A 56,540-nucleotide genomic window follows, 5' to 3' on the forward strand; every position below is an offset into this window, starting at 1 on the left:
CACTGGCCGACAAGCTGGAGTCATTGGCAACAGCTGCGTTACCGGTAGGGCGCGCTCACTAACCCGACTTGATAGGAGGCCTCATGGCCACGTGCTGCCTAATCTGCGATTCAACGACTGTAGTTTCCAAAGAGACCACAACAACCCTGGTGGTCCTCATCGGGACGCTGGAAAGTTTCCTACTCGGCGTGACTGAGGTCCAAGTCTCTTCCCAAGAAAGCGAACAGCAGAGTCATTTAGCTCAAGTACTCGCAAGGATAAGGAAGGGCGTTCTCTGTGCGACCTCCGGTTATAGGGCCGCGCTGGCCTTTGCCCAAGACGTGCAGAAATACCAGTTCAGCCACTACGACTATCTCTGCTTGCGGTGCGGCGCCAAGTTCGATCAGAGCGCCTGCACTGAAGCTTCCAGCCCGACCATCATCTCTGCTTCAGACGCTCAGCCAAGCGCTCGACCAGCTCCACAACCATCTGCCGATCCTCAGGATCCAACTGTGTCAACAACCGACTGATGCGATTGGCTTGATCGTCAGGACGTGAGCTAGCCTCAGTCAATAGATCCGATGCCCCACAATCAAAGATGCCTGCGAATTCCAAGAGCCGCTTAATGTTGGGAATGACAACTCCTCGTTCGATACGGGAAACGGCCTCATTGCCTATCCCTAGGCGCTCAGCAACTTCCTCCTGCGTCAATCCAGCACGGATACGCTGCTTCGCAATCGCACCGCCCACCAAACCCGCCAAATAGCTCTGCTCAATCTCTGTCACGACGCCCTCTCCCATCTCAACCTAGATGGTTGGGCATCACCTCATTGACATGAAGAACCTTAAAGACCGAATATCAACCCAAAAGGTTGAACTCCAACTCATATCGCTCCCAACAGAGCAATTCATCCATGCAAAGGAATATCAGATGAAGCAAAAGCTTTTACTGGCCTTTTTCTTAGGCTGTTCGATTACCAGCACCGTCTCGGCAGGGACTTACGAATGGACGTCAGACTGGGCACAAGGCGTAAGTGAGTACCTCGTCGATGATGGCAATGGAAATGAACTGAACATCTCCTGCTCTAACGAGGAAGGCCATCCTGTCACTGCTTTTGCCACCATCGGGGGCAAGCAGTTCTCCTCAGACGATGAGGTTGGCTTCGATGTAATCATCGACGGGGTCGGCTATAGCAACCCTTTTTTCACCGATTGCCATGCCTGCGGAAATGCTTTTCCAGCCTTCTGGAAAGCATTACGCAATGCCAATCACTTGCAGATCAGTGATGAACATAAAACGGTGAATTTATCTTCTAAGAATCTGGCAAATGTAGTTTTACCACTCGACTCCTCAGAAAACAGCTGCAAGTCTGCCTGGTGAAAACCAACCGACTAAACAACTTCACATCTATCAAAAAATTATACACAGAAGCCAAATCATGAAACCATTTTCCTCACTGATAAAAACCATCCGCATAATACTTACTGCGCTCGCATTCATTACTGCTACAGCTTGCTCCGCAGAACCAGAAAACGACATAGTAAAATGGGCAATTGGCCAGAAGCACCCGAGCATCGAAATGGGGGCAGTAACGATGGAAAGTTACAACATCACCAATCATTACACTCGCCAAATCAGAGGTGAGACAATTTACGTATATGACTACACCGCAACAACCACTTCCAAGTTATACACTGGACAACAAGCAATAAAGGGAAGTTTCACGATAGTAAAACGAGGAGACAAATGGTACATGTACTAATGACATCAATGAAACATTAGCAAAGGGAGCCTTAATGGCTCCCTTTGCTTGTTAAAAACTTATTTTTTTATTTGTCGGACCAATACCATAACGTATCGCCCCAGGCCGAACCGCTGAAACTAGGCATAATTTCCCCTTGCTTGAAATACTTGCGCGAATTCGCTTGGGCCGGGCTGAACCAGTAACCAGCCTTGCTACAAGGTTGGCCTGCTTCAATGCGAGAAGGAGAGGTCGAGCCAGTTGCTTCCTGGTCAAAACGTGCATACCAACGGTCAGTACTATCTTTTTCGAAGCAGTTGCCATATGGCGAATAGCTATGCAGTTGGTCAGGATTCGGGATGCGTACTGGTTTCACTACCTTATTGACGGCGACGTAAGCGGCTGGCAGCCCATCTTCCAAAGCTCCAAGCTCTGGGTATTCACCAGCACGAATAATCAATCCATTGTTATACGTGAGTATTTCGATGTCACCACGCCCACTTAACGAGTGGCGTATGGTGGATTCACCACCAAGTTGCTCTACAAAGGTGCTTCCAAGGACCGTGTACCAGTTGACACCTTTTATGTGCTCCAGCAACTCTAACGAAGATGCGTGGGGCATCGAGTCTACTTCGAGTCCGGAATACTGCTGCGCTAATTCATATTCTGTGGGCGAGTAACTATGATAGTCATACGGTAAAATGCTTGAAAGGCCACCGTACCCGTGTTCTACCTCAAGCTTCTCGCTGAGATAACAAAGCCACTCTTGGTATGTGGCAGCTCCACCAGGCTGCTTGAGTAGCGACCATGGGAAAACCAGTTTAATGTGGGAGCGGATCTGATCTCCGTGAATTTCAAAAGAATTGAGCATAGATAATCTATACTCATCAGCCTGAGTGGACTCGGCAGCACTACCCAAAAGCCAACTAAATTCGTCATTTGAATCGGTTTTTGAAATTTGCTCGCGAACCTTGTTGAAACTGGCATCGGTCAGCTTTTTCCGTTTACGATAAAACATTCCTTTCAAGAGCGGTTGAAACTCTTCGTAAAATCGTGCAAAGCACTCATCTATTTTGCTCTTCGTTTCCCGCGTGTATCCTTTCTTAAAATATAATGTGATGATTAATCCCAGTCTTACCACTGGCGTACCATCGGGCAATTCAAAAGACAAGTCAGCAGCGCGGTCTTCTAGGTTTTTTAATGATTTATTCACATCGGTTCTCAATCAAAAATTCAGTGCTTGGCGCGGAACTGGACTGGTAGCAAGTTTTGCTAGTATTGCTGCCAGAACAACCCAGGATTGCGCGGCTATTTCAATTATCGCTAACAATCCTGTTAGAAGAGCTGCTGGTATCGCAGCGGCGACTATCAATTCACCAATGACAATGATCACCACCGCCGTAGCAACTATTTTGCCAATATTCATTAGTAGTTGCACCCAATTAACTTCACGCAGAGCCTCTAGCGTCAAATCGGTGTAGCGCTGAACTTCCTGCCAAATGGCGCGGAGTTGATCATCGGTCCAGCGTAATATTTTCCCACCGGTTTCGCTGACCCACTCCCAAGCTTTTTGTGATTCTCGACGTACCCATTCACCTTTAGTGCTCAACCACGTTTGGGCGTCTTGCAAATGCTGCTGAAACTCTTGCGATAGTTGCCGGATGCCTTTAGCACCTTCTTCTAAAAGGCTGTCTACCGCTGATTGCACTTGCTGGGTCCAGTTTTCAACAAGCGCTGGCGCTGGCGTTGGTTCTGGACCGTATACAGGAACGGGCACTGGAGCAGGTCTTGGCGGTACCAATGAGGGCCATTGCAATGGATTGAAGTAGCCGGTCGGTTTGTGCTCTTTGTTGTACTCCTTGTCGCGCTCGCGATCATCTTTGTCCCGGCAGTCGCTAATCTCCAGTACAGAGAACCGGTCACTACCACCAGCTATACGCAGGTAGGCTCGTTCCTGTTCCTGCGAAAGCTCGTCGTTGGGGAATTTGACCTCGACCAACCGTTCCAAGTTATCTGGATGCATGACTCCTTCGTGGTCAGGGCCAGCCCGTCCAGGCCAGCGAAGCGCACGACTTTTCACAATCATGACGTCTGGTCGACGCAATAGTCCCTTGGTATTGCCCACCGGAAAGAAGGTTAACGTATGACGTCGATCCGGATCAGGTACTTGCCCAGGGAGCGAGAGCGAGGTACTGAGAAACGGTTTCGGTGGGTTCGGTGGTATCGGGGTCATGTCGAAACTGACCTCGGCTTTGTAATTCCAGCGGAAATCCCAACGATACTCGTCAGCACGGATCAAACCGCTCATGACCAGCTGTTTCAACTTTACTTCCGTAATTTCCCCATTGGGGAGTAGCTTGATCGACAGCCGTGGAAAACGAGCAGCGTAATTAGCTTTTTCCATCAAGTAAGGTTTGTTGGTGGGACTCGGTAATTTAGCTCTTGTCTCCGTGCCCTCAATACTCGTCGTGGTGCATCCCTGCGGTGTCTGCGGTTGGATAGTAGCCATGTTATTCGCCCTCCGAGTTGGCGTTTCGATAGTCGAGACTCATTTCTCTGGGGGCACTCTCACCGGCCCTTATTAATGGCTCTAATGGTTCAGGTTTGCGGATAGGCGTCATAAGGTCCACTTCAGCTGGATCGCTACTGTGCACCAAGAAGGTCTTGCCTTCGTCGTTCGTGTAGCCCGTCAGACGGCTCCCGTCGGAACGTTTGAGGGTGTAGGGCGTGCCGACCAAGGGTTCGCCAGTATTGTCATCCACCAGAACATACCGGGCCTTGTGGCTGCGTGGAGCCCCTTTTAAGAGTTGACCGGCCTTGTCCTTGTCGGCATCACCCGGCAGCAACGGACCCAGTATCTTGATTCCTGAGCCGGAACCTGGCCCGCCACCCGAATTGACCTTGACGCTTGCCCCGCTGACCGTCACGCCACCCGCATCAACCTTTACAAAGCTGCCCCCTGCTTTCGCGGTCAATTCCATGCCGCCTTCCACAACGACCTTTTCGCCGGCGTGGTAGTGAATTTCTTGACCTGCTTCGATGAATAGCCCCGTACCGACTTTGACATGCTGTGTCTGGCCGACAGTCAGATGATCGTCAGCACGAGCTTCGGATTTTCGGTCGGCGTGGGTGATGCGATGTTCTTCAGACTTGAATTCGCTGAGAGTGTTGGCTTCAACCGTATCGTGACGTTCGTTGCCTACCCGAATCTTCTGATCGTGCTCGATGTTTTCGTCCCAATCACGTTGGGCATGCAGGAATATTTGCTCCTGACCTTTTTTGTCTTCTATGCGTAGCTCATTGAAACCCTTACCGCCCGGTGAGCTGAGAGTTTTAAACACGCTGCGGGTTTTATTTGCCGGTAGGTCGTAAGGTACGACGTTCTCTTTGTGAAAGAGGCAGCCAGTGACCAGTGGCTGGTCGGGGTCACCTTCAAGGAACGTCACCAGTACTTCCATGCCGATGCGTGGGACTGCAATGCCGCCGGATGCCACTCCCGCCCAGCCGCTAGCCACTCGTAGCCAACAACTGGTGTTGTCATCGGCTTGGCCTAAACGATCCCAGCGAAATTGCACCTTAATTCGACCGTATTGATCGCAGTGAATTTCTTCACCCTTGGGGCCGGTGACTACTGCGGTCTGACTACCCAATATTTTGGGTTTTTGGTGGTCAAGTGGTGGTCGGTAATTGGCATCCCAAGGAGTAGCCAGAAACCGGTTACGGTAGCCCTGTTGGAAGTTGTCCTTGTTATTGCTGATGTCGCTGGTGATCGACTCACCGAGTACCTGCGGTTGCTTGCCTTCGTGGATCACTTCCAGCAGTAGCCAGAGGTCGTTCCATTGGTTGCAGGGATGATCACTCAGGGGTAGAAAATGCCCAGTAGTCAGCGAGGGCTCATCACCTTTACCTTCAGCCAATTGGTAATCGCTGCGATGCCGTTCGAGTGCACGGGTTGCCAATCGCTTACCACGTTCGCGATGGGTAAAGCGGCCAGGGTAGTCATAGTCTTCCAAGTCTGGCAGGAAGTCGCTTTTGGCGGTGCCTTCGGGTAGCAGACTTGGCTTTTCAAAGTCATAGTCGCGACGACTGACCCGAGTGGTACGGGTTTCTAGCCGCAGGTTGAAACGATTGATTACCGGCTTCTCTGCGGCCATCCCAGAGTCTTGCATATAGGCCACGGGCACCAGCTTGCGAAACACCGTCTGGTCATCACCAAATACCAGCTTGTGCGCTTGGGAGCTGTGCTGGAAGTGGAAGTGAATGCCCTCTTCTTCGCATAGACGCTGGATGAAATGCAGATCGGATTCGTCGTACTGGGTGCAGTAACCACGTTCGGGATAGATTGTGCCGAGTTGAAAACTGTAGGCATCAGAAAAAATGCCGCGTGCTTCCAATACCTGAGCGATGATCTTCGGTACGGTAAGGTGTTGAAAAATTCGTTGGTCGCAGGTATGAGCCAGATAGCTCAGTTGCGGCTTCAACGTGATGCTGTAGCGTGTCAGGCGCTTGCCGGAGTCCCCTTGAGCAACGCGATATACCACGCCATGGGCGATGCCCTTCCCGGTGGAACCAAAGGTTAGGCAGGCGGTTTTGTGAAGCAGTTCTTCAAGCTTTAGATCTGGTCGTGCGCTGACCAACTCGATTTCAAAACTATACGGCTGATTTAAGGCTTCGCGGCCGACGAAACTCAGAACTTGAAGGTCTGCGGACACACCGTCAAGGACCAGGGAAATGTGCGTTGCATTTGCGTCCAGCATGCCGTTATCCAATCCATGAAAATCGGCCTTGATGGTGCATGAGCGAAGTAAAGGCTTCAATAGGGACGTGACCACCAACGACAAAATCAGAATTCACCTATGATCCTTTTCCTTAATGAACGATTGGAGTTAGCGGTTTCTCCGCCCACTCTTATGTGCACAACCATTAACAATTGGCTCGCCCTACCGAAGGGAGAAGCGAGCCATCAATTTCGTAAACCCAAGCGACAAGACACCGGAATCGAATACCCAGCCACTCCTAGTGAGCGGCCGTGCATCGATCCACCATCAGAGCCTGCTCGCCCCAAAAGCATGCTGACCATCCCCATAGACCTTTGTCGCAGCCTTGCAGAGATAACTGGCTCGATTGAAGAGCTCTGCCTGGCTACCAGCATCATCACGGCGCAAGTAGTACACCGCGTTATCAGGCACGTGAATCAGTCCAGAGACGGCCTCTAGGGGCAGCCCCAACGCACTCGCCCAAGCCTCGTCTAGCCTACTGCACATGTTGTCCCTCACAGAGTCCCGCTTACCCAGCGTATGGAACGCTTCCTGATTCAATAGAAAGAGGAGGTGATAGTGAGGACGGCCGTGACTGCCGACCTCTCGCGCCCATACATAACGAACCTTGCAATTATGAACGCGGATATTATTTTTAGCAGCGACATGTTGAGCATGCTTGAGCTTTGCCTTGAAGGACTCAATGAAATGTTTAATTACTGTGTTTGTGCAGGCATCGTCTGACAGGTCCATCCCAGCAGGTAATCTTGGGTCAACCCTGAAAGCAAAGACCCTTGGATAATCTCCAAGGGCATTTGCCATTGTCGCTCTCAGGATGTGTAGATACTCGATAACGAATGGCCCTTTATCAGCTTGAATAGGTAATCCTTCGAACTCACTTCCGTTTAGAAGGTGCAGATTTGTGTTACTTGGATGTCGAGGCATGATTGCTACTCACTGTATTCAGAGTTATACATTCAGCACAACGAGTATGTTTTAACAGCCTGCACCCCACTCCACCTTCAACCACACACTAGCTAGACTTGGTTAAACCAAGTCTAGCTAGATGATGAATGATAGAGCTAACGCGCAAGACAGATAACCATCACTTAATAGATGGGCACATAAAGAATACAAGTCTTAGCAAAGAACATATAAAGCATAATACCCACGCCGACACACCCCTTCCCTGAATTGGTTCCTCCCCCCTACACAAACTTTAGTCGAAGATGATAAAACCTTAAAAATACAACTCTGACAAAAAACCATCATGACTGGGAATTATCCCAGCCATGACAAACTGATACTACCTCACTAAATACCGCTTACACCTTGCTTCTGATTATCACGCTCTTCAATTCGCGATAGAATCCATTCATGCACTTCCCCCTCCACCCAAGCGACGCAACGCTCACCTAACGATACCGGCTTGGGAAACTCACCCTCCGAAATGAATTTATAAATGGTCGAGCGTGCCAAGCCAGTCGAATCGATAACTTCTTTCAGGCGAATTAATCTCATGAACCGCACTCCTCATATTCGTTCAGAGGATTCGCAAGATCGGTTAGGTTTAACTGCCATAAGAGTCGTCGGCCTAGGGTCTGAAGCTTTCGCGCACGCACCAAAACCAACCGACCCACTTACTCATAAATTTGTCAGCAGGGTCAGACTTAGGAAGGCGCAGAACCACAGCAGGAAAAGCTCTACAGCCGCGCGCGCTCCTAAACTGACCAGAAGGAGCATGGCGGGGCCGACGTGACAGCCAAGCCACATCTTGAATCAGCAAAGGAAAACCCGAAAATCCAGACATTAAAACCTCTAGAGAACATCTTCAACACCTCAAAAATACGTCATAAACACTTCTCAAAACCTCATAAAAATGATACATACAACCTTTATTGAATCGAGGTGAATATGAGGAAAATCTTCAATGACCACTTATCTAAGGTACTTAACGAAAAGGAATACAATCTTAGAAATGATTATTGGCTCTGGCTTCACTTAATTCTCAACAACTTCAACTTACTTCCCTACGATACGGATACGCAAGGGATGCGAGACAAGATGGCCATTGCCATTGAGGAAGACACCACCAGAAACAATGCGGATATAATAAAAAACAGAAGGACCGAACAACTTCTTCCAACCAATGAATTCGACTGGATAAATGAGGGCGAACGGCAAGTTGAATGGCTAAGAACAAAGACCTTCACATTCATAGGCGAATACAACTTTCCTCCGCCTAGTGGGCTAGAAGGAAAAGATTTACTGATAGCAAAAATCGATCTATGGGCTGTCGACATCAGCAAAAAAAAATTGGCATTGAGCGTACTTAAGGCTCAATGGACTGCGCACAAAAAAGGGGACATCATTTTTCGATGGTTCAAAGATGACGATCAAAAGTGTTTATTAGCCTGGGAGTGGTTATCAAAGCATAGCCAACCTCACGCGCCCCCTCCGCAACGCTTCGAAAATTACGACGGATTATTGATTTTCTTCGACAACAACAACTTAATACACGAACAAAAACTCTTGTACATTGAGAAAATAAGAAAGAGCTGGAATCAAAAAAATTATCGCAAAAGTCAAAACGGCAAGAACCAGTACAACTTCATTCTTTCAGACAAGTCGATAGGCCGCCTAGACAAACTTTGCGACGCCTACGACCTCAGCCGCGCCAAGATTCTAGATATCTTATTAAAAATGGAAGCCGAGCAAAATCGATATTTGCCCGAGCGAATAAGACTGCTAAAAGATGAGTCGTAACTCCTCACGTAGTCACTAACAAGCAACGCCGCCGATAACAACACTAGACGCGGCACGCTACGCCCTAACATCAGGATTTTTCTAAAAATTTAAAACTTACCATTTCCACACAAAAGCGTGGATTGAAGGGCATTAGAATGTTCATACACCATGATCCCCCCGCTGTACACCAGCCCCGTAAGGCAGGCTCCAGAGAAGCCGGTTGGTCCGGCCCACAGCACTAGATGCTTGATCCGGGGTAGAGGCAGCCGTACTTACTCCAACCAACGCCACATAAGAAGCCATGACTGTGGTTCGGTAAATCCCTCGGTTAAATTCCATAAAAGCATTAAGCTCAGGCCACGCATCCGAGACTGGTCGCAGGTTCGAATCCCGAGTGAGTCGAGGCAGCTACGGCGAGTAGTCCATCACACTGATGATTGATAACGCTTAGAAAAACGGTATTCCAAATGGTATTCCACAACAAAATAAAAACCAAAAATACCATTGAAAATCATTAGGTTATCAGATCAATTCAGATTACCCCGGCCCACCAAACACGAAGCAAACCAAAACCCGCCAAGTGCGGGTTTTGTTGCATCTGGAGAACGACAATCCCCCGTGGGAGCGAGCCTGCTCGCGAAGAGGCCCACCCGACCAATACAAAACATCGCAGTCCCAGATGTCTCGGTCGCTGCAGCCATCCAGGGAGTAGCCCATGCACCAAGCCCTCCTCATCATCGACGTCCAACCCAGCTTCGCCCCGCCTCAATGGCTGATCGACGGCATCCAGGTACTTATTGGCACCCTGCCCAGCGTCGCCACCGTCGAACGCCACGACGAATCGAAAACCCCCTTCCAGAAACAATTCGGCTGGCACCCGGCACCCGACGACGAAAGCCTGATCCAGGCCGATCGCATCTTCATCAAGCACGGCTATACGCCGACGCCGGAAACCATCGAGTATCTGAAAAGCCTGAAGGTGGATCGGGTATTGGTCTGCGGATTACAAACCGAAACCTGCTGCCTGGCGGCCGGGTTTGCGTTGTTCGATGCCGGGTTGCAGCCGACGTTGATTACAGATCTGACGGTGGGATCGTCACTGGATCGCACGGGCGTGCTGGGGGTGCGGCTTTGGGAGCACCATTTCGGGCACACGGTGAGGTCGGGTGAGTTGTAAGTCCTACACATCACGTCCTAGGACATTTCCCTCAAGTTGTGTCGAACTCCATGAAGTATCGAGCAACCGCCCGAGAAGATAACCTCCGATTTGTGTTGCAACCCGGCGAACGGTTCTAACAGGCCGTAAAGCGTGGGATCCCCAACCTTCCGGAGTTCTTCCATGAAAAAGCCCCACCTGACCTTGATTAAAAACCCGAACCTTCCGGCATCGGACGCCTTGGATCTGGACCAACTCACCGCAGCCGTCGAACATTATCGCAACGCTCGCCAGAGCAATCCGAGGCGATCTGTTCCAATCCGCAATATCTACGCGGTCAACCCGGATATCGACACGCCTGCCCTGCTCGCTTACGCCAGCGAAAACCTGGCCTTGGCGACGGCTATGGCTTGCGACCTGACCGCCCAGCTCGAAGATCCGCATCGCAGCGTGGCATGGACGATTCAACGGTTGGCAGTTTTAGCAGAGCTGTTGGTCAATCAAGCACTGGCAAACGTCGCCCCGCCCGGATCTCAGATCGAGCCGGTCCACCACTGAAAGCAGTAGCTGCGTCCGCTGGATATCATGACGCAGCAATTACGCACGCCGATTTCGACGTGGTAAAACAAAATGGGCGACCTCATTGAGGTCGCTCTTTTTACTACTACCGTCGTAGAAGATCACATCTTGAACTCAGAGCCCTGAACGCCCTCATCACCGCGCAGAGCTTTCTCTGTGGTCATATACAAATCACGTATATGCCCAACCAGAAACGCCCAGAATGCCGGCTCATTCACGGTTTGCACCACCAACTCTCCTGGCAGGAACCGACTCATTTCCTTGCGAAATTCGATTACCACTTTCGGGTCAGCATCAAGCATTGTTGAGCGCTCCTTGAACAACGCCAGGAACTCGGTCTGCTCGCAATGATGATCGATCAATTTTTTAGCGATCAGATCCAATTGCGGGGTGATGCCCTGCTGACGCAGCCACACCATATCCCAGAGATCTCGGTTCTTGATCCTGTTAGGGCGCAGCGCGAATGCCACGATTTTGTCAGCATAAATTTCTTCGCGCGATTCAGCCTGCAAGATCAGGCCACTCGTACCCATGTCTACACCATAGGGGTTAAGCAGTTGCAGGGGTCGGGGTTGATAACTGGGGATAGAACACACATCGATGTTGATGCGCTGTGCAGGCAGGTCTTTGCGTCCCGAACGAGTTTGAATCTTCAGTTTCCATGTATCGACATTGCCTTGCTCGCGAACAGGCTCACCCACTTCAACCTCAAGACCGTATTTGGTTTTAAGCGTTGTGACCAATACCTGGGCGAGCTTTGTGAGACTTTCGCGATTGAAATCAGCGCCCCCGGTAAAATCCAGGTCTTCGCTCAAGCGATTTGAGCCATAACAGGCTCGCAAGCAGGTGCCGCCGATGAACGTCAGCTTGGCGAGCATTCCGGCTGAACTCAGCGCGAGCATGATGTCGTGATGCAGCAATTCCTTTTCCACTACAACCCGCAATGGCGCCAGGGTCTGTTGGTTCTTTAATGCCTCATCTACCAACTCATCAAACAAACTCATTGGCAACGCTCCAATCGATCAAATCCATATTCCGTTTCGCGACTTTCATATCTCGCAATGCTTGTTGCGGGGTTGCCCGCCACAATCGGCAACGAGCGTCGTATTGCACCTGTCCAACCAGATCCTGAGGTTGCTGACGGGTGTGTACGAATTCAATGGTGCCCCACCGGCCGCAGGAAATGGTGCTGCTGCGTCCAGATGACATGAGCGTGATCCAGTTGATCGGGATCTGCGAGATGACGCCGCAATCACTCAATGCTGTCTCAAGACTGATGTAGTTGAACTGCATGGCACGCAACCTCGCCGCCGCATGAAACAGCACCAGACCGCTGGAAGGCTTGGCCGCCTCAAACAGGTAAAGCCCTCGACACACTCGCACCAGATGCCCCTCCGAGGCGGCACGGCTCAGCAAGGTTTTATAGGCGCCGTCGGAAATGTCCGCTACCAAGACCCGAAGATCATCTGGAGTAAACAGATACCGTTCATCACTGGCCAAATGGGCAAGTTGCCGGAGGAGGCGTCCCATTGGCTGACTAGAGTTTGAATAGGGACGCATGCCAATGTCTCTACATAAGGTTTCACTTAATGTAACTTACCGTTGAGACATTGCAAACACTACTGGTCTTCCTGCTAAAAGCTGCGACAAATCGAAAACCTCATCCCAACTCGGTTTGCACCTGCCACAGATGAAGACTTCCTGATCCAAACCCACCGTCTCTTCATCAAACGCGGTCATGCGCCGTCGCCGGAAACCATGGAGTATCTGATATGCCTAAAATTGGATCGCGTGTTGGACTACCCAAAAGTCAAAGCAAACGGCGCCGCTGACTGTTGAATGGCACTCACCACGTGGGGCGCCTGCTCCCTATGTTGGGGATAACGCTCAAGTACCCGTTCAAGAGAAGTAAGCAATCGCTGAATACGCTCTTTGGGTCGTTCAACCTCACAACTCTGTGCGAACTCCAGCAGCCCTTGGCGCGAGGCAAATATTGACTTGTTACCCGCCAGATCCAATGCCAGAACATCCTCGGGGATGTAAGCCGTGGTATTGACGATGTCGTAAGCCGGCGCCAATCGCGCATCACGTTGCGTAGGTTCTGAGTAGAGCAAGCCAAAGTTCTTCAAATGAGCATCACCGTTTCCCACGATGCAGCTTAGAGCCACGCTATCGAAGAGTTGATCAAGCGACGATCGCTGATGCTCTGCGGGACAAAACAGCCGAATCGCTCTGGCGATTGCCGCGTAGCTTTTGCTGTACTTCTGATCAGCCGAAAGCCCCATGAGCGCCGCCATGTCCTCGAAACCGATCGGGTTGAGCTGCTCGTCTCGGTCAAAGCGGCGCATGACGAACAGCCTGGTGTTATCCGAGAGATAAAACTCTGGCACAGGAATGCCGGCATCCTTGGCGATGGACATGCACAGGAACTCGTTGATCGCCAGGCCGGGAAATTCGTCCCGGCTACCCTTCTCCACAGCAATGACCTTCTGACGCGTCAGGCCAGCAAGCTGCGCGAGATGGGCCTGAGTCAGACCACGATTCATTCGTTTTTCGCGTATCTGTTTGGCAAGACGAGAAATCAGCAAGGAGTAATCCATGTTCAGCTACCGTTACATTTATAAATAAATGTACCGCCTACGTAACATTAACCCGACCCTCGACTGATTCCGTTCAGTTTCCCCGACTGGACCAACACACACTCGGCCATGAACACTTTTTGTCATATCACTCGTCACTGAAATCCCGCCGCCCTTCTACACTCACCTCGCCCGCCCCATAAAAACCAACCAATGAGCCCCCATGACCACCCTCAAAGACCGCCTCAAACAAGGCAAGGACGCGCGCAAAACCTGCCCCCGCAACACCCAATCGGCCTTGGGCAACGTCGACCGCGACCCGTTGCCACTGATCAAGGCGTCCAGCGAGGGCCGGATAAAATCACTGGTCGAATTGCGCTACGGCCGCATGCTGGTGTCGCCTTTCACCTTCTATCGCGGCAACGCTCTGCTTCAGGCCCATGACCTGGCCGGCACGTCCAGCATGGGCCTGGTATCGCCGATTTGTGGCGACAGTCACCTGATGAACTTTGGCGGTTTTGCCACGCCCGAACGCAATCTGTTGTTCAGCGTCAACGACTTCGACGAAGCACACCCCGGGCCGTGGGAATGGGACCTCAAAAGGCTGGTGGCGAGTTTTCTGATTGCGGCGCGCGATCTGCGCCACGGGGAAACGGTCGAGGAAGAGGTCTGCCGCCAAGTGGTCGCGGCCTATCAAAAGACCATGACCGAATGCGCCGAACAAAGCGCACTGGAAACCTGGTACGAGTCCATCAGTTACGACGATTTGCTGGAGCAAGCGAGCAAAGCCACCCTTGAACACGTAGAGCGGGCCATCGAGAAGGCCGAGCGTCGGACCCATGCCGAGTTGCTGCCAAAGATCTGCGAGCGTGACGCCCATGGCCGTCTGACAATTCGCGATGACTTGCCGGAAATTTTCCACCTGCACACCACCACGACGCTGCTGGATGCCGATGATGACTGGCTGCGGCTCTCGGACTGGAAGCCGCTTTACGATACGTTCATGGGCGACTATCGGGCCACGCTACAAGCTGACCGTCGTGAGCTGTTGTCGCGGTTTCATCCCCACGACATGGCGTTCAAAGTGGTGGGCGTGGGCAGTGTCGGCACCCGTTGCCTGGTGGCGCTGTTGACCGACGAACAGGAGAATCCGCTGTTCCTGCAATTCAAGGAAGCACGCCGCTCGGTGCTCGCCGGTTACGTCAAGACCAAGTCACGGGTGCAGCACAACGGTCAGCGTGTGGTGAACGGCCAACGGCTGATGCAATCGGCCAGTGACCTGTTCCTAGGCTGGACCACCGGGCCCAATGGTCGACACTTTTATGTGCGCCAATTACGGGACATGAAAGTCTCCGCTGAAATCGAAACGTTCGACGCAGAAACCTTCGCCGCCTATGGACGAACCTGTGGCCGTGCCCTGGCCCGGGCCCACGCCAAATCCTCAGGGCACGCCGCGCAGATCAGCGGCTACATCGGCAAAAGTGATGCACTGGCCGATGCGCTGTTCAAATACGCCGAAGGCTATACCAAGCAGAACGAGCAGGATTTCGAGCGCTTCCAGCAGGCGTGCCGCAAGGGTCGCCTGCGGGCGCGTTCAGAGGCCGACTTTGCGGCGGATCATTTGCCATAAACCTGACGATGGGTCGAAGCAGATGAATTTTTCTTCACCCTATCGCCTCGCGCCAACCGGTACATTGCCCTCGCTCATTCAAGAAACTACGGTTTGCCCGCCCTCCCGCGGGCTTTTTTTTGCCTGGCGATTGACCCGAACGCGTACAAACGCCCGGATTCCGGGGCCCGGATGATCGTTGATGCAAATCACGCTTACCCCCCGCATTCGGTGTACCATCGACACCTGTCAATCAGATATCAGTTAGCCATGTCCACGCTAAGCGAAGAGAGCCGCCAGATCGTAGCTTCTCTGGCGCACCGTGTTGGTCCCAACGCTGACACTGCGAGAATCGCCCAGGCGATTGTTTCCACTTTGCAGGAAATGAACGCAGCCCTCACGCCCATCATCGGCCAGCAAGGGGTTGTCGCGCTGTACCGCCGCAGTCTCCATCTGTGCGCCTCCACTCATCCGCGTCTGGCCGGCACCTATGACAGTGTGCAGGCCGCGCTGGATCTGATTGCCCTCAACTCCGTACTCGTCGAGCAAAGCGAAGTCGATGCACTGTTTTTCGGTGAAGTGCTGCTGACCACGTTCTATGAATTGCTGACCACGCTGATCGGGCCCTCGCTCACCGCACGTTTGCTTCGTGGCGTGTGGGAACCTTCTTTGAGCGACACCCCTTCGCAGGAAAATTCGCCATGAGCACCAAAGTAACTATCAACCGTCTGGCCACCGGCGTGCCAGGACTGGACGAGGTGCTGGGCGGAGGTTTGCCGGAGTTTTCGTTCAACATGATTGCAGGCCCTCCGGGCTGCGGTAAAACCACCCTGGCGCATCAGATGATGTTTGCCCTGGCCACGCCTGAACGCCCGGCGCTGTTCTTCACCGTACTGGGCGAGCCGCCGCTGAAGATGCTGCGTTACCAGCAGCAATTCGACTTTTTCGACAGCGAAGCGATCAACCAGTCGATCCGCTACATCAACCTGGCTGACGATACCCTGGCCGGGAATCTGGACGAGGTGCTGCGGCGCATCGTCAGCGAGGTCGAGGCTCACTCGCCGTCGCTGGTGTTTGTCGACTCGTTCCGCTCCGTGGTGCTGGCCAGCCAGACCCAGGACAATCCGAACAACAACCTGCCGCAGTTCGTCCAGCAACTGGGCATGTTGATGACCACCTGGCAGGCGACGACCTTCCTGATTGGCGAATATTTCACCGAAACCGACACCAACCCGATTTTCACCGTGGCCGACGGGCTGATCTGGCTGCGCCAGAGCGTCGAGCGCAACTCGATGGTGCGCAAGATGGAAATCATGAAGATGCGCGGCCAGCCGACCTTGCCGGGGCTGCACACCTTCCGCATCGCCACCTCGGGGATCAAGGTCTTCGCCCCCGCGCCGCTGAACCCGATTGAAGCGCCGCTGGAGTTCCCGATCAAACGCCTGAAAATGGGCGTTCCGCAGCTCGACGACATGCTCGGCGGTGGTTTGCCCCGGGGTTATTCGTTGCTGGTGGCCGGGCCATCGGGTTCGGGCAAGAGCATTCTGGCGGCGACCTTCCTCGCCGAAGGCGCGCGCAACGGCGAAACCGGCGTGATTGCGGTGTTCGAACAACGGCCCAACCACTCGCAAAACGCCACGTTGGCCGGGCTGATCCAGAGTGGCAAGGTCGGTCTGGTGGATAGCCGGGCGCCGGACCTGTCCATCGACGAAATCGTCCAGTTGCTGCTCAGCGAGATCAACCGACTCAAAGCCACCCGTGTGGTGATCGATTCGCTGTCCGGTTTCGAACTCGCACTGGCACCGACCTTCCGCGAGGACTTCCGCGAGTCGCTGTCGCGCATGGTTACCGCGCTGACCAGTGCCGGGGTCAGTGTGTTGATGACCTCGGAGCTGGAGGACCGCTACACCGACCTGCGTTTCAGCCCTTACGGCACGGCATTCCTGACCGATGCGATCATCGTCCAGCGCTACATCGAAGTGCAGAGCCGTTTGCTGCGCATCATGGCCGTGGTCAAGGTGCGCGCCAGCGCTCACTCCGATGAGTTGCGCCTGTACCGCATCGACGATAACGGCCTGCAGATCGGCGAAATGTTGCCGGATCAGGAAGGCTTGCTCGGTGGCCGGCCAACCCGTCGGCCCGCCCTCCAGGACAAGGTGTAAACAAGGACCATGACCGAGGCCAATGGCGCGAATGCACAAGCGATGGCTACGGCCGCTCGCGAGTTGTTCCTGCTCGGCCAGAAAACCGTCGAGGCCCGCGCCGTGCTCGCGGCGCTGCAAAAAGAACTGAGCGACACCAACAACCGGTTGGTGGACGCCCAGCAGATCGAACACCTGGTGGAAGCCAATCAGCAATTGGTGCTGGCAGTGCTGCTGGCGCAAACCGATGCGGAAAAACCCCAGCGTTCGAAAGAAGAACAACGCCTGTTCCTGGAGATGCGCGAGGCCAACGCCCAATTGGTGATCGCCGCCCTAAGCGCGCAAAACCTGCAAGCCTCGGCGGAACACACCCTGGCCCAGCAACGCAACATTCTCACCCTTGTCGCCCATGAACTGCGCAACCCACTGACGCCCATCAGCATGATCGCCGGGCGCCTGGTACGAGTGCCCGCCGAAGAGCTGCCGCGCATGCAGGCGCTGATCGAAGGTCAGGTCAAACACATGTCGCGGCTGGTGGACGACTTGCTCGACGTGTCCCGCGCCAGCACCGGCAAACTGCGCCTGGATCGCCAAATTGTCGACATGGTGGAAATCATCCAGGGCGCCATCGAAGTGTGCAGCCCGCTGATGAACACCCGTCACTTGCACTTCAACGCCGAACTGCCCCCGTGCGCGCTGTCGGTGGACGGCGACCCGGTACGCCTCACGCAAATCCTTGGCAACCTGCTGGGCAACGCGGCCAAGTACACACCGGCCGGGGGCAATGTCACGCTGTCCGTCACCGCCAAGGATGACGTGCTGGAAATGAGCATTTGCGATGACGGCATCGGTATTTCCGCCCAGGCCCTGCCGTTTATCTTCGAGCCATTTGTGCAAGACGTGCATGCCATCGGCTTCAACGGCGCCGGCCTGGGTATCGGCCTGACGGTGGTCCGTGAGCTGGTGGAAGCCCATGGCGGCACGGTGGTCGGCATGAGCGACGGCGATGGCCAGGGCAGCACCTTTATCGTGACGTTGCCGCTGGTGGTTTGAGTTTTTCCGCTGGCCACGTAATGCTTGCGCGACGATCCCCGCGAACCGGAGCGCTCTATGCCGCTGTTGTCCCTGCCCTGTAAACGCCTGACCCTGGCGGTGCTCGACCCTGATCAGGCAACGCTGGAAAGCGACTTCTACCGCCGCAACCAGCGGCATCTGGCCCGCTGGTCACCGATTCGCCCCACCGATTACCACAGCCCTGAACGCATCCGCCCGCGCCTTGAGGTGCAAGCCAGCGCATTTGAAGCCGGCCTGGCGGTACATTTCGCGCTGCTGGATCCGGATAACGGCCAGATGATCGGCGCGTGCAATTTCAGCGGCATCACCCGCGGGGCGTTCCAGGCCTGCTATCTCGGTTACCACATCGACGAATCCCATCAAGGTCGGGGCTTGATGCAGGAAGCGCTGGAAGCGGGCATCGGCTACATGTTCGATGAGCAGAAACTGCACCGGATCATGGCCAATTACATCCCGGGCAATGAACGCAGTGCGCGGCTGCTGGAACGCCTGGGATTTGAACGCGAGGGTTACGCCAAGGCTTACCTGAGTATCGCCGGGCGCTGGCAGGATCATGTGCTGACGGCGTTGATCAACCCTGCACCACATACCCTATTCCGTTAAGCACTGAGCCAGCTATTGCGCGACGATCTGTTGCGCGGCATCGGGCAACAAACACCCCTTGGCCATCCACTGACAATCCCTGGCCCAAAGAAAACCGGTTTCAAGATTGCCTCGGTCGTCGTAGTAGTTCAGCCGCAACTGGCTGGCATTGAAGTCAAGTTTGGCAAACCCGGCATGCGCGTTGGCAAACGAGGTGTCCAGCGCAGTGGCGCCAACGGCGTAGAGTTTTTGGCCGCCAGCCCCGGACACCACCCAGGCGGGCTCTGCGGCGCGTAACAACAGTTGCTGATTGTGATCGTGCCCGGCCAGGAACATATCCACCTTGTTGCGTTCCAGTGCGGGCAACAGCAGGGAAACCAGTTCGCCATCCTCACCATGTTCGCCATGGTTGCGGACCGGGTGATGGGCCGCCGCAACGCGCCACACCGGCGCCGGTCCCGGCTGCTGGAAGGCCTGGTCAAGTAAATCGATCTGCCGCTGGAAGGATTCCCGTGGCGCCGCCGTGTCGAGGAAAACCATCCTCACCAATGGGCGTCCATCGACATTGCCGAAATCCTTGACGTAGAACGTGCTCGGCATCTGCCAACGGCCCGAGCCCTCGTGCCGCTGACCATATTCGACTTCGACCTTTTGCGACACCGGGTAATCGTGATTGCCCAGCACAGCGTAGAACGGCACGTGACTGAGCCACTGCCCCCAATAAACGCGCTCGAATTTCATCTGCCAGCTCAGGTCGTGAATGCCGGTCAGCGATTTGCCATAGAAGTTGTCGCCCAACAACACGACCATGTCCAGCCGCCCGTCCTTGGCCGCGACCCGCTCCATGGCTTGCCCCACTCGCCACTGTTGCAGATCGCCGCTGCCCTGATCGCCCAAGGCGATCATCGATACGACTGAAGGATCCAGGTCCATCAACGGAACATACGGCGCCGGCGGTGTGAACATCCAGTAACCCACAATCGATGCGGCGATCAACAGGATGATCAAGGCAATACCGGACCTGCGAACAGCTTTTCCAAGGGCGACACGTCTTGCGCCGGGCAATGGAGTCAGGGTGCGTTTCAATCAGGGGCTCACTTGGCATGGCCAGCCAGGCAGAAGGGAAACAAGGGTCAACCTTGGCCATCAATAGATCACACCAGTTGTTCACACTTTGTTAAGAATTCGCCCCGTATACTTTTTCCAGCCCGTTTTTTTTACGGCCCCCTTTCTTCGGTAGCCAGAACCTTATGTCGCGTCCTGCCCCGTTGCTGTTCCTGCTTGGCTGTCTGCTGTTTTTCTTCGCGCTTGGCAATCATCAATTGCAAGGTTCTACGGAAGCCCGGGTCGCCGGGATCGCCATGGAAATGCACCTGGACGATGACTGGGTGACACCGCGCCTGTTTGGCGAACCCTTTCTGGAGAAACCGCCGCTAAGCCTGTGGCTCGATGCCGGGGCCATCCGCGTATTCGGCGGCACACCGTGGGCGGTACGATTAGCGTCGGCGTTTGCCGGGTTGTTCAGTGTGATGGTGTTGTACGCCATGCTGCGCCGGTTCGGCCGGCCGAAGGCCATTGCCTGGACGGCCGGGATCCTGCTGGCGACGATGGCCAGTTACTGGAGCAATGTGCGCGGTGTCGGTGAAGACGCCTTGCTTGCCCTCGGTGTGACCATGGCGCTGTTGGGGTTTTTCCAGGGCCAACGTCATTCCACAGCCGGCAATGCGCTGCTGTTCGTCGCCGGGATTGCCATCGCGACCCTGAGCAAAGGCGTGCTGGGCCTGGCGATGCCGGGTGTGGTGATCTTCGCGTTTCTGCTGGCCGAGAGCCTGATGGATAAACGCCTGAAAATCACCGATTGGCTACGCCCCGGCCTGCTGACGCTGGTGGGGTTGATCCCGCTGATGATCTGGCTCGCCGTGTTGTATCAACGCGGTGGTGCACATGCGCTGGGCGAAGTCTTGCTGACCAACAGTGTCGGTCGCTTCAGCGGTTCATTCGTCGAGGCCGGACATTACGAACCGTTCTACTACTACCTGACCAAGCTGCCAGAAGCCTTCCTGCCCTGGAATATCCTGGTGTACCTGGGGTTGTGGCACTTTCGCAAAAGCCTGATGGCCAATCGTTACTTGCTGTTTTTTACCGTCTGGATCCTGGCGCAGTTCCTCATGCTGACGTTGGCGTCGAGCAAGCGCACGGTGTACCTGATGTCCATGACACCCGCCGCCGCGGTGATTGCGGCGGAGTATGCCCGCGTTCTGTTCGACAGGCTGAAGGCCCGTGAAGGCGCCTCAACGCTGCTCGGCCGTATCGCCCGGCATCGCCAAGCATTGGCCGCCGGTTTGCTCACCGTCGTTATCGCCAGCTACCTGGCCGCCGCCCAATGGGCCATGCCCCGGGCCGATATCGAGCTGTCCTTCCTGCCACTGACCGAGCAGATTCAGACGCTGCAGGCCAATGGACAAGAGGTTGCGCTATTCCAGGCCAATGAACGGGTCGGCGGCGCCACCGTGTTCTATACCCAGAAGGTGCTCAAGGGGTTGGACACCGAGGCGCAATTGCATGAGTTTTTGAAGGCGTCACCGACTAATGTGGCGGTGATGTCTGGCGAGAGTGAACCGGTGGCGCCGTTGAAGGTGCTGAAGATCATGATGGTAGGACGGCAGCCGTATTATTTTGTCGGGGAGTGATTCCTTCAGGTAGACCGCGTTATCGTTCTTCGCGGGCAAGCTTGCTCCTACAGGATTTATATCGCACACAATTTCGCGATCGACCTAGCCCCTGTAGGAGCGAGGCTTGCCCGCGGAGGCGATCTGCAAGCCACCACCAGCCCCTGGACCAGACAATAAAAAACCCGCCACCCTCAATCAGAGGCTGGCGGGTTTTTTTGTTCAAGGCTCGCTAAATCAACCAGCAACCTGCGGCTGCGCGACCTGTTCGGCTCGCTCGAGCTTTTGCAGCACAGGCTTCTCCAGCCGCACTCGCCCGTAAAATGCCAGCGCCGTCAGCAGACACGCCAGCCACACAAAGATCCCGGCCCAGAAGGTGTGGGACATGTAATGCCAGCCCTGCAAGACCCGCGCAGTGCCGTAGATGAAACCAAGCAGCAACGAGCCCCACATCACGGCTTTCGAGAAACGCCAGCGGTAGCGCCGGGCCACGAAGTACAACGCGAGCATGGTGAACCCACCCGAGGCATGGCCGCCCGGCCAGCAACGACCGTCGCCCGCTTCCCTGAACAACTGGAAGTTGTTGTACCACTCGACATGGGCGAGTTTGCCGCCGTACAGGGTCGTCTCAATCGGGCAATAAACGCTGGTGTGGGCCTTGAGAAAATGGATCACACCGGTGCAAATGGCAAAGGCGAACACCACGAACAGAAAATCCCGACGGTGCGCATGGGTGAACCTGAGCACCGGTGCGGCTTTGCAGCGCTCCAGAAAACCGCCAAGTCGTGGGTGCTTCTGCGGGTTCACCAGCGGCCACACGAACGACAGGATCGCGCCGATCAAGGCGATTTCAGCCGTCCAGTTCGGGATGATCCGCGCCCACTTGTGGGTCAGTTTCTCGAAGAAGTGAACCTTGTCGAGCGGGAATATCTGGGCAACCGGGTCAAACAACAGATTGCTGAAGGCGATGTCGATTTTGGTCATGTCGAACATCAGGAACACCACGGCCGCACAGGCCAGCGGAATACCGAAATTCACCCAGTAAAAACGGGAAGGGGAAGCTGTCTGCATCGTAAATCCTGAGTCAAAGAAATGAAGACATTCTATTGAGTGGTCACCGACTTCCAGTCGGAGGCCTCGATGTAGCCAAGAATGGTCGGCGCTTGAGGTGTTTGCGTGGAAACAAACAGAGAAGCACCATACCCCAGCGTGGAGGTCGACACGTTCATGCTTTTTTCCAGCTCGGTCATGCACTCGCTGTGGGTCACTAAAATCAGATTGCGGCCCGGCACTTTGTGCGCCAGGGCGTCGCGCAGCATGCTGCCCTTGCAACTGATCAACCAGTCTTCGCCCGCGCCCACCGAGTTGAACATGTAACCAGCCGTTTGAGCGGTGCGCACCATCGGGCTGTTATAGATGTCAGCCTTGGACAGGCCCAGGCGTTCGAAGTGAGAGCCGACAGCCACTGCGACGCCACGAGAACGGTCAGTGATGCCATCGTTGCCACTCAGGCACGCGGCCGTGGAGTGATCGCAACGCTCGACGTGGCGCACCAGCACGATCATGTCGCCCTTGGCCCAACCCGACATCAACGCCCTGGCGCCGACCACGTTGCCATGGGCCAGGTCCGGCACGGCAGCGGGCGCCAGCAGCCAGAAGGTCAGCGGAATGACCAACAGTGCCGAGGCGAGTACCACCAATGCATTGCGATAACGGGCAAAGCGGCTCAGATCAATCGAGCGTTTTATCCCGAACAGACTCAGTCTCAATTCCACAAAAAGCCGCCCCCGCCGGCATGCCGCACGTGTGATTTAAAGCGACAAGGGTAGAGAGGCTGACGTCGCCAGCAAGTGAAACCCATGTGAAAAAAAGCTTAAGACCGCCCCACAAACCTTGTTACAGGATCTGTCTGACAAAAACCTTTCAGCTCTCGGGATTGCTGCCGATACAGGTCTGCAACACACCTTGCTGGCACCTAAAAACAACAATCTTCCAGCCAACTGACGATATAGAAACACTACGTTCCTGGAGGAATTGTGATGAATAGCTGGTTCGGCAATATCAGCGTGAACCTGAAACTGGGCCTGGGATTCGGCCTGGTCCTGGCACTGACCTGCGTCCTGGCCCTGACCGGCTGGACGAGCCTGGGCGGGTTGATTGACCGCAGCAACTGGATGAGCGACATCACCCAGCTCAACGCCGGCCTGACCAAGCTGCGCGTGGTGCGCCTGCAATACATGCTGACCAACGGCGACGAAACCGCCGCGCAGAACGTCCAGACCACCCTCGACAGTTTTGTGACTCAGCAAACCGCACTGCTGGGTAAATTCAAAAACCCTGAAAACGTCAAGATGCTCAAAGAGCAGGCCGCGACCATCGCCGCTTACCAGACGTCCCTGAACAAAATGCGCGGCGCCTACCGCACCGGTAACAGTGCCCGCGATGCCATGGGCGCCAACGCCGAGACCGCCAGCACGCTGATCAACACCATCAGCACCCGCGTGCAGGACATGCCCCTGAGCGATCAGCGTTTCGAGCAGTTCCAGGCCATCACCCAGGCCAAGGAAGCGTTCATGCTGGCCCGCTATGAAGTGCGCGGCTACACCGCCAGCACCAACGCCGAGACCGAGCAAAAAGCCGTCGGCCAACTGGACGCGGCCATCGCCAGCCTCAAGCCGCTGAACGTGCATTTCGCCGAGACCCAGCAAGACGCCCTGCGTCAACTGGACACCGCGCTGACCAACTACCGCAGCGCCTTGCTGGCTTACAAAACCGCCAGCAACGAAGCTGTGCAGGCGCGCAAGGAAATGACCGACCAGGGCAACGCCATCGTCGACCTGAGCGACAAGCTGTATCAATTCCAGATCGATCGTCGTGACATCGAAAGTGCCCAGGCCCGCACCCTGCAACTGATCAGCACCTTGCTGGCATTGCTGGTCGGCGTGGTCGCGGCCGTGGTCATCACCCGCCAGATCACTGGCCCGCTGCGTGAAACCATGACCGTCGTCGACCGCATCGCCAGCGGCGACCTGACCCAAGACGTCAAAGTCACCCGCCGCGACGAACTCGGGGTGTTGCAGCAAGGTATCGGCCGCATGGGCGTGACCCTGCGGGATCTGATCAGCGGCATCCGCGACGGTGTCACCCAGATCGCCAGCGCGGCGGAAGAGTTGTCGGCCGTGACCGAACAAACCAGCGCCGGGGTCAACAGCCAGAAGATCGAGACCGATCAAGTGGCCACCGCGATGCACGAGATGACCGCCACTGTGCAGGAAGTCGCGCGCAACGCCGAAGAAGCCTCCCAGGCAGCCGCCGCCGCTGACGGCGAAGCCCGCGAAGGCGACAAAGTGGTCAACGAAGCCATCGCCCAGATCGAACGCCTGGCCACCGAAGTGGCACGTTCCACCGAAGCGATGAGCGTGCTGCAACAGGAAAGCGACAAGATCGGCAGCGTCATGGACGTGATCAAGGCGGTGGCCGAACAGACCAACCTGCTGGCGCTCAACGCCGCCATCGAAGCGGCCCGTGCCGGTGAAGCCGGTCGTGGTTTTGCGGTCGTCGCCGACGAAGTCCGTGGCCTGGCCCAACGCACGCAGAAATCCACCGAAGAAATCGAAGGCCTGGTGGCTGGCTTGCAGAACGGCACCCAACAAGTGTCGGCCGTGATGAACAACAGCCGCGCCCTGACCGACAGCAGCGTAGCCCTGACCCGCAAGGCCGGTGTTTCCCTGGAAAACATCACCCGCACGGTGTCCAACATCCAGTCGATGAACCAGCAGATCGCCGCAGCCGCCGAACAGCAAAGCGCCGTGGCCGAAGAGATCAGCCGCAGCATCATCAACGTGCGCGACGTCTCCGAACAAACCGCCGCCGCCAGCGACGAAACCGCTAAATCCAGTGTTGAACTGGCGCGGTTGGGTGGTCAGCTGCAACAGATGGTCAGCCACTTCCGGGTCTGACATTCACCGTCTGATCGTTCCCACGCTCCCGCGTGGGAATGCCTCAATGGACGCTCCGCGTCTGCTTCGGCATGTGACGCAGAGCGTCACGGGCTGCATTCCCACGCGGAGCGTGGGAACGATCAAATCAAAGTGATCGACGCAAATCCTGTAGGAGCAAGGCTTGCCCGCGAAGAGGCCCTACAAGCCAACATCAAATCCAACTGATTCCCCTCCCCCCGGCCCGCCGCGCTAAGCTCGAAGAAAATACCGAAGGCGCCCTATGACAATGCCGACCCACAAGCGAATCTACCTAGGCCCGGCCGTGTTGGTGCTGGTGAATATCGCCGTGCTGACAGCCGTCGTGCTCAGCAACATCTCAAGCGCCTATGGCCGGCACATGATCAAAACCACAGAACCTCTTCTGATCGAAGGGCGCAACGGCGATGAACACGACTACGTGCTGCCCCTCGGAACCACGCTCTATTACGATAAAAGCTACCCCGAAGGATTCGATCGTTATTGGGTTTACTTGAACCACAAAGGCGTCATCGCCCACGAAGAAGTGCCGATGAAGCCGGAATACGGCGGTGCTTTGATTGATCCACTTTGGCTATCGAATATCGACGCCGATACGTTGAAAGACCTGTTCAAACGCTTCCCCCTGTCAAAGGAAAACGTCGCCGCCGCCGTAAAAGCCAACCAAATCACCCGGGACGATTTGGCGGACATCCTTCGCTCGATGCCGGAGTGACACCAAGCGCCCCTGTACGCCGAAGGCTATTTAGCGGCCACCGCAGCCGTTGCTTTCTCTTCCCGCGAAGGCAGATTGAGCTCACACCCACTTGCACCAAATCTGTCGTGGATGCGGCTTCCAAGTCCTCCGGCGCAATCGACAGCTGCCAACGCTGTCTCCAAAATCAGGCGCGCCTCCTCTTCCATCGAATGTCCATGGTGGGCGGCGGCGATGCGCAGTTGTTCTGTTATCTGATCGTCAAGGTTTCGAATCGTGATGCTGGCCATACAACCTCCTGCAATCAATGAAATCGCCGATGATTGTGCCCTATTCACCGCGTCCCATGCTGCTGCAATGTCGATGGCATGAAGAGCCCATTGAGCCATTTACTTTAGCTGCGGTTTCAACATACCTTTCAGCGCATTGATCCGCGCACGCGGGCTTTGATCAAAGGACTACGATCATGCAATCCCTGGGCTTCACCTCGGTTCCTCCGCTGCTCAAATACGTGCGCCATGCCGAACAACTGGGTATGGCCATCGAGCCGGCGTTGGCAGCGGCCGGGTTGCAGGCGCAGCAGTTGAGCGACAACAGCCTGCGATTGCCGGGCGAAGCCCATGAACGATTGCTCGATTATTTCTGCGAGCATTCGGGCGATCCGTTGTTCGGCCTCAACGCCGCACGTTTTGTGTTGCCCAACTCCTGGAGCGTGCTGGATTACATCACCATGAACTGCGCGACCCTGGGCGATGCGATGAGCCGCATCATGCCGTTCGAAAAACTGGTCGGCGACATGGGCGTCAGTCGCGCCGAGGTGCGGGACGCTCACGTGCACCTGATCTGGACCTGCCGTCATCAACGGCCGCGCATACGCCGGCACCTGGTGGAAAACGTGCTCGGTTCCTGGTTGCAATACGCGCGCTGGATCGCCGATACCCAACTTTCACCGGCCGCCGTCTGGCTCGAACATGCACGACCGGCCGACACCACGCAGGCGCAGTACGAACAGTTTTTCGACTGCCCGGTACTGTTCGACCAGCCCTATTCAGCACTGATTGTGCCGTTGCCGTATTTGCAGTTGCCCTTGCGCCAGGCTGATCCGCAATTGCTGCGCACCCTGGAAGAACACGCCCTGGGACTCATGGCCACGTTGGAGGACGCGTCACTGGAGCAGCGGGTCAAAAGCATCCTGCGCCAGTTGCTCAAGGAAGGGTTACCGCGCAAAGAGCAGGTGGCCGAGCAATGCGCCGTGTCGGTGCGCACGCTGCAACGCCAGTTGCATCAGGCTGGTACTTCGTACCAGCAGATCCTTGATGACCTGCGCCAGGAACTGGCCGAGCATTACTTGCTCAACAGCACCTTGCCGATTCAGGACATCGCCCAGTACCTGGGTTTCACCGAGCCTCGCTCATTTCACCGTACGTTCAAAAGCCGCCGCGGGATGCCGCCCGGCGAGTTTCGCCAGGCCCACCGCGCGCCTGACAAAGGCTGAAACTCAAACACAAATCGCATTGGTAAACACCAGCCGATTGCCGAACGGATCGGTCACGGTCAGGTCCTGGCTGCCCCATGGTGTGGCCTGGATTTGAGGTTTGGCGTAGGTGTAGTCCTTGGCGCTCAGTTGCTGCTGGAAGGCTTCCAGTTCATCGGTTTCGATGCGCAATGCCGAACCCGGTGTGGCATCGCCGTGGTGTTCAGACAGGTGCAACACGCATTCGCCCCGGGAGATTTGCAGGTACAACGGGAAGTTGGCTTCGAAACGGTGCTGCCAGTCGATCTTGAACCCCAGGAAGTCGACGTAGAACGCCACTGCCTTGGCTTCGTCGAAGATCCGCAGGATCGGAGTGGTTTTGCCGAAGCTCATGAGGTTGCTCCCTGATAGGAAAAGCCCAGTGTAGCCGGGCTGGATGTCAGCACTTCGGCTTGGCGCGAGGATTCTTTAATTGCACATCGCCATCATGAGACATGGATCAAAAGATCGCCCTGTAGGAGTTGCCGAAGGCTGCGATCTTTTGATCTTAAAACCCCAAGCGCAAATCCCCTTCCCGCGCCAGAAACCGCCCTTCCCTTTTGCCGTTCGCCTGGCCTTCGCTGTAACTCAACACACCATTAACCCACACCCCATCAATCCCTTCCGCCGCCCGCTGCGGGTCATGGAAATCCGCCACGTCACGAACGGTCAGCGGATCAAACAACACCAGATCCGCCCAATACCCTTCACGAATCTCGCCCCGCTCCTTCAAGCCGAAGCGCGCCGCCGACAACCCGGTCATCTTGTGTACAGCGGTGTGCAGCGGAAAAAGCCCCACATCACGGCTGAAATGGCCGAGCACCCGGGGGAATGCGCCCCACAGGCGAGGGTGCGGAAACGGGTCTTCCGGCAAACCGTCGGAGCCGACCATCGACAATGGGTGCGCGAGAATCCGCCGCACATCTGCCTCGTCCATGCCGTAATACACCGCGCCCGCCGGTTGCAGGCGCCGCGCGGCGTCGAGTAGAGGCACGTCCCACTCGGCGGCGATATCGATCAGATCGCGGCCGCCCGATTCAGGATGCGGCGTGGACCAGGTGATCGTGATGCGATGGGCATCGGTGACTTGCTTGAGGTCCAGGGTCGAAGAACTGGCCGCGTAGGGATAACAATCGCAGCCCACCGGGTGGGTTTTCGCCGCTTGTTCAAGGGACGCCAGCAGTTGCGGACTGCGCCCCCAATTGGCCACGCCGGCACACTTGAGGTGGGAAACGATCACCGGGGATTTGGCATGACGGCCGATCTGGAATGCTTCGTCCATGGCCTCCAGCACCGGTTCGAACTCACTGCGCAAATGGGTGGTGTAGACCGCCCCGAACGCCGTCAGCTCCTCGGTCAATTGCATGACTTCATCGGTAGACGCCGAGAACGCGCTCGCATACGCCAGGCCTGTGGATAACCCCAGCGCGCCCGCCTCAAGACTTTCGCGCAGTTGCTCGCGCATCGCGGCGATTTCATCGGCGGTGGCGGTGCGAAACAGGTCGTCGAGGTGGTTGCTGCGCAGGGCGGTGTGACCAACCAGCGCCGCCACGTTCAGCGTGGTATGCGCCGCTTCGACCGCCGCACGGTAATCGCTGAACGTCGGATAAACAAACGCTGCACGCGGGCCGAGCAGGTTCATCGGGTCCGGCGGGTCGCCGCGCAAACTGACCGGCGAGGCGCTGATCCCGCAGTTACCGACGATCACCGTGGTCACGCCCTGGCTGAGCTTGGGCAGCATCTGCGGCTGGCGAATCACCACCGTGTCGTCGTGGGTGTGCACGTCGACAAAACCCGGCGCCAGCACTCGGCCAGCGGCGTCGATTTCTTCCGTGGCGCGGGCGTCGTGCAAGTCGCCGATGCGCGCGATGCGGCCCTCCAGTATCGCCACGTCAGCGGGATAACCGGGGCGGTTGCTGCCGTCGATGATGAGGGCATTGCGGATCAGCGTGTCGTACAACATGTCAGTCTCCCTGCGTCAGCTCCTGCCCTTGATCAAATGGTGGTCGAAGCCTTGTTCCACCAGATAACGCCAGGCCACTTGGACATCTTCGGGAATCACCTGTTGGGCCTGGAAGCCCAACGAAGGGTAAACCATGATGCGGTGCACATCCCCGACCATTTCGTCGATCAGCCCCAAAACCCCGATCAGGTTGCTGACCTCGCCTGGAAAACCGAACGACGGCGCATCCACATGAGCCTCAAGTTCCGGCCACTGAATGGGCAGGGTCAGGGCCACGCGTCGAATCGAATTCGGTTTGGTCAGGAACGTCGCGCGGCGCACGTGCGGGAACAACGCCTTGGCAAACGCGATGTTCTCGGCGAAGTTGGTGGCGCGAGACTCCAGGGTGAATTGATCCGCCGTCACCCCCAGCGCCAGGGCCCGTTGCGCAAAAATATCGGCTTCGGTTCTTTCCCACAAATGCTTCGTCCAGTTTCCGGTATTGCCGGTAAACAACAGATGCGGGGCGACGCCCTTTTTCAGCAGCTCGCAGGCGTAATCGCAAACCCGCAGATCGTAAGACCCACAGACCACGATCAGCTCGCAAGCGCTGTGTTTTCGCCCCGCGCCGAGGAAGTCCCACAAAACCGTGGCGTATTGCAGTGTCGGCGTCATGAGCGTGCGAACCTCTGAGCAACCCGCCCGCTGATGAACAGACCGCCGTCCGCATAGGCGTGTGCCCCCAACTCGGTCAACGAGACCGGAAGCACCGTGAAATCCTCATGCATCTGCTCTGCGCCGTGAGCGGTCAACGTTTGATCGTCGCCGATGCCGATGCACAGCGCACCGCTGCTGACGGCCGCCCGTACGCCGCTGACCGAGTCCTCGAACACCAGGCATTCATCGCTCTGACGTTCCAATTGTGCCGCCGCCAGGCGATAGGCGTCGGGCGCCGGTTTGCCACGGCGTACGTCATCCCGACAAATAATGCTGTCGAAAGCCGTAGTCAGGTCGTGTTGCTGCAAGACGTTATCGACACGCGCTCGCCAACTGCTGGTGACCAAGGCCAGGGGCACCGCGCACGCCTTCAACTGGGCGATAAACGTAGCGACACCCGGCACCAGCGCACAGGTCGAGACCTGCTCGATGGCATCGACTTCCTTTTTGATCATCAGGCGTTTCTGTTCGTCAAACTGACCAAACAGGGCCTGCAAGGTATGGCCGCCGGGGCGACCGTGAATATGGTCGTCGATAAACGCCTGGTTGACGGCCACACCGTGGTGCCGCGCGACAGTGGTCCAGGCGAATTCGATGACCTCGCGAGACTGGATAAGGACGCCATCCATATCAAAGCAGACGGCTGTAAACGTTCGTTGTGTCATGAGTTGAGCTTCGCATCCTCTGATGAGCAATAAACGCCAGCACTGTGCCGATCAAGGCAAACAGCGCCATCACGTAGTAGGACCACTGCGGCCGCGTTTCGTACAGATACCCGGCAAAAGGCGTGGCCAGGCCCATGGGCAGCGCAACGGCGAGTGAGTAGTAAACGCCCTGGGTAAAGACCTGGATATCCTGCGGCGCATGGTCGCGAATAAACCGCATGATCGCCGAGTGATACGCGGCAAAACTCAGGGCATGCAGGCACTGCCCCAGCAAAATCACCGACACCGCATCACTGTTGGAAAACAACGCCCAGCGCAGCGCCGCACAGACACTGGAAAACATCACGATGGACAGGGGCGAACACCACGACAGGACTTTATTGGAGAGCGCGAAATAAGTGATTTCGGCCATTACCGCCACGGACCAGAACGCCCCAATGGAGGCTGAAGAGTAGCCTTTCACACCCCAGCCAATGGAAGCGGTGGAAAAGTACAAGGTGTGGCTCAGTTGAATAAAACTGGCCGCAGCAATCGCGATCAACAGACTTTTGTGCGCGAACAGTGCTTTCCAGTCCGGTCGTTTAATCGTGCGGCTGATCGGCGCCAGATGCGCTTTGGACACTTGGCGTTTCAATCGCAGACACGCCAGTGCAGTGAACAACATGCTCGCCGCAATCACGATCGGCACCCAGGATTGGCTGTAGTGCGCGAACAACAAACCGCCGAGGGTCGAGGTCAGGATAAACGCCGAAGAGCCCACCGCCCGGACCCAGCCATAGTTCTGCAGCGCTTGTTTGTCACGCTTGAGCAAATAGGACTCGGACAACGGCAGCACCACCATCCACAGCCCGCCAAACAGAATGCTCAGGCACACAAAAATCCATAAGTGCGCCGGCATAAAATAAAACAACAACGTACAGAACGCCGCCGAAAAGCCGAGGAAAGCAGCGAGGCGCAGTTGGTCCACGCGCCAGTCCGCCACATAAGTGATAAACACCCCGGTAAACACTTGAGGCCAGTAAGCGGCCGCAATCAACAGGCCTATCTGGCTGGCACTGAAACCTAAGGAATCCAGCCAGGTCGGCCAGAACGGATAGATGATTCCTTCTGCTGCAAAGAACCCGAAAAAAATTAAATACATTGACTAACCATACGCTCGAAACTCCCATCAGGGCTCCACTGGAGCCCTGAAAACATCCATCCATTACTCGAAGCGTTGTTGGGTGAAACTGTTTTTGCCTTTGCGCCAGACGATCAGCGACTCGCTCATCACCACCAGATCGACCATACCTTCTTTCAACGCATCCAGTGCATCCTGGGAAGAACACACGATCGGCTCTTCATGCCGGTTGAACGAGGTGTTGATCAACGCTGCCTGACCGGTCTTGTCGTACCAGGCATTCAACAAACGGTGCATGAACGGGTCGCCCTCGGGGCGGATGACCTGTGGTCGCGCCGTACCATCGATGTGCACCACCGCCGGGCTGGCCTCGCTGAACTGCGGATGACAATCGTAGGTCATGGTCATGGTGTCCGCCGCCACCTGATCCGCTTCCCAACCCACGTAACACGCCGGTGCCTGCTCTATGGCGGTGACCGGGCCGAAGGGCATGAACTCGGTGCGGTGCATGCGCTTGTTGAGCCAATCGTTCACCTCGGCGTCCTGGGCGTGATAGACGATGCTGCGGTTGCACAGCGAACGCGGGCCGAATTCCATCTTGCCCTTGAACATGCCCAACACCTGATTCTGCGTCAGTGCATCGGTGAGGACCTCGATGATGTTCGATGGCGTGTGATAACCGAGTTCAGGGTAGTCGCGAATGATCAGGTTGATGTTCTGCGACACACTGCGCGCCTGCGGCCCGAGGGTCATTGCCGGGTTTTTGAAACGGGTGCCGTTTTTCAGGTAGGCCGCCCCAACTGCGGCGGCCAGCGCCAGACCGCCATCGCCCATGCAGGGCAGCACATAGACGTTTTTCACCCCTGGAATCTCGCGCAGACGCTGATTGAGTTTCACGTTGCCGAACACACCACCGGCCAGGCACAGGTTGGTGCTGCCCCGTTGCGCCAAGTGATGCGTAACCGTCGCTACCAGCAGGTCTTCGGTATGGCGTTGTACGGCGGCGGCGATGTCTTCCGGGGTTTCCCGGGCAAACAGGGTTTCCAGCGGTTCGCTGTAGTGGTTGTAGGACGGCAGGAACATGTCGCCGCAGCAGGCCTTGATGCGCCCGTTTTCAAAACGGATCATCTGCTGCATGACCCCCAGCAACTTTTGCGGATCGCCAAACGCGGCCAGGCCTGTGACCTTGCCTTCATGCCGGTTGGGTTTGTAGCCCAGCAAGTGGGTAATCCGGCCGTAGAAATAACCCAGGCTGTCGATGCTGGTTTCGCGCTGCAGCACGGTGGTTTCGGTCGGGCTGTACCAGGTCACGGTCAGGGACTGAAAATCGCCGCGCCCGTCACACGTGAGCGTCAACGCTTCGTCAAACGGTGAACAGACATACGCACCGAGGGCATGACATTCATGGTGATCAATGTAATAAGCCTTGCCGGCCAAACCATTGGCCGATATGTATTCGTCAAACTCGGCGCGTTTCTCTTTATCGTTTCTTACTTCATCGGTTACACGTTGACGAAACTGTGCAAGCCCTTGGGGGTTATTCCTGACCTCTTCAACGATGCGATCAAAATACAACTCAAGGTGTTTATCGGCACTGAAACCGGCGTTCCATCCATAGGCCAAATAATCGACATCTTCCAGCGATATACCCGCTTGGCTCAACACAAACTCAATGGACTTTTCGGGCCAGATCTTATGATCTTTTATGCGAGTAAAACGCTCTTCACTGACCGCCGAAAGAATCTGACCATCACGTACCAGGCAGGCACCCGACAAATCATTGTTAGTAATGCCTAAAATGATCATAACTACTCCTTGTTCTTGCCAATGTTAGTGATAACTGTGCCCACACTCGATGAGCGCGACGCTCTAGCCTGGGTGTATGGACGGATTCGCGGCATCAAGGGCCGAACGTCACAAAGATTGAGGAGGCGAAGTCATTTGATTCGCCCGGGATATGCCTTTACGAGAAAGCATCAAGAGTGTGTATCGCCATCGCAAAGTCCTTTTGCAAAAAAAGTCCACAAGCATTTTCCTGCTTCCCCGGCCTCATGCCGGGTCAACAAGTGGGTGACGGACACTTCAAAGGTCTGCCATCAGGGCTGCCCATGTTTGTCCGGGTCAAAGACTAGTAGGAAATTTCCGAACAACCTCATACAGCTTCAACTAAAAATTAAATATCGCCCCATGCAAAAATTAAATAACCCGTTAACGCCCCCTGTTTATAGGGACTTGGGCGCCAAAATAATAATCACTTTGTCAGCCACAAAAAAAAGCCCGCCGACGAGCATATTGCTCATCGGCGGGCCATGTTTCTGAAACTTATAAAAGAATCAGCGGGCGTTCACCTCACACCATTTCGTGCAGGATCCACTCGGTCACTGAAGTACGCTTTGGCGCCCAACCCAGCAGTTCACGGGCGTGTTTGCCGCGAACCCGGCTGTTGGAGCCCAAACCATAGTTGGCCATTTCATAACCCCACTCGGCTTCCGCGTCTTTGAGCGGCCAGTCTTGCGGCTCGCCGAGGTTCAGGGCTTTCGCCATGGCGGTGGTCATGTCGATAAACGACGATTCACCACTTTCGACGAAGTAGAACGTACCCGGTACATTTTTGGTCAGCGCCAGCAGGTACAGAGCCACCACGTCTTCGATGTGCACGTTGGACCAGATGTTCTGGCCCGTGCCGACGTGACGCACCACACCGCTTTTGCGTGCCTGTTTCAACAGGCGCGGCAACTGCACGCTGTCGCGTTTGACGCCGAGGCTGTTGCCGTAGATCAAGGTGTTACAGATGACAGCCGAATTCACCCCGTCCTTCGCCGCAGCGAGGATCAGGTTGTCGATGGCCACGCGGGCAGCCTTGTCGACGGTGGGCTCCGGCAGGTTGTCCTCAAGGTAGATGACGTCGCTGGATTTGCCGCCCGAGGCATCGCCAACAATGCTCGAACCGCTGGTGTGCAGGAACACTTTATTGGAGCCGCGAAGCGCATTGAGCAAGGCTTCCACTGCGGCGCGATGGTCGCTGCTGGCGGCGTTGATCACAGCGTCGGCGGCGCGGGCCTGGTCGGCCAGCAGAGCGCTGTCATCCAGGGTGCCGATCACTGGCGTGATGCCCAGCGCGGTCAGTTCATTGGCCTGTTCGGCGCTGCGCACCAGACCGGTGACTTTATGCCCGGCCTGGACCAGGCCCGTGGCGATGGAGCCGCCGATAAAACCGGCGGCGCCGGTAACGAATACGTTCATGGAGAAACTACCTGCGTGAATAAGTGATGCAACGAGTATCAACGACCGATCCCTGTCGAAAAATCCCCGGTAGCCCAATTCACTCTTGCGCAGGGATCACGAATCAGCCTTTGAAATCCGAATTCGCGTACACCGCCAATTTGCCCTGGATGAAGTCCAGAAAGCACTGAATGCGCAGGGCCAGTTGCGAGTTGCGGTAGTACACCGCGTTGATCGGTTGGCGGTAGCCGCTGTTGAACTCCGACAGCACCTCCTTCAGGCGCCCGGCACGGATATCAGCATGGGTCATGAAGTCCGACAGGCACGCGATGCCCTGGCCTTCCAATGCCAGCTGCCGCACGGTCTCGCCGCTGGAGGCGTTGATCGCCGCGTTGATCGGCCAGCGATCACCGTGCACATGGCGCAGCGGCCACTGGTTGAGGCCTTCGTTCTGGGTAAAGCCCAGCAGCGCATGGTCTTTGAGGTCGGCAACGGCGGCGGGTATGCCGTGTTGCTCCAGATACGCCGGGCTGGCGACGATGTGCAACGGGCTGCACCCCAGGGAGCGCGCGTGCAAGGTCGAGTCCGCCAGGGCGCCGATGCGAATGGCGATGTCGGTGCTTTGTTCCAGCAGGTCAATGATCAGGTCGTTGCTGTTGAGCTCGAGCTGGATGTCCGGGTAGAGACGACGGAACTCATCGATGTACGGCACGATGGCGTGCAGCATGAACGGCGATGCCGCGTTGATCCGCAGGCGTCCGGACGGGGTTTGCTGACGGGAGTTGAGGCGCTCTTCGAGCTCGTCCATCTGATCGAGAATCAGCTTGGCGTGTTCGAAGAAATACTTGCCTTCCTCGGTCAGGTCCATGCGCCGGGTGGTGCGATTGATCAGCGTGGTGTCGAGCTTGGCTTCCAGCCGCGACAACGTGCGGCTGACCGCCGACGGCGTCTGCCCGACCTGCTCGGCCGCAGCTGAAATCGACCCGCATTCAATCACGCAGACGAAAATCTGCAATTCATCGGATCTGGCTTTCACGGGGGTCCCTTATCGATTGTCCTGCGCGATTCTACTGTGGCGAAGCAAAACCCTTGTGGGAGCGAGCTTGCTCGCGATAGCAGTCTGGCAGGCAACACATGCGTTGAATGTAAGACCGCTATCGCGAGCAAGCTCGCTCCCACAGGTTCATCACAGCTTCAGGCTATCGATAGTAGCTGAGCGTCAGGCCTTGAGGCCAAACACCTCAGTCAAATGCTGCTCATAGCGCTTCACATCCCCTTCAATGTCCGGGCGTTTCATCACGTCCACGCACAAAAAGGTCGGCAAACCGGTCATGCCAAGGAAGGTGTTGGCCTTGTGGAACGGGAAGTACACCGCGTCCACGCCTTTGGCTTCGAAGAAGTCGGTCGGGTCGTCGAAGGCTTGCTGCGGTGCGTTCCAGGTCAGGGACAACATGTATTGCTTGCCCTGCAACAAACCACCGCTGCCGTACTTTTGCGACGCGTCGGAACGGGTGCGGCCGTCACTGGCGTAGAGGCTGCCGTGGCCTTCGGTGAAGACTTCGTCGATGTACTTCTTCACGGTCCACGGCGCGCCCATCCACCAGCCCGGCATCTGATAAATGATCACGTCGGCCCAGACAAACTTGGCGACTTCTTCCGCGAGGTCGTAGCCCTCGTCGATGAACGTGGTCTTCACGTCCAGGCCGCCGCGATCCAGCACGCTCAGCGCGGTGTCGTGCAGGGTGGCGTTGTAGCGGCCATCGGAGTGGGCGAACTTTTTGCCGCCATTAAGCAAGAGGACTTTTTTCATGAGAGGTCTCAGAAGGTTGGAATTCGATGGCGGCAGAGTAACGATCCGCCTCGCGCGGAATAAGCGCTGAATTTCACAATAATCATTTGACCAAAACGCACGAATCGATAGGCGATTGTTGCCATAAACTTTCGCCGATTCTTAACTCGAAGGAGATTTTCGATGAGTGACGTACAAGGCTTCATCCTGCACGCCAAGACCCGCCCGGAAAAAGCCGAGGCCTTTGAAGCGCTGTTTCGCGCCTATGTCGAGCCGAGCCGCGCCGAGCCCGGCTGCATCGAGTACCACATGCTGCGCGACCAGCAGGACCCGACGCTGTTTATCTTCTACGAGATCTGGCAGTCCCAGGCCCACCTGGATGTGCACTCGAACCTGCCGCACATGAAGCAGTTCCACGATCAGCGCATGGACTACCTGGAGCGGGATTTCGACATCCGCGCCATCGACATGCTCAGCCCGTCGTCGGCTAGCCGCTGATCAGCAAGTGGCCGCCGAGCAATCCCAGGCCAATGAAGAACACCCGCTTGAACAGCACGGCGCTGATCCGCTGACGCAACCATTGCCCCAGCAACATACCGAGCACCGCCGGGATCAGCGCCAACAGCGAAGCGCTCAGCTCGCCACCGCCGAGCGCACCGCGCCAGAACAGGCCGGCGGCGAGCGCCAGGGTCGAAACGGTGAACGACAGCCCCAGCGCCTGCACCAGTTCATCTTTGTTCAAGCCCAGCGCTTGCAAGTACGGCACCGCCGGGATCACGAACACGCCGGTGGCTGAGGTGATGACACCGGTCAGCACGCCGCAGATCGGTCCGAGCCAACGCTCGGTGCGACTGCCCACGCGTAAGGTCGACAGAAATAGACCGCTCAAGGCGTACAGCAACAACGCCGCGCCCAATCCCCGCACCACCCAATGTCCACCGGCCATGCCAATCCACAACGTGCCGGCGCCGGTGCCGATGAAAATCGCTAGCAGCATTGGCCACAGGCGTTTGATCAACCCTTGCAGATGCCCGCCGAAGGCCAGTTGCCAGACGTTTGTCAGGGTCGCGGGGATGATCAACAACGCGGCAGCCTGCGACGGCGCCATAGCCAGGCCTAGCAGGCCCATGGCGATGGTCGGCAAGCCGAGGCCAATCACGCCTTTGATCATGCCGGCCAGCAGAAAAGTGGCGATAACCAGTACCGACAGGGCCAGGCCGAGGTTTTGGTAGAACGTGGCGAGTGTATTCATGGGGCTATCCTGCGCCCGGCCGGTTGGGTTGAAAATCTGCCATATACTGAGGGTGCCTCTTGATATGACAGAGGCTCGATCATTCCCACGCTCTGCGTGGGAATGCAGCCCGTGACGCTCCGCGTCACATGCCGAAGCGGACGCAGAGCGTCCAGTGAGGCATTCCCACGCAGAGCGTGGGAACGATCTTGTGGAAACCTTATGCACTTCGACCTGACCGACCTGCGCCTCTATCTGAATATCCTCGATACCGGCAACATCACCGCCGGCGCCGGCCGCAGTCATTTGTCCCTGGCCGCCGCGAGCGCACGCATCCGCGCCATGGAAGCCTCGCTGGGCATCGAATTCCTCGAACGCGGCCGTCGCGGTGTCACGCCGACACCCGCCGGCAAAGCCCTGGCACAACACGCCAGGGTGCTGCTGCAACAGTCCGAGCGCATGCAACAGGACCTCGCCGACTACGCCAAAGGCGTCAAAGGCCAGGTCCGGTTGTTGTGCAACACCACGGCGATCACCGAATACCTGCCGGAGTTGCTCGCCGACTTCCTGCGCGATCACCCCAACCTCGACATCGACCTGCAAGAACTGCCCAGCACCCGCATCACTCACGCCTTGCGCCAAGGGGCGGCGGATCTGGGTATTGTTTCCGACGCCGTGGACACCGACGACCTACAGACCCAAGCCTTTCGTGACGATCCGCTGGTACTGATCCTGCCCCATGACCATCCCTTGGCCGACGCAAGCGAAGTCAGTTTCAGCGACACCTTGCACCACGACTATGTAGGACTCGGCGCCAACAGCGCGTTGGCGGTGTACCTGGAGGAACAAGCCCTGCACGCCGGTCTGCGCATGCAAATCCGCATCCGCGCCGATGGCTTCGACGGCGTGATGCGCATGGTCGCTCGCGGCGCGGGGCTAGGCATTGTGCCGCTGGCAGCGATCCAGCGCCGGGCCGGTGATCCATCGTTCAAAAGCGTTGCCCTGAAAGACGACTGGGCCCAGCGAAAACTGCTGCTGTGCGCCCGCTCATTCACCCACCTGCCCGGTTATGCCAGGGCGTTGCTCGAGGCGTTGCTCGCGGTCTGAGGCAGGTTTGGCCTTTCTGAAAAACAGGCCATAGACCCCCGACAGAATCAGCAGGAACGGCACACCGAACACCAGCGTCATCTTGAACGCCTCGGTGAAGTAGGTGGTGATCATCACCGCCCCCATCAGCACCAGCCCCAACAAGGTGCTGTAGGGAAACAGGCGCATGCGGAAGGACAGTTTTCGCTCACCGTTGCGCTCGTGATAACGACGGAAACAGTAGTGGGTCAGGAAGATCATGAACCAGGTGAAAATCGCGCCGAACATCGAAATCGCCATCATCAAGGTGAAGGAGCTTTCCGGGTACAGGATGTTGAGCAACGTAGCCAGGGCGATGCCCGAACTCGACAGCAGCAAGGCATTCAGCGGAATCCCGCTGTTGCTCAACACGCCCATCGACTTGGGTGCATAACCGCCACGAGACAGGCTGAACATCATGCGCGTGGTGATGTAGAGCTGACTGTTCATCGCCGACAAGGCCGCGATCAGAATCACGAAATTCATCACCCCGGTGGCGCCTGGAATACCGATGGTTTGCATCACCGTCACGAACGGGCTCTGCGCGTGGCCGGCCTGAACCCACGGCACGATGGCCAGCATCAGCGCCAGGGTCAGCAGGTAAAACACCACCAGCCGCACGATGGTCGCGCGAAAGGCCTTCTTCACCGCCTGCTCCGGGTCCTGCGCTTCACCCGCGGCCACCGCGATCATTTCCACACTCAGATAGCTGAAGATCGACACGATCACCGCAACCCACATGCCTTGCAGGCCATTGGGGAAAAAGCCGCCATGGGCGGTGTAGTTGTGCACACCGTATTCCGGGTTGCCAGAGCCAAATACCACATACACCGCGAGGATGATAAAACCGACAATCGCACCGATCTTGATGGTCGAGAACCAATACTCGAAGGTGCCGAACGTCTTCACGCTGATCGCGTTGAGAACGATCAGGATGCTGGAGAACGAGACGATCCAGATCCATTCCGGCACGTTGGCAAACCAGTACTTCATGTACATCGCCACCGCCGTCACTTCCGTGCCGACCGCCAGCACAATCGCGGCCCAATAGGCATAGCGCACCAGAAACCCGGCCAACGGGCTGACATAGAATTCGGCGTAGGCGCCGAACGAACCCGAGGTCGAATGGGCCACGGTCATTTCCGCCAGACAGCCCATCAACAACAAGGTGATGACGGCGCCGATGGCGTAGCTGAGCAGCACGCTCGGCCCGGCATAACCGATGGCGTAGGCACTGCCCATGAACAGCCCGGTGCCAATCGCGCCACCGATGGCGATCATGCTCATCTGGCCCGACGTCAGTTGGCGCCGCAGGCCCTGCTCACGTTTGGAGATGCTTTCAAAACCGCTTTTGTCGGTCATTTTTCCAGTCTCTGGATATTGTTTTTATTGAGTATCAAGAAGCAGGCCGGGCGTATCAGGTGACGCTATGGCGGACCTGGAATTGCGCTTGCGCCCAGGTTTTCTGATCAAGGATTTCGCCGAGAATCTGCACCGCGTCCCAGACCTCGGTGAAGGAGGTGTACAGCGGGGTGAAACCGAAGCGCATGATCCGCGGCTCGCGGTAGTCACCGATCACACCACGGGCGATCAACGCCTGGACCACCGCATAACCTTCGGGATGTTCGAAGCTGACATGACTGCCACGCCTGGCATGTTCGCGCGGGGTGATCAGGGTCAGTTCGTGGGTGGCGCAGCGTTGCTCGACCTGCTGAATGAACAAGTCCGTCAGTGCCAGGGATTTGTGGCGCAGGCTGGCCATGTCGGTCTGGGCGAAAATATCCAGGCCGCATTCGATCATCGCCAACGAGGTGATCGGTTGCGTGCCGCACAAGTACCGCGCAATACCGCTGCTCGGCTCGTAGTCAGGTTCCATGGCGAACTGTCGCGAATGCCCGAACCAGCCAGACAACGGCTGCGCCACGAGATCGCACAACTCGGGCGAAACCCAGACAAACGCCTGGGAACCCGGACCACCATTGAGGTACTTGTAGGTGCAGCCGATCGCGTAGTCGGCGCGTGCCTTGTGCAGATCGACCGGCACCGCGCCAGCGGAATGCGCCAGGTCCCAGATCGCCAGCGCGCCACATTCGTGGGTCAGCGCCGTCAGGGCCTGCATGTCGTGCATGTAGCCGGTTTTGTAATTGACGTGGGTGAGCAGGACCACGGCGGTGTCCTGGTCAATCGCTTGCGCCAGCTCCTCGGGGCTATCGACCAGGCGCAAGGTGTAACCCTGTTGCAGCATGTCCGCCAGGCCTTCGGCGATGTACAAGTCAGTGGGGAAGTTGCTGGATTCGGTGACGATCACGCGCCGCGTCGGCGACCGGGTGGACTGCACGCGCAGGGCGGCGCTGAGCACTTTGAACAGGTTGATCGAGGTCGTGTCGGTCACCACCACTTCACCGTCACGGGCACCAATCAGCCCTGCCAGGCGATTGCCCAGGTGTTCGCAAAGGTCGCGCCAGCCAGCGCTGTTCCAACTGCGAATCAGGCCATTGCCCCATTCCTCGGCGATCACCTGTTGAGCGCGCGCCAACGCGGCAACCGGCCGCGCGCCCAGGGAGTTGCCGTCGAGATAGATCACCCCTTCGGGCAGTGCAAATTGCTGGCGCAGTGGGGCGAGAGTGTCCTGGGCATCCAAGGCCAGGCAAGCGTTTCTTGTGATCATTGAGTGTCCTGTTTTTTCAAAGAGGTGCCGTCGGGAAAGGTTGTCAGCGCACCTTCGAGATGCAGAAATAATGAACGAAGCACTGGAGAATTTTCGTGCAAAGTGGGCGGCCATAGCGTAGTTAACTCGCAGAAAATTCGAATTCCATCCAATAAAACGCGGATTTCTTCAATCATGAATCTCGACCCGACAGACCTGCGGATCCTGCATTACCTGCAACAGGACGGCCGTATCAGTAACCAGGAATTGGCAGAGAAAGTCGCCCTCTCGCCGTCGGCCTGTCTGCGTCGTTTACGCTTGCTGGAAAGTGAGGGAATCATCACCGGTTATCGCGCGGTGCTGAGTGCCGAACGGCTGGGAATTGAATTGGAAGCCATCGTCCACGTGTCGTTGCGCCAGGACGTCGAGGACTGGCACGAGACGTTTATCAAGAAGGTCCAGCTGTGGCCCGAAGTGGTAACCGCCTATGTGATTACCGGGGCCAGCAACTATGTGCTGCGGGTCCAGGCGCGCAACCTCAAGCACTTCTCCGATTTCATCGTCAACCAGCTCAACCGCACCTCAGGCGTCACCGATATCCGCTCGGAAATCGTCCTGCAGAAAATCAAGGAACGCGAAGAGCTGCTGGATTTGGTGGTGCGCAAGTAAGACCGACCTCAAAAACCACGCATGCGGCGGGCTTCGTTACGCTGTAAAGTCGTGCTCGGGGATTCGTCGAACAACTTGCGGTACTCGACGGAGAAACGCCCAAGGTGCGTGAAGCCCCAACTCATGGCGATCTCGGAAATATTGCGTGCAGAACCGTGTTCGAGAATGTCCTGGCGCACGGCATTCAAACGGTACTTTTTCAGGTAAACCATCGGCGACAGGGCGAAGTACTTCTTGAACGCCTCGAACAACTTGAAGCGCGAAACCCCGGCCGCCGCTTCGATATCCTCAAGGTGCAGCGCTTCCCGAGCGTTGTCGTGGATGTATTGCCGGGCCCGGATCAGATAGTGCGGCAACTTCACGCCCAACACGTTGCGCAGTTCTTCGGAGTAGTTGTTCGGCTGAGCGAGGATCAAGCCTTTGATCAACGAACTCTCGATATCCCGGGTGAACGCCACTTGCTCATACAGTTCGCTGCTGCGCTCCAGTTCGGCGATGAAGTAACGCGCCATCCGCCACCACGAGGCCGATGCCCCTTCGACCGCGTCCATCACCGATTCGAAACGCAGCGGCGCCTCCAGCGGGCGCTGCAACAGGCCCTCCAGGGATTCACTCATGGCGGCGCGGGTGATCACCACCTGGACTTTGCGGCAATCCCCGGAGATCGCCAGCACCTGGTTTTCGTTCGGTGAAATGATCACGCCTTGATCGCGATTGGATTTCAACACGCTGCCGTTCTTGCTCAGTTCCTGCTCGCCCACCAGCGGCAAACTCAGGCTGTAGCTGCTGAAGTGTTCGGCGTCTTCGATGTCGACGGTGACATCGGTGCCGTATTCGATGGTGCCCAACGTGGTGGCCATCGACTTGAACACATTGGCGCTGTGATGAAAGCGGATCCGCTCGGGGGTCGCGGTCACGAGACGATGGGGCCCGCAGATGCCGGACATCCAGGTCCTCGCACCCTCAAGGTCAAATCGATCAATACGAATGTCGCGAAACTGCGGATCAGTTTTGCTATTCATCACGGAGCACTCACGGCTATTTTTTCTGCGCGCTCTGACGGCGCGTATTTGGCTTGAAAACAGCAAGTTCCAAGCCACAAAAGCGCGGATCCAACCCAGCGGATAGCAATCGTCGACTAAGTGGATAAAGCCGTCGCTTTAGCCCCTGGCCGCGTCCTCGCTCAGAACACCACGCCCCACAGACAGTACCTGAATGCTGCAAACAGGTGCGGCCGTCTATCGCCTGGTGCGCGGTTTTGGGAAGTCGCTCCCCAGCATGTTACGGGTTGTTACCCGCCAATTTTATGGACTGCCTTCGCCGACTAACCGGATAGACCCCTGCCCGCCCCGGTCCCTCTAATGAACGCTACCGATTGGCCCGAATAAAAAGAGGTACAGACCCATGAGTGGCGAAAAAAACGTCGAGCAGTGGAAAGCGTTTATCGAAGGTTGCGTGGACTTCCGTCCGGCAGACGGGGTGTTCCGGATCGCCCGGGATATTTTCACCGAGCCGCAGTTATTTGATCTGGAGATGGAACTGATCTTCGAAAAGAACTGGATTTACGCCTGCCATGAAAGCGAGCTGGCCAACAATCACGACTTCGTCACCATGCGCGCCGGCCGACAGCCCATGATCATTACCCGCGACGGCGATGGTCAGCTCAATGCACTGATCAACGCCTGCCAGCATCGCGGCACAACGTTGACCCGCGTCGGCAAGGGCAACCAGTCGACCTTCACCTGCCCGTTCCATGCCTGGTGCTACAAAAGTGACGGTCGCCTGGTGAAGGTCAAGGCGCCTGGCGAATACCCCGAAAGTTTCGACAAGGCCACCCGCGGCCTGAAAAAAGCGCGCATCGAGAGCTACAAGGGGTTTGTGTTTATCAGCCTGGACGTCAACGCCGATAACAGCCTCGAAGACTTCCTCGGCGACGCCAAGGTGTTCTTCGACATGATGGTGGCCCAGTCGCCGACCGGTGAGCTGGAGGTGTTGCCCGGCAAGTCGGCGTACACCTACGACGGCAACTGGAAACTGCAAAACGAAAACGGCCTGGACGGCTATCACGTCAGCACCGTCCACTATAACTACGTGGCCACGGTGCAGCACCGCCAGCAGGTCAACAGCGAGAACGGCACCAGCACCAGCGGCACCCTGGACTACAGCAAACTCGGCGCCGGCGACGCCAACACCGATGACGGCTGGTTTGCCTTCAACAATGGCCACAGCCTGTTGTTCAGCGACATGCCGAACCCTGCGGTGCGCTCCGGTTACGCCACGATCATGCCGCGCCTGATCGAAGAGCACGGCCAGGAAAAAGCCGAATGGATGATGCATCGGCTGCGTAATCTGAACATTTATCCGAGCCTGTTTTTCCTCGATCAGATCAGCTCGCAGCTGCGCATCATCCGCCCGGTGGCCTGGAACAAAACCGAGATCATCAGCCAATGCCTGGGGGTCAAGAACGAATCAGACGTGGATCGGGAAAACCGTATTCGCCAGTTCGAAGACTTCTTCAACGTGTCGGGCCTCGGCACGCCGGATGACCTGGTGGAATTTCGCGAAGCCCAGCGCGGTTTCCAGGCGCGCCTGGAGCGCTGGAGCGATATTTCCCGCGGCAGCCACCGCTGGGAAACCGGCGCCACGCCCAACAGCGAGTCCATCGGCATCGCCCCCGCCATGACCGGCACCGAATTCACCCACGAAGGGCTTTACGTCAACCAGCACAGCAACTGGCAGAAATTCCTGCTCGATGGCCTGGAAGCGAAATCCCTGAAACTCCGTGAGGTGTGACCATGAATGCGCAATTGCAGTACCAGATCGAGCAGTTTTTCTACCGCAAATCCGAACTGTGCGATGCCCAGGAGTGGGACGCCTATATCAGCCTGTTCGACCAACACAGTGAATTTCACCTGCCGCAATGGGACTCGGAGCACGTCTACACCCGCGATCCGAAACGTGAAATGTCGCTGATCTACTACCCCAACCGCTCGGGACTGGAAGACCGGGTGTTCCGCTTGCGCACCGGCAAATCCGCCTCATCGACCCCGATGCCGCGCACCTTGCACCTGATCAACAACGTGCGCATCAGCGAACTCGACGACGGTGAACTGGAGGTGCGCCTGAACTGGCACACGTTGTTCTATCGCCTGGCCACTTCCGAGCAGTTCTTTGGCCGCGCGACCTATCACCTCAAGCCCCACGCCGACAGTTGGCTGATCACCCGCAAGCATGTGCTGCTGCTCAACGACACGATCAATTCGGTGCTCGATTTCTACCACCTCTGACCCCCTGGAGACCGGAGCATGAACCATAAGGTCGCGTTCAGTTTTGCTGACGGAAAAACACTGTTTTTTCCCGTACAACCCAACGAAATACTGCTCGACGCCGCCCTGCGCAATGGCATCAACATTCCGCTGGATTGCCGCGAAGGCGTCTGCGGAACCTGTCAGGGCCGCTGTGAATCGGGGGATTACAGCCAGGATTATGTGGATGAAGAAGCGCTCTCCAGCCAGGACCTGCAACAACGCAAAATGCTCACCTGCCAGACCCGGGTGAAGTCCGATGCGGCGTTTTATTTCGACTTCGCTTCCAGCCTGTGCAACGCGTCGGGTCCCGAGCAACTCAGCGGCACGGTCACAGGTGTTCGGCAAATCTCGGCCAGCACCGCGATTCTGCATCTGGACCTTGGCCCGACCAACCCGTTGGACTTTCTGCCGGGGCAATACGCCCGGTTGCTGATCCCGGGAACGGAAAGCAAACGATCCTACTCGTTCGCCAATCGGCCGAGCAGCGGCAATCGGATGCAATTCCTGATTCGCCTGTTACCCGACGGCGTGATGAGCAACTACATCCGCGAGCGCTGCCAGGTGGGGGACAACATCGCACTGGAGGCACCGCTGGGGGCCTTCTATCTTCGCCACGTGGCCAAACCGCTGATCCTGGTGGCGGGCGGAACCGGGCTTTCCGCGTTGCTCGGCATGCTCGACGAACTGGCCGAGCGTGGTTGCCCGCAACCGGTGCATTTGTACTACGGCGTGCGGGACGCCGCCGATCTGTGCGAACGGGCACGAATCGACGCCTATGCTGAACGCATCCCAGGGTTTCGCTACTCCGAAGTGGTGAGTGACCCGTCGGCGCAATGGACGGGCAAACGCGGCTACATTGCCGAACATTTCGACATCGCTGAACTGCACGACGCACCTGCCGATATGTATGTCTGCGGACCACCGCCGATGGTCGAATCGATCAAGAGCTGGCTGCAATCCCAGGCACTGGACAGCGTTCATCTGTATTACGAAAAATTTACCGAGAGTAATATCTGACGCTTCAAATCAGGCCTGACAACAAAAACGAGAAGGGAACCAGATGGCGGATGAAATCTTGCAACAGGGAACGCTCAAGCGAGGGTTGAAAAATCGCCATATTCAACTGATCGCGTTGGGCGGAGCGATTGGCACCGGGCTGTTCCTGGGCTCCGCCGGCGTACTCAAGTCGGCCGGGCCATCGATGATTCTCGGCTACGCGATCGCCGGGTTCATCGCCTTTTTGATCATGCGCCAATTGGGCGAGATGATTGTCGAAGAGCCGGTTGCCGGTTCCTTCAGCCACTTCGCCCACAAATACTGGGGCGGTTATGCCGGGTTTCTGTCCGGCTGGAACTACTGGGTGCTGTATGTGCTGGTCGGCATGGCCGAGCTGACGGCCGTCGGCAAATACGTGCAGTTCTGGTGGCCGGAGATTCCCACTTGGGTCAGCGCGGCGGTGTTCTTCGTGCTGGTCAACCTGATCAACACGATGAACGTGAAAATCTTCGGCGAGATGGAATTCTGGTTTGCGATCATCAAGGTCGTGGCCATCATCGGCATGATCGTCCTGGGTTGCTACATGCTGTTCAGCGGCTCGGGCGGCCCGCAAGCCTCGGTCAGTAACCTGTGGAGCCACGGCGGTTTCTTCCCCAATGGCACCAACGGTTTGCTGATGTCGATGGCGTTCATCATGTTCTCCTTCGGTGGCCTGGAACTGGTCGGCATCACCGCCGCTGAAGCCAGCGAGCCGAGGAAGGTCATCCCTAAAGCGATCAACCAAGTGGTTTATCGCGTGCTGATCTTCTACGTCGGCGCACTCACCGTCCTGCTGTCGCTGTACCCATGGGATCAACTGCTGCAGACCCTCGGTGCGTCCGGCGATGCCTACAGCGGCAGCCCATTCGTGCAGATTTTCTCCCTGATCGGCAGTGACACGGCGGCGCAGATCCTCAACTTCGTGGTGCTGACGGCGGCGCTTTCGGTCTACAACAGCGGCGTCTACTGCAACAGCCGCATGCTCTACGGCCTGGCCGAACAGGGCGATGCACCGAAGTCGCTGATGAAGCTGAACAAACAGGGCGTGCCATTGCGCGCGTTGGGGATCTCGGCGCTGATTACGATGCTGTCGGTGCTGGTCAACTACCTCGCGCCCCATGAAGCGCTGGAATTGCTGTTCGCCCTGGTGGTCGCTTCGCTGATGATCAACTGGACGCTGATCAGCCTGACTCACCTGAAGTTTCGCAAAGTCATGGGCCAGCAAGGCATCGTGCCCAGCTTCAAGTCGTTCTGGTTTCCCTTCAGCAACTATCTGTGCCTGGCGTTCATGGCCGTGATCATCTGGGTGATGTGGATGATTCCGGGGATACGCGCGTCGGTCTTCGCGATACCGGTGTGGGTGTTGATCATCTATGTGTTCTACCGGGTGCGTGTGGCGAGGGATCGAGCAGTGCCCGTCGCGCAATAATCCCGCGCGTAACAAAAAGCCCCGGCATTCGATGAATACCGGGGCTTTTCTATTTGGGCTGGATCAGAGCGTCGAGCGTACGCGCCATAGCTCCGGGAACAGCACGGTGTCGAGCATCTTGCGCAAGTAACCGACACCTTCCGTGCCGCCGGTACCCGGTTGGAAGCCGATGATCCGCTCGACCGTAGTGACATGCCGGAAGCGCCATTGGCGGAACGAGTCTTCGAGGTCGATGAGTTTTTCCGCCAGTTGATAGAGATCCCAATACCGCGACGGATCTTTGTAGACCACACGCCACGCCGCTTCGACCGAAGCGTCATGTTGCGTCGGGCTGGTCGGGTCACGTTCGAAACGCTGCGGATCAATCGCCAGGCCGGCGCTGGCCATCAAGCGAATCGCTTCGTCATACAGCGACGGTGTCGCGATGGCTTTTTCGAGTGCCTGCAACAGCTCCGGGCGATGGGCATGGGGGCGCAATAACGTCGCGCTTTTGTTGCCCAGAATGAACTCGATCTCGCGGTACTGAAATGACTGGAAGCCCGACGACTGCCCCAGAAAAGGCCGAATCGAGTGGTACTCAGTCGGCGTCATGGTGGCCAGCACCGTCCAGGCGTGCACCAGTTGATCAAAGATCCGCGAAACCCGCGCCAGCATCTTGAAGGCTGGCGGCAACTCACCCAGGCGCAGGTGTTCGCGGGCAGCCTTGAGCTCATGGAGCATCAGTTTCATCCACAGCTCTGAGGTCTGGTGCTGGATGATGAACAGCATCTCGTTATGGTCCGGCGACAACGGGTGCTGGGCACTGAGGATGCGCCCAAGGTCCAGGTAGTCGCCATAGCTCATGGAGTCGGAAAAATTCAGCTCGGCGTTATGCCAATCCTCAGTCGGGTTACCCGGTGAATACGGACATTGGCTCATGGCGCAGGCTCCTCATTTGGCGGGGTATGGAGTGGACGCAAAATGGCCCGGACCGGGCTGGCGTCGAGGTGGGCAAAGCGCAGCGGCAGAGCAATGAGTTCGTAGTCCCCTTCCGGGACGTCATCGAGCACGATGCCTTCCAGAATGGCCATGCCGTGACGCGCCACGGCGTTGTGCGAATCCATGGTCTTGGAGTGTTGTGGGTCCAGCGAGGGCGTATCGATGCCGATCAGGCGCACGCCGAGGCTGGCGAGTAGGTCTACGGTTTCCTTGGCGACTGCTGTGAAGTCCGGGTCCCAAGTGGTCAACGGTGCTTGTCGATAAGTGCGCAACAGCACGCGCTCAGGCAGGTTGTCCAGGCGACCTTCCAATTGCTCGGGTTGCACCAGTCGGCCGCTGTCCAGGCAATGCAATACCCGGCAAGGCCCCATGTACACGTCCAGCGACACTTCACCAATCGGCGCACCCTCAGCGCTGTAATGCAGCGGCGCGTCGACATGGGCGCCCGTGTGCGGCGACAGGGTAATGCGCCCGACATTCACCGGACACTCCGGCCCGAGGGTCCAGACCCGTTCTTCCTGAAAAGGCGTATCACCCGGCCAGGTCGGTGTTGCCGTGCTCAAGGGCGGGCTGATGTCCCACCACGATCTTATTTTGTTCATTGCACAACTCTCGGCATATCCCGAAACGAATGATACGAGTGATACCTGTGAATTTTCTTGCGAAAACCTTCGCAATCGCCGGGTTCTTTCGCATGAACTGTCAGGAATCGGCGGTTTATCGACAGGAAGTTTCAACGAAAGAAAGCACACAACGCTCATCCGCCGATGTTGCCTGAACAGACGCTGGCGGCTGCGTTTCTGGATACCTCAATGTCGAGCACAGACAACTGAGACCGGACCAAGCCCTATAGGGTTGCGACTTCAGTTCTTCAGCCCGCTGCCCGGAGTCCACATGACCGCACCCATCACCGTTCTTCGCGACACTCATCCACTGCCGGTACTCGACGCCTGCAAATGGGAAAAACTCGAAGGCGACCCGCACACCGTCAACCTCAACGCCTACACCAGCGAAGATGGCAGCAAGATCATGGGCACCTGGATCTGCACGCCCGGCAAGTGGTACGTGGAATACGTGAAGTGGGAATACTGCGATTTCCGCGAGGGGTACTGCATCATCACTCCAGAAGGCAAGGAGCCGATTCATCTGCGCGCCGGGGATATCTTCGTCATTGAGCCGGGGATGAAAGGCACGTGGGAAGTGGTCGAGACCGTGCGTAAGTATTTTGTGTTTGCCTGATGCAAAAAAACCGGGAAATCACCCGACGTGATTCCCGGTAAATATCGAGAGGTTCATGCAGTACCTGTGGGAGCGAGCTTGCTCGCGATGGCGGTGGGTCAATCAACATCAATGTTGAATGTACCGGCCTCATCGCGAGCAAGCTCGCTCCCACAGGGATTCAGTCTGATATGAACGGTTTTACTGAGGTTTGCGATAGCTGTTTATGATCGCCGAGAAGTCTTTGCCACCCTCCCCGCGCTGGCTCATCGCCTGATACAACTGCTGGGCAACCGCGCCGAGCACCACTGGTTGGTGCGCCTGACGGGCCGCTTCCGTGGCCAACCCCAGATCCTTGAGCATCAGTTCAGCACCGAAACCACCGGTGTAACCGCGCGAGGCCGGCGCCGTTTCGACGATACCCGGCCATGGGTTGTACATTTCCGAACTCCAGCAACGCCCGGTCGAGCTGTTGATGATCCCGGCCAACACGCCCGTGTCGATGCCCAAGGCATCGCCCAACGCCATGGCTTCGCTGACGCCGACCATGGAGATCGCCAGCAACAGGTTGTTGCAGATCTTGGCGATTTGCCCGGTGCCGACTTCGCCGCAATGCACGATGTTGCGGCCCATCTGCGCCAGTACCGGTTGCAGGGTGGCAAACAACTCAGGGGTGGCGCCGACCATAAAGGTCAGCGTCCCGGCGGCGGCACCGCCCGTGCCACCGGAAACCGGCGCATCGGCGACAGCCACGCCTTGCTTGGCCGCAGCGGCCGCCACGTCGCGCGCGGTTTGCGGATCAATGGTGCTGCAATCCACCGCCGGCACGCCTTTGCCGATACCGGCGAGTACGCCGTCTTCACCGAGCCACACGCTGCGCACATGCACAGCCGCTGGCAGCATGGTGATCACCAGCTCTGCACCTTGTGCCGCTTCCCGCGCCGAAGCGCTGATGCTGCCGCCCAGTTGCTCCAGTTCGGCCAAAACGGTTTTGTTCAGATCGACCAGATTCAGCGCATGGCCAGCCTTGATCAGGTTGCGCGCCATCGGCGCGCCCATGTTGCCGAGACCGATAAAAGCGATTTTCATGTCCGGCTCCTTAACGCAAGTTGATGGTGGTGTTCACACCGTCGTTGACGCTGTCGTCATCGAACCAGCGACTGGTGACAGTCTTGGTCTGAGTGTAGAACTGCACCACTTGCTTGCCATACGGGCCGAGGTCGCCGAGCTTCGAACCACGGGAACCGGTGAAGCTGAAGAACGGGACCGGCACCGGAATCGGGATGTTGATGCCGACCTGGCCAACGTCGATTTCGCTCTGGAACTTGCGCGCCGCCGCACCGCTTTGCGTGAACAGGCCAGTGCCGTTGCCGAACGGGTTGGCGTTGACCAGGGCAATCGCCTGATCGAGGGTGTCGACTTCCAGCACCACCAGCACCGGGCCGAAGATTTCCTGGGTGTAGATCTGCATCTCGGTCGTTACGCCGGAGAACAGGGTCGGGCCGACAAAGTTGCCCTTCTCGAAGCCCGGCACACTGATTTCGCGACCGTCGAGTTCCAGCTTGGCGCCTTCCTTGATGCCGCTTTCGATCAGGTCGAGAATCCGCGCCTTGGCCTTTTTCGAAATCACCGGCCCGACATCGGTGCCCGACTCGCTACCCGCGTTCACTTTGAGTTTCTGCGCCAGCGCTTTCAGGTCCGGCAGCCATTGCTTGGCCGCGCCCACCAGCACCACCACGGAAGTGGCCATGCAACGCTGACCGGCCGCACCGAAACCGGCACCGACCAAGGCGTTGAGAGTTTGTTCGCGATTGGCATCCGGCAGCACCACGGCGTGGTTCTTGGCGCCCATCATCGATTGCACGCGTTTGCCGTGTTTACCGGCCAGGTCGTAGACGTGAGTGCCGACGGCGGTCGAACCGACGAAGGAAACGGCCTTGATGTCCTTGTGGGTGCAGAGTGCGTCCACCACGTCCTTGCCGCCGTGAACCACGTTAAGCACGCCCGCCGGAACGCCGGCCTCGATTGCCAGTTCCACCAGCAGCATGGTCGACATCGGGTCCTGCTCGGACGGCTTGAGCACGAAGGTGTTGCCGCAGGCGATGGCCATCGGGAACATCCACAGCGGAATCATCGCCGGGAAGTTGAACGGGGTGATGCCGGCACAAACGCCGATCGGCTGACGCAGGGTGTAGGTGTCGACGCCGCCGGCGACGTTCTCGGCGAATTCGCCCATTTGCAGGGTGCCGATGGAGCACGCGTGCTCGACCACTTCCAATCCACGGAAAATGTCGCCTTCAGCGTCAGCGATAGTTTTGCCCTGCTCGGCACTCAGGACCACAGCGATGCGCTTGGAGTGTTCGCGAATCAACGCCTGAAGCTTGAGCATGATGCGCATCCGCGCGCCGATCGGCGTCAGCTTCCAGGTCTGGAAGGCGCGATGGGCAGCGCTGATGGCGGCGTCAACTTCCTGCGCGGTAGCGAACGGAACCCTGGCCAGCACTTGCTGGGTCGCCGGGTTGATGATGTCGTGCCATTCGGTGGTCTGGGATTCGACCCACTCGCCGTCGATCAACAGCTTTACGTTTTGGACAGTGGTGTCGTTTGGCGTGAGCGATGCGTTCATGCTGGTCTCCGGGACGTTGTTTTTATCGAAGGAGCCAAGGCGGATAAGTCGCCTTGAGATGAGGCGTGTGTCGCGAATTGGTTGTCGGACTGTTTTTGGAGTATAGATGTGCAAACTTCTAATAAGAACGCACATAAAAGCCGGTCCAACATGCAAAAAAACATCACGTCTTTAGGTTCGCTGAACTGGGATGACCTCAAGTTTTTCCTCGAAGTCGCCCGCACCCGCAAGGCCAGCACCGCGGCCAAGCGCCTGGCGGTGGACTACACCACCGTGTCCCGGCGCATCAGTTCGCTGGAAGCGGCATTGGGCACGTTGCTGTTCGAGAAGTCCCGGACCAGCGGTTTCGTCCTGACCGCCGAAGGCCAGCGTTTGCTGGGTTACGCCGAGTCGATTGAAAGCACGCTGCACATGGCCTGCGAACAGGTTTCCGGTTCCGGTGTGGCGTTGTCCGGGCACGTGCGCATGGGCTGCACCGAAGGCTTCGGCAGTTTCTTCATCACCCCGCAACTGAGCCACTTCGTCGATGCCTACCCGGCGATCTCGGTGGACATCCTGCCGCTGCCGCACTTCATCAGCCTGTCCAAGCGCGAGGCGGACATCGTCATCGCCCTGGAACGCCCGGAGCACGGGCCGTACGTCTGCTGCAAACTCTGCGACTACAAATTGCAGCTGTACGCGACCCAGGACTATCTCGACAAACACCCACCGATCCGCCGCCCGGCAGACCTGGGTAAGCATTCATTCATCAGTTATGTCGATGACCTGGCGTTCAGCTCGGAGCTGCTGTACCTGGCGAACGTATTGCCCGGCGCCAGTGCGAATCTGCGCAGCACCAGCGTGATCGCGCAGTTTGTGGCGGCGCAGCAAGGGCGGTCGCTGGCGATTCTGCCGTGCTTCCTGGCGGCGCAGGATCCGCGATTGCTGCCGGTGTTGCCGGCAGAGATCAACATCACCCGGCAATTCTGGATGTACTGCCGGGAGGATCTGCGCAAGCTCAAGCGGATCACCCTGTTGTGGGATTACATCCGCGAAGTCACTGAGCAGAATCAGAGCCTGTTGATGGGGGACAGTCGGGAGATGGTGTTCGCCGATTAATCGGCCATCACCACAATCGACACCCGGCGATTCTCGGTGCGGCCCGCCGGTGTGTCGTTTGAGGCCACCGGTTCTTTGCTGCCGAGGCCCTGAAGCTTGATGTTTTCTTCTTTCATACCGACAGCGGTCAGGACCTTGCCGACGCTTTTCGCCCGGCGCAGGGACAGTTGCTGGTTGTAGGTTTCTTTACCCGAAGCATCGGTGTGGCCATCGACCCGCACCCGCTCGATCCCGACACCCAGCAGGGCCTTGCCGATGCGCTGGACGATTTCGGTGCTCTGCGGATTCAGGCTTTCAACGTCACTGCCAAACAGCACTTTGCCGGACAGGCCAAACGCCCAGCCCTCGTCGGTCAATTCGAAGCCTTGTTGCTTGAGCACGGCGACCTGCGCCGGGGTCAGGCCTTTTTGCGGTGCCGTTTGGCACCCGGTCAATGCCAATAACGCCATGAACAGGGTGAGGGTGAAAAATCGCAGGGAACGCTGAGGAAGTGAGAACACAGAAATTAACTCTTGGTTTGAACGTGGACGACTGGGTGCTCCGACCCGGCCGTATGCTGTGCGCCTCGAGACAGGCGCTTGGCTTGATACATCGCCGCATCGGCGGCGTTGAGCAGGGCGCCCGGTGTGGCGCCATGGTCGGGATAGACGGCGATGCCGATGCTGAGCGAGGTCAGCACAGAGGTATTGCCGGGCAGCATGATCGGCACTTCCATACTGGCGATAATCTTGTCGGCAATCCGCTCGGCGTCTTCGGTCTTGTGCAGCGGCGTCAGCAGCACGGCAAACTCATCGCCACCCAGGCGCGCCACCAGATCCTCTTCACGCAATTGCGCACGCACCCGAGTGGCCACCGCCACCAGCACCGCATCGCCGGCGGCATGGCCGAAGTTGTCGTTGATTTCCTTGAACCGGTCGCTGTCGAGAAACAACACTGCCACTCGCTCGTTGAGCTTGTTCGCGTTGCGCAGCGCACGAATCAAGCGTCCCTCGAAAAATGCCCGGTTCGGCAATCCGGTGAGGCTGTCATGACTGGCCTGGTGGGCCAGGGTTTCGTTCTCACTTTGCAGATGGGTTTGCCAGGATTCGAGTTCATCGAGCAAGGCATTGAAGTCGTTGCCCAGGTTGTCCAGTTCGGCGATAGCGGCGGGCGGCACGCGCTGGTCGAAGGCCCGTTCGCTGCGGGCGGCGTGCGCCACGAACGCCAGGCTACGCAGCGGACCGGTGATTGAGCGCAGCTGCCGGCGCGCCAGATACAGCGCCACCCAGGCACTGATCGCCGTACACAACACAATCCCCATCAGGCCGCTGAGCAAAAAGCGCATCAGGCTGCCACCTTGACCGGTGAGCTGAATGCTGCCGATTTCCAGGCCTTGATGGACGATGGGCATCCTGATGGGTTCTTCCAGGAAGGCCTTGGCGATCTGCATTTCCAGATCGGAGAGCAATCCGGTTTCCGGTCGCTGCCAGCGGGCGAGCAAAGCACCCTGCGCATCATGCACCTGGGCATCGGCCACTTCTTCGGTGGACGCGATCAACGCCAGCGCCTCGGTGGCGGCGGCCTTGTCGTTGAACACCACCGCCGCTTCCACGGTGTAGTTGATCGAGCGTGCAATCAGGTGCAGGTTGTGGTCGGCATAGACGCGCAGGGCCAGCACCCCGAGCAAGGTCAGCGACACACTGGCCATGGCCACGCCAACCAGCGCAACGATCAAATGGCCGCGACCGATGACCGAGCGCAACGTGGGGCGATTATCCGATTTGAATAGACTCATGGCGCCGCCGGCTTACGGCGCGACAGTTGCAACACGCTCGGGTGAATGCGCACGCCACTGCGGGCGACGGAATCGAGGTTGACCTCGAAGGACACTTGATCGTCGCTGACCCGCAGACAGAAAAGGCTGCCGACGGTGCACTGATCGC

The 56,540-nt window shown here is 57.3% G+C and carries 57 protein-coding genes and 3 pseudogenes (2 of these 60 running past the window's edge); 25 read left to right on the forward strand and 35 right to left on the reverse strand.

Translation table 11 applies throughout. The features are described 5' to 3' along the window. On the forward strand, positions 1-62 hold the 3' end of the coding sequence (locus BK667_RS21135) for a recombination directionality factor (protein WP_123598769.1). 847 nt of this gene lie to the left of the window's left edge; 62 of the gene's 909 nt are visible here — the last part of the coding sequence; its start codon lies beyond the left edge, outside the window; it ends in the stop codon at positions 60-62. A gap of 355 nt (positions 63-417) precedes the next feature. Here the strand turns inward: BK667_RS21135 and BK667_RS21140 are convergent, their stop codons facing one another. Continuing rightward, positions 418-765 (reverse strand): helix-turn-helix domain-containing protein, encoded by a 348-nt coding sequence (locus tag BK667_RS21140; RefSeq protein WP_123598808.1) that lies wholly within the window; start codon positions 763-765, stop codon positions 418-420. A gap of 145 nt (positions 766-910) precedes the next feature. Here BK667_RS21140 and BK667_RS21145 point away from each other — a divergent pair, with 145 nt between their 5' ends. Together BK667_RS21145 and BK667_RS33315 are read left to right on the forward strand one after the other, a co-directional pair. Beyond that, the gene (locus BK667_RS21145) at positions 911-1,360 is read left to right on the forward strand and encodes a YfjT/YkfB family phage-associated protein (RefSeq protein WP_123598770.1); all 450 of its coding nucleotides are present in this window, start codon (positions 911-913) and stop codon (positions 1,358-1,360) included. A gap of 58 nt (positions 1,361-1,418) precedes the next feature. Next, entirely contained in the window at positions 1,419-1,742 is a 324-nt protein-coding gene (locus tag BK667_RS33315) for a hypothetical protein (protein ID WP_123598771.1), read from the forward strand. Between the two features lie 67 nt (positions 1,743-1,809). Here BK667_RS33315 and BK667_RS21155 read toward each other — a convergent pair whose 3' ends face one another. The 5 genes from BK667_RS21155 to BK667_RS21175 all read right to left on the reverse strand — a co-directional run bounded on the left by BK667_RS21155 (position 1,810) and on the right by BK667_RS21175 (position 7,999). After that, the gene (locus tag BK667_RS21155; protein WP_123598772.1) at positions 1,810-2,934 is read right to left on the reverse strand and encodes a DUF3396 domain-containing protein; all 1,125 of its coding nucleotides are present in this window, start codon (positions 2,932-2,934) and stop codon (positions 1,810-1,812) included. Positions 2,935-2,946: 12 nt separating this feature from the next. Next, positions 2,947-4,230, reverse strand: a complete 1,284-nt coding sequence (locus BK667_RS21160; protein ID WP_123598773.1) for a VRR-NUC domain-containing protein — start codon at positions 4,228-4,230, stop codon at positions 2,947-2,949. A 1-nt stretch (position 4,231) separates the two neighbouring features. Further along, positions 4,232-6,478, reverse strand: coding sequence for a type VI secretion system Vgr family protein (locus tag BK667_RS21165; protein ID WP_123598774.1), 2,247 nt, complete (start codon positions 6,476-6,478; stop codon positions 4,232-4,234). A 288-nt stretch (positions 6,479-6,766) separates the two neighbouring features. Then, on the reverse strand, positions 6,767-7,423 hold the full coding sequence (locus BK667_RS21170; protein ID WP_123598775.1) for an inovirus Gp2 family protein: 657 nt from the start codon (positions 7,421-7,423) through the stop codon (positions 6,767-6,769). A gap of 369 nt (positions 7,424-7,792) precedes the next feature. Beyond that, positions 7,793-7,999: a helix-turn-helix transcriptional regulator gene (locus BK667_RS21175; protein WP_123598776.1), complete on the reverse strand. Its 207-nt coding sequence runs from the start codon at positions 7,997-7,999 to the stop codon at positions 7,793-7,795. A 393-nt stretch (positions 8,000-8,392) separates the two neighbouring features. On the opposite strand from BK667_RS21175, the gene BK667_RS21180 reads away from it, so the two are divergent. From BK667_RS21180 to BK667_RS21190, 3 genes are all read left to right on the forward strand, one after another. Next, positions 8,393-9,244 (forward strand): hypothetical protein, encoded by an 852-nt coding sequence (locus BK667_RS21180; protein WP_123598777.1) that lies wholly within the window; start codon positions 8,393-8,395, stop codon positions 9,242-9,244. 697 nt (positions 9,245-9,941) lie between these two features. Then, entirely contained in the window at positions 9,942-10,403 is a 462-nt protein-coding gene (locus BK667_RS21185) for an isochorismatase family protein (protein ID WP_123598778.1), read from the forward strand. 162 nt (positions 10,404-10,565) lie between these two features. Next, positions 10,566-10,940, forward strand: a complete 375-nt coding sequence (locus BK667_RS21190) for a DUF6124 family protein (protein WP_123516511.1) — start codon at positions 10,566-10,568, stop codon at positions 10,938-10,940. A gap of 122 nt (positions 10,941-11,062) precedes the next feature. Here BK667_RS21190 and BK667_RS21195 read toward each other — a convergent pair whose 3' ends face one another. The 4 genes and pseudogenes from BK667_RS21195 to BK667_RS33855 form a co-directional block, all read right to left on the reverse strand. Then, positions 11,063-11,965 (reverse strand): nucleotidyl transferase AbiEii/AbiGii toxin family protein, encoded by a 903-nt coding sequence (locus BK667_RS21195; protein ID WP_123598779.1) that lies wholly within the window; start codon positions 11,963-11,965, stop codon positions 11,063-11,065. Continuing rightward, a complete protein-coding gene (gene abiEi / locus BK667_RS21200) occupies positions 11,952-12,521 on the reverse strand; it encodes a type IV toxin-antitoxin system AbiEi family antitoxin (protein WP_123516515.1) in 570 nt (189 codons plus the stop codon). The genes BK667_RS21195 and abiEi overlap by 14 nt, the downstream gene beginning before the upstream one ends. A gap of 239 nt (positions 12,522-12,760) precedes the next feature. Continuing rightward, positions 12,761-13,432: pseudogene (locus BK667_RS21205) on the reverse strand (HipA domain-containing protein); the annotation flags it as partial. After that, a pseudogene (locus tag BK667_RS33855) lies at positions 13,424-13,561 on the reverse strand (helix-turn-helix transcriptional regulator); the annotation flags it as partial. The pseudogenes BK667_RS21205 and BK667_RS33855, both read right to left, overlap by 9 nt. A 202-nt stretch (positions 13,562-13,763) precedes the next feature. On the opposite strand from BK667_RS33855, the gene BK667_RS21210 reads away from it, so the two are divergent. The 5 genes from BK667_RS21210 to rimJ all read left to right on the forward strand — a co-directional run bounded on the left by BK667_RS21210 (position 13,764) and on the right by rimJ (position 18,967). Next, the gene (locus BK667_RS21210; RefSeq protein WP_123516517.1) at positions 13,764-15,170 is read left to right on the forward strand and encodes a DUF2252 domain-containing protein; all 1,407 of its coding nucleotides are present in this window, start codon (positions 13,764-13,766) and stop codon (positions 15,168-15,170) included. A 171-nt stretch (positions 15,171-15,341) separates the two neighbouring features. After that, positions 15,342-15,854: a hypothetical protein gene (locus tag BK667_RS33625; RefSeq protein WP_259698138.1), complete on the forward strand. Its 513-nt coding sequence runs from the start codon at positions 15,342-15,344 to the stop codon at positions 15,852-15,854. Then, entirely contained in the window at positions 15,851-17,311 is a 1,461-nt protein-coding gene (locus BK667_RS21220; protein WP_123598780.1) for an ATPase domain-containing protein, read from the forward strand. The genes BK667_RS33625 and BK667_RS21220 overlap by 4 nt, the downstream gene beginning before the upstream one ends. 9 nt (positions 17,312-17,320) lie before the next feature. Then, a complete protein-coding gene (locus BK667_RS21225; protein ID WP_123516521.1) occupies positions 17,321-18,343 on the forward strand; it encodes a sensor histidine kinase in 1,023 nt (340 codons plus the stop codon). A gap of 57 nt (positions 18,344-18,400) precedes the next feature. Further along, on the forward strand, positions 18,401-18,967 hold the full coding sequence (gene rimJ, locus BK667_RS21230) for a ribosomal protein S5-alanine N-acetyltransferase (protein ID WP_123598781.1): 567 nt from the start codon (positions 18,401-18,403) through the stop codon (positions 18,965-18,967). A gap of 12 nt (positions 18,968-18,979) precedes the next feature. Here rimJ and BK667_RS21235 read toward each other — a convergent pair whose 3' ends face one another. Beyond that, positions 18,980-19,954 (reverse strand): metallophosphoesterase, encoded by a 975-nt coding sequence (locus tag BK667_RS21235; protein ID WP_259698139.1) that lies wholly within the window; start codon positions 19,952-19,954, stop codon positions 18,980-18,982. 242 nt (positions 19,955-20,196) lie between these two features. Here BK667_RS21235 and BK667_RS21240 point away from each other — a divergent pair, with 242 nt between their 5' ends. Next, on the forward strand, positions 20,197-21,636 hold the full coding sequence (locus tag BK667_RS21240) for an ArnT family glycosyltransferase (RefSeq protein WP_123598782.1): 1,440 nt from the start codon (positions 20,197-20,199) through the stop codon (positions 21,634-21,636). A 216-nt stretch (positions 21,637-21,852) separates the two neighbouring features. On the opposite strand, the gene BK667_RS21245 is transcribed toward BK667_RS21240, so the two are convergent. Continuing rightward, on the reverse strand, positions 21,853-22,686 hold the full coding sequence (locus BK667_RS21245) for a phosphatase PAP2 family protein (RefSeq protein WP_123598783.1): 834 nt from the start codon (positions 22,684-22,686) through the stop codon (positions 21,853-21,855). A gap of 32 nt (positions 22,687-22,718) precedes the next feature. Beyond that, positions 22,719-23,390 carry a lipopolysaccharide core heptose(II)-phosphate phosphatase PmrG gene (gene pmrG, locus BK667_RS21250; RefSeq protein ID WP_123516529.1) on the reverse strand — a complete coding sequence of 224 codons (672 nt, stop codon included), beginning with the start codon at positions 23,388-23,390 and terminating at the stop codon, positions 22,719-22,721. A 399-nt stretch (positions 23,391-23,789) separates the two neighbouring features. Between pmrG and BK667_RS34030 the strand changes: the two are divergent. The 3 genes and pseudogenes from BK667_RS34030 to BK667_RS21260 all read left to right on the forward strand — a co-directional run. Further along, positions 23,790-24,668: pseudogene (locus BK667_RS34030) on the forward strand (methyl-accepting chemotaxis protein); the annotation flags it as partial. A gap of 201 nt (positions 24,669-24,869) precedes the next feature. Beyond that, positions 24,870-25,574 (forward strand): methyl-accepting chemotaxis protein, encoded by a 705-nt coding sequence (locus BK667_RS34035; RefSeq protein WP_375538782.1) that lies wholly within the window; start codon positions 24,870-24,872, stop codon positions 25,572-25,574. Between the two features lie 268 nt (positions 25,575-25,842). Continuing rightward, on the forward strand, positions 25,843-26,307 hold the full coding sequence (locus BK667_RS21260; RefSeq protein ID WP_259698140.1) for a hypothetical protein: 465 nt from the start codon (positions 25,843-25,845) through the stop codon (positions 26,305-26,307). A 26-nt stretch (positions 26,308-26,333) separates the two neighbouring features. Here the strand turns inward: BK667_RS21260 and BK667_RS21265 are convergent, their stop codons facing one another. After that, positions 26,334-26,576: a FitA-like ribbon-helix-helix domain-containing protein gene (locus BK667_RS21265; RefSeq protein WP_123516535.1), complete on the reverse strand. Its 243-nt coding sequence runs from the start codon at positions 26,574-26,576 to the stop codon at positions 26,334-26,336. A gap of 176 nt (positions 26,577-26,752) precedes the next feature. On the opposite strand from BK667_RS21265, the gene gliR reads away from it, so the two are divergent. Beyond that, complete coding sequence (gliR, locus tag BK667_RS21270) at positions 26,753-27,781, forward strand: AraC family transcriptional regulator GliR (RefSeq protein WP_123598785.1); 1,029 nt, start codon at positions 26,753-26,755, stop codon at positions 27,779-27,781. Positions 27,782-27,784: 3 nt separating this feature from the next. Here gliR and BK667_RS21275 read toward each other — a convergent pair whose 3' ends face one another. From BK667_RS21275 to mdaB, 9 genes are all read right to left on the reverse strand, one after another. Then, the gene (locus BK667_RS21275; RefSeq protein ID WP_123516539.1) at positions 27,785-28,153 is read right to left on the reverse strand and encodes a glyoxalase superfamily protein; all 369 of its coding nucleotides are present in this window, start codon (positions 28,151-28,153) and stop codon (positions 27,785-27,787) included. Positions 28,154-28,307: 154 nt separating this feature from the next. Continuing rightward, on the reverse strand, positions 28,308-29,762 hold the full coding sequence (locus tag BK667_RS21280) for an N-acyl-D-amino-acid deacylase family protein (protein WP_123598786.1): 1,455 nt from the start codon (positions 29,760-29,762) through the stop codon (positions 28,308-28,310). A 15-nt stretch (positions 29,763-29,777) separates the two neighbouring features. Then, positions 29,778-30,416, reverse strand: coding sequence for a YdcF family protein (locus tag BK667_RS21285; RefSeq protein ID WP_123598787.1), 639 nt, complete (start codon positions 30,414-30,416; stop codon positions 29,778-29,780). Further along, a complete protein-coding gene (locus tag BK667_RS21290; RefSeq protein WP_259698141.1) occupies positions 30,413-31,087 on the reverse strand; it encodes an HAD family hydrolase in 675 nt (224 codons plus the stop codon). The genes BK667_RS21285 and BK667_RS21290 overlap by 4 nt, the downstream gene beginning before the upstream one ends. Before the next feature lies 1 nt (position 31,088). Then, positions 31,089-32,264 (reverse strand): MFS transporter, encoded by a 1,176-nt coding sequence (locus BK667_RS21295; RefSeq protein ID WP_123598789.1) that lies wholly within the window; start codon positions 32,262-32,264, stop codon positions 31,089-31,091. 63 nt (positions 32,265-32,327) lie between these two features. Continuing rightward, positions 32,328-34,049 (reverse strand): carbamoyltransferase family protein, encoded by a 1,722-nt coding sequence (locus BK667_RS21300; RefSeq protein ID WP_123598790.1) that lies wholly within the window; start codon positions 34,047-34,049, stop codon positions 32,328-32,330. A gap of 543 nt (positions 34,050-34,592) precedes the next feature. Next, entirely contained in the window at positions 34,593-35,486 is an 894-nt protein-coding gene (locus BK667_RS21305) for an NAD-dependent epimerase/dehydratase family protein (RefSeq protein ID WP_123516551.1), read from the reverse strand. A gap of 103 nt (positions 35,487-35,589) precedes the next feature. Beyond that, positions 35,590-36,501 carry a LysR family transcriptional regulator gene (locus BK667_RS21310; protein WP_123516553.1) on the reverse strand — a complete coding sequence of 304 codons (912 nt, stop codon included), beginning with the start codon at positions 36,499-36,501 and terminating at the stop codon, positions 35,590-35,592. Between the two features lie 183 nt (positions 36,502-36,684). Then, positions 36,685-37,275 (reverse strand): NADPH:quinone oxidoreductase MdaB, encoded by a 591-nt coding sequence (gene mdaB, locus BK667_RS21315; RefSeq protein ID WP_123516555.1) that lies wholly within the window; start codon positions 37,273-37,275, stop codon positions 36,685-36,687. Positions 37,276-37,437: 162 nt separating this feature from the next. Between mdaB and BK667_RS21320 the strand changes: the two genes are divergently transcribed. Beyond that, positions 37,438-37,752 carry a putative quinol monooxygenase gene (locus tag BK667_RS21320; RefSeq protein ID WP_123598791.1) on the forward strand — a complete coding sequence of 105 codons (315 nt, stop codon included), beginning with the start codon at positions 37,438-37,440 and terminating at the stop codon, positions 37,750-37,752. Here BK667_RS21320 and BK667_RS21325 read toward each other — a convergent pair. Then, the gene (locus tag BK667_RS21325) at positions 37,742-38,506 is read right to left on the reverse strand and encodes a sulfite exporter TauE/SafE family protein (protein WP_123598792.1); all 765 of its coding nucleotides are present in this window, start codon (positions 38,504-38,506) and stop codon (positions 37,742-37,744) included. The genes BK667_RS21320 and BK667_RS21325 overlap by 11 nt on opposite strands. Before the next feature lie 201 nt (positions 38,507-38,707). On the opposite strand from BK667_RS21325, the gene BK667_RS21330 reads away from it, so the two are divergent. Then, positions 38,708-39,592 carry a LysR family transcriptional regulator gene (locus BK667_RS21330; protein ID WP_123516560.1) on the forward strand — a complete coding sequence of 295 codons (885 nt, stop codon included), beginning with the start codon at positions 38,708-38,710 and terminating at the stop codon, positions 39,590-39,592. Here the strand turns inward: BK667_RS21330 and BK667_RS21335 are convergent. The 3 genes from BK667_RS21335 to BK667_RS33105 are packed head-to-tail and all read right to left on the reverse strand — an operon-like array spanning position 39,533 to position 42,454. Further along, entirely contained in the window at positions 39,533-40,972 is a 1,440-nt protein-coding gene (locus BK667_RS21335; RefSeq protein WP_123598793.1) for an amino acid permease, read from the reverse strand. The genes BK667_RS21330 and BK667_RS21335 overlap by 60 nt on opposite strands. A gap of 55 nt (positions 40,973-41,027) precedes the next feature. Further along, entirely contained in the window at positions 41,028-42,278 is a 1,251-nt protein-coding gene (kynU, locus tag BK667_RS21340) for a kynureninase (RefSeq protein WP_123516564.1), read from the reverse strand. Next, a complete protein-coding gene (locus BK667_RS33105) occupies positions 42,275-42,454 on the reverse strand; it encodes a hypothetical protein (RefSeq protein WP_148060152.1) in 180 nt (59 codons plus the stop codon). The genes kynU and BK667_RS33105 overlap by 4 nt, the downstream gene beginning before the upstream one ends. Here BK667_RS33105 and BK667_RS21345 point away from each other — a divergent pair. Then, entirely contained in the window at positions 42,453-42,926 is a 474-nt protein-coding gene (locus BK667_RS21345; protein WP_123516566.1) for an Lrp/AsnC family transcriptional regulator, read from the forward strand. The genes BK667_RS33105 and BK667_RS21345 overlap by 2 nt on opposite strands. 8 nt (positions 42,927-42,934) lie before the next feature. Here BK667_RS21345 and BK667_RS21350 read toward each other — a convergent pair whose 3' ends face one another. Beyond that, positions 42,935-43,948 carry an AraC family transcriptional regulator gene (locus BK667_RS21350; protein ID WP_123598794.1) on the reverse strand — a complete coding sequence of 338 codons (1,014 nt, stop codon included), beginning with the start codon at positions 43,946-43,948 and terminating at the stop codon, positions 42,935-42,937. A gap of 382 nt (positions 43,949-44,330) precedes the next feature. Here BK667_RS21350 and antA point away from each other — a divergent pair, with 382 nt between their 5' ends. The 4 genes from antA to BK667_RS21370 are packed head-to-tail and all read left to right on the forward strand — an operon-like array spanning position 44,331 to position 48,698. After that, positions 44,331-45,719: an anthranilate 1,2-dioxygenase large subunit gene (gene antA / locus BK667_RS21355; protein WP_123598795.1), complete on the forward strand. Its 1,389-nt coding sequence runs from the start codon at positions 44,331-44,333 to the stop codon at positions 45,717-45,719. Positions 45,720-45,721: 2 nt separating this feature from the next. After that, entirely contained in the window at positions 45,722-46,213 is a 492-nt protein-coding gene (gene antB / locus BK667_RS21360) for an anthranilate 1,2-dioxygenase small subunit (RefSeq protein WP_123598796.1), read from the forward strand. 18 nt (positions 46,214-46,231) lie between these two features. Next, positions 46,232-47,251 (forward strand): anthranilate 1,2-dioxygenase electron transfer component AntC, encoded by a 1,020-nt coding sequence (gene antC, locus BK667_RS21365; RefSeq protein ID WP_123598797.1) that lies wholly within the window; start codon positions 46,232-46,234, stop codon positions 47,249-47,251. 43 nt (positions 47,252-47,294) lie between these two features. Continuing rightward, positions 47,295-48,698 carry an amino acid permease gene (locus BK667_RS21370; protein ID WP_123516576.1) on the forward strand — a complete coding sequence of 468 codons (1,404 nt, stop codon included), beginning with the start codon at positions 47,295-47,297 and terminating at the stop codon, positions 48,696-48,698. A 63-nt stretch (positions 48,699-48,761) separates the two neighbouring features. Here BK667_RS21370 and kynA read toward each other — a convergent pair whose 3' ends face one another. Both kynA and kynB read right to left on the reverse strand, forming a co-directional pair. Continuing rightward, the gene (kynA, locus tag BK667_RS21375; protein WP_123598798.1) at positions 48,762-49,616 is read right to left on the reverse strand and encodes a tryptophan 2,3-dioxygenase; all 855 of its coding nucleotides are present in this window, start codon (positions 49,614-49,616) and stop codon (positions 48,762-48,764) included. After that, complete coding sequence (gene kynB / locus BK667_RS21380) at positions 49,613-50,278, reverse strand: arylformamidase (protein WP_123598799.1); 666 nt, start codon at positions 50,276-50,278, stop codon at positions 49,613-49,615. The genes kynA and kynB overlap by 4 nt, the downstream gene beginning before the upstream one ends. 292 nt (positions 50,279-50,570) lie before the next feature. Here kynB and BK667_RS21385 point away from each other — a divergent pair, with 292 nt between their 5' ends. Next, entirely contained in the window at positions 50,571-50,915 is a 345-nt protein-coding gene (locus tag BK667_RS21385) for a cupin domain-containing protein (RefSeq protein ID WP_007946320.1), read from the forward strand. Positions 50,916-51,095: 180 nt separating this feature from the next. Here BK667_RS21385 and mmsB read toward each other — a convergent pair whose 3' ends face one another. Continuing rightward, on the reverse strand, positions 51,096-51,983 hold the full coding sequence (gene mmsB, locus BK667_RS21390; RefSeq protein ID WP_123516582.1) for a 3-hydroxyisobutyrate dehydrogenase: 888 nt from the start codon (positions 51,981-51,983) through the stop codon (positions 51,096-51,098). A 10-nt stretch (positions 51,984-51,993) separates the two neighbouring features. Continuing rightward, complete coding sequence (locus tag BK667_RS21395) at positions 51,994-53,520, reverse strand: CoA-acylating methylmalonate-semialdehyde dehydrogenase (protein ID WP_123516584.1); 1,527 nt, start codon at positions 53,518-53,520, stop codon at positions 51,994-51,996. Between the two features lie 150 nt (positions 53,521-53,670). Between BK667_RS21395 and BK667_RS21400 the strand changes: the two genes are divergently transcribed. After that, positions 53,671-54,618 carry a LysR family transcriptional regulator gene (locus tag BK667_RS21400; protein ID WP_123516586.1) on the forward strand — a complete coding sequence of 316 codons (948 nt, stop codon included), beginning with the start codon at positions 53,671-53,673 and terminating at the stop codon, positions 54,616-54,618. Here BK667_RS21400 and yfiB read toward each other — a convergent pair. The 3 genes in view from yfiB to yfiR are tightly spaced (at most 5 nt apart) and all read right to left on the reverse strand, a layout consistent with a single transcriptional unit that may run on beyond the window. Continuing rightward, positions 54,615-55,118, reverse strand: coding sequence for an outer membrane lipoprotein YfiB (yfiB, locus tag BK667_RS21405; protein ID WP_259698143.1), 504 nt, complete (start codon positions 55,116-55,118; stop codon positions 54,615-54,617). The genes BK667_RS21400 and yfiB overlap by 4 nt on opposite strands. A gap of 5 nt (positions 55,119-55,123) precedes the next feature. Next, a complete protein-coding gene (dgcN, locus tag BK667_RS21410) occupies positions 55,124-56,392 on the reverse strand; it encodes a diguanylate cyclase DgcN/YfiN (protein WP_123598800.1) in 1,269 nt (422 codons plus the stop codon). Beyond that, on the reverse strand, positions 56,389-56,540 hold the final stretch of the coding sequence (gene yfiR, locus BK667_RS21415) for a regulatory sequestration protein YfiR (RefSeq protein WP_123598801.1). 424 nt of this gene lie beyond the right edge of the window; only the last 152 of its 576 coding nucleotides appear in the window; its start codon lies off the right edge, out of view; the stop codon is at positions 56,389-56,391. The genes dgcN and yfiR overlap by 4 nt, the downstream gene beginning before the upstream one ends.

The organism is Pseudomonas frederiksbergensis (assembly GCF_003732705.1).
In the GTDB taxonomy this organism is placed as follows: domain Bacteria; phylum Pseudomonadota; class Gammaproteobacteria; order Pseudomonadales; family Pseudomonadaceae; genus Aquipseudomonas; species Aquipseudomonas frederiksbergensis_F.

Coding starts and splice junctions, on each gene's coding strand:
- BK667_RS21225 (WP_123516521.1), top strand. CDS start 17,321: ATGACCGAGGCCAATGGCGCGAATGCACAAGCGATGGCTACGGCCGCT.
- BK667_RS33625 (WP_259698138.1), top strand. CDS start 15,342: ATGATCGTTGATGCAAATCACGCTTACCCCCCGCATTCGGTGTACCAT.
- antB (WP_123598796.1), top strand. CDS start 45,722: ATGAATGCGCAATTGCAGTACCAGATCGAGCAGTTTTTCTACCGCAAA.
- BK667_RS21210 (WP_123516517.1), top strand. CDS start 13,764: ATGACCACCCTCAAAGACCGCCTCAAACAAGGCAAGGACGCGCGCAAA.
- BK667_RS21160 (WP_123598773.1), bottom strand. CDS start 4,230: ATGGCTACTATCCAACCGCAGACACCGCAGGGATGCACCACGACGAGT.
- BK667_RS21265 (WP_123516535.1), bottom strand. CDS start 26,576: ATGGCCAGCATCACGATTCGAAACCTTGACGATCAGATAACAGAACAA.
- BK667_RS21400 (WP_123516586.1), top strand. CDS start 53,671: ATGCAAAAAAACATCACGTCTTTAGGTTCGCTGAACTGGGATGACCTC.
- BK667_RS21295 (WP_123598789.1), bottom strand. CDS start 32,264: ATGTATTTAATTTTTTTCGGGTTCTTTGCAGCAGAAGGAATCATCTAT.
- BK667_RS21350 (WP_123598794.1), bottom strand. CDS start 43,948: ATGAATAGCAAAACTGATCCGCAGTTTCGCGACATTCGTATTGATCGA.
- antA (WP_123598795.1), top strand. CDS start 44,331: ATGAGTGGCGAAAAAAACGTCGAGCAGTGGAAAGCGTTTATCGAAGGT.
- BK667_RS21275 (WP_123516539.1), bottom strand. CDS start 28,153: ATGAGCTTCGGCAAAACCACTCCGATCCTGCGGATCTTCGACGAAGCC.
- gliR (WP_123598785.1), top strand. CDS start 26,753: ATGCAATCCCTGGGCTTCACCTCGGTTCCTCCGCTGCTCAAATACGTG.
- BK667_RS21165 (WP_123598774.1), bottom strand. CDS start 6,478: ATGCTGGACGCAAATGCAACGCACATTTCCCTGGTCCTTGACGGTGTG.
- abiEi (WP_123516515.1), bottom strand. CDS start 12,521: ATGCGTCCCTATTCAAACTCTAGTCAGCCAATGGGACGCCTCCTCCGG.
- kynA (WP_123598798.1), bottom strand. CDS start 49,616: ATGAGCCAATGTCCGTATTCACCGGGTAACCCGACTGAGGATTGGCAT.
- BK667_RS21185 (WP_123598778.1), top strand. CDS start 9,942: ATGCACCAAGCCCTCCTCATCATCGACGTCCAACCCAGCTTCGCCCCG.
- BK667_RS21385 (WP_007946320.1), top strand. CDS start 50,571: ATGACCGCACCCATCACCGTTCTTCGCGACACTCATCCACTGCCGGTA.
- mmsB (WP_123516582.1), bottom strand. CDS start 51,983: ATGAAAATCGCTTTTATCGGTCTCGGCAACATGGGCGCGCCGATGGCG.
- BK667_RS21260 (WP_259698140.1), top strand. CDS start 25,843: ATGCCGACCCACAAGCGAATCTACCTAGGCCCGGCCGTGTTGGTGCTG.
- BK667_RS21175 (WP_123598776.1), bottom strand. CDS start 7,999: ATGAGATTAATTCGCCTGAAAGAAGTTATCGATTCGACTGGCTTGGCA.
- BK667_RS21300 (WP_123598790.1), bottom strand. CDS start 34,049: ATGATCATTTTAGGCATTACTAACAATGATTTGTCGGGTGCCTGCCTG.
- BK667_RS21240 (WP_123598782.1), top strand. CDS start 20,197: ATGTCGCGTCCTGCCCCGTTGCTGTTCCTGCTTGGCTGTCTGCTGTTT.
- BK667_RS21305 (WP_123516551.1), bottom strand. CDS start 35,486: ATGAACGTATTCGTTACCGGCGCCGCCGGTTTTATCGGCGGCTCCATC.
- BK667_RS21335 (WP_123598793.1), bottom strand. CDS start 40,972: ATGACCGACAAAAGCGGTTTTGAAAGCATCTCCAAACGTGAGCAGGGC.
- BK667_RS34035 (WP_375538782.1), top strand. CDS start 24,870: ATGACCGCCACTGTGCAGGAAGTCGCGCGCAACGCCGAAGAAGCCTCC.
- BK667_RS21170 (WP_123598775.1), bottom strand. CDS start 7,423: ATGCCTCGACATCCAAGTAACACAAATCTGCACCTTCTAAACGGAAGT.
- BK667_RS21190 (WP_123516511.1), top strand. CDS start 10,566: ATGAAAAAGCCCCACCTGACCTTGATTAAAAACCCGAACCTTCCGGCA.
- BK667_RS21285 (WP_123598787.1), bottom strand. CDS start 30,416: ATGACGCCGACACTGCAATACGCCACGGTTTTGTGGGACTTCCTCGGC.
- BK667_RS21290 (WP_259698141.1), bottom strand. CDS start 31,087: ATGGATGGCGTCCTTATCCAGTCTCGCGAGGTCATCGAATTCGCCTGG.
- BK667_RS21145 (WP_123598770.1), top strand. CDS start 911: ATGAAGCAAAAGCTTTTACTGGCCTTTTTCTTAGGCTGTTCGATTACC.
- BK667_RS21195 (WP_123598779.1), bottom strand. CDS start 11,965: ATGAGTTTGTTTGATGAGTTGGTAGATGAGGCATTAAAGAACCAACAG.
- dgcN (WP_123598800.1), bottom strand. CDS start 56,392: ATGAGTCTATTCAAATCGGATAATCGCCCCACGTTGCGCTCGGTCATC.
- BK667_RS21325 (WP_123598792.1), bottom strand. CDS start 38,506: ATGAATACACTCGCCACGTTCTACCAAAACCTCGGCCTGGCCCTGTCG.
- BK667_RS21345 (WP_123516566.1), top strand. CDS start 42,453: ATGAATCTCGACCCGACAGACCTGCGGATCCTGCATTACCTGCAACAG.
- BK667_RS21395 (WP_123516584.1), bottom strand. CDS start 53,520: ATGAACGCATCGCTCACGCCAAACGACACCACTGTCCAAAACGTAAAG.
- BK667_RS33315 (WP_123598771.1), top strand. CDS start 1,419: ATGAAACCATTTTCCTCACTGATAAAAACCATCCGCATAATACTTACT.
- BK667_RS21220 (WP_123598780.1), top strand. CDS start 15,851: ATGAGCACCAAAGTAACTATCAACCGTCTGGCCACCGGCGTGCCAGGA.
- mdaB (WP_123516555.1), bottom strand. CDS start 37,275: ATGAAAAAAGTCCTCTTGCTTAATGGCGGCAAAAAGTTCGCCCACTCC.
- rimJ (WP_123598781.1), top strand. CDS start 18,401: ATGCCGCTGTTGTCCCTGCCCTGTAAACGCCTGACCCTGGCGGTGCTC.
- BK667_RS21280 (WP_123598786.1), bottom strand. CDS start 29,762: ATGTTGTACGACACGCTGATCCGCAATGCCCTCATCATCGACGGCAGC.
- BK667_RS21320 (WP_123598791.1), top strand. CDS start 37,438: ATGAGTGACGTACAAGGCTTCATCCTGCACGCCAAGACCCGCCCGGAA.
- BK667_RS21330 (WP_123516560.1), top strand. CDS start 38,708: ATGCACTTCGACCTGACCGACCTGCGCCTCTATCTGAATATCCTCGAT.
- kynU (WP_123516564.1), bottom strand. CDS start 42,278: ATGATCACAAGAAACGCTTGCCTGGCCTTGGATGCCCAGGACACTCTC.
- BK667_RS21245 (WP_123598783.1), bottom strand. CDS start 22,686: ATGCAGACAGCTTCCCCTTCCCGTTTTTACTGGGTGAATTTCGGTATT.
- BK667_RS33105 (WP_148060152.1), bottom strand. CDS start 42,454: ATGATTGAAGAAATCCGCGTTTTATTGGATGGAATTCGAATTTTCTGC.
- kynB (WP_123598799.1), bottom strand. CDS start 50,278: ATGAACAAAATAAGATCGTGGTGGGACATCAGCCCGCCCTTGAGCACG.
- BK667_RS21370 (WP_123516576.1), top strand. CDS start 47,295: ATGGCGGATGAAATCTTGCAACAGGGAACGCTCAAGCGAGGGTTGAAA.
- BK667_RS21180 (WP_123598777.1), top strand. CDS start 8,393: ATGAGGAAAATCTTCAATGACCACTTATCTAAGGTACTTAACGAAAAG.
- antC (WP_123598797.1), top strand. CDS start 46,232: ATGAACCATAAGGTCGCGTTCAGTTTTGCTGACGGAAAAACACTGTTT.